Here is a 57671-nt window from a genome sequence, read left to right as displayed (position 1 = left end):
GAGCAATGGTTCGTGAAGCAGTTAAAGCTGCTGAAGATTTAGAAAAAGAAGGAATCTCAGTTGAAGTTGTTGACTTACGTACTGTTTCTCCATTAGACGTGGAAACAATCATCGCATCTGTTGAAAAAACAGGCCGCGTAGTAGTAGTTCAAGAAGCACAACGTCAAGCTGGTGTTGGAGCAATGGTTATGTCAGAAATTTCTGAACGCGCTATTCTTTCACTAGAAGCACCAATCGGGCGTGTAGCTGCTCCTGACACTGTATTCCCGTTTGGTCAGGCAGAAAACGCTTGGTTACCAAATGCTTCTGATATCGAAGCGAAAATTAAAGAAGTATACAACTTCTAATTTATTTTATTGAACAGGATGAATACAGTTTTTCAAAAACTGTATTTTTCCCTGTTTATTAAAACAAAAAGGGATAGAACGAATCGAAGGGATGATATGATAATGGCTTACAAATTCAAATTGCCAGCATTAGGCGAAGGAATCATGGAAGGCGAGATTGCTTCATGGCCAATTAAAGTTGGCGACACAATCAATGAAGATGATACGCTAGTTGAAATCCAAAACGACAAATCTGTGGAAGAAATTCCATCACCAGTAACAGGTACGGTTACAAAAATCGTAGTTGCAGAAGGTGAAGTTGCAGTAATCGGAGATGTATTAGTAGAAATCGACGTACCTGGTTATGAAGATACTGAAGAAGCAGCACCTGCAGCGGAAGCAGCTCCTGCTCCAGCGGCAACAGAAGCGCCAGCAGCACCAGCTACAGGCGGCGGAGTCTTCCAATTCAAATTACCAGCACTTGGTGAAGGAATCATGGAAGGTGAAGTTGCATCTTGGCCAGTTAAAGAAGGCGACACAATCAACGAAGATGATACATTGGTAGAAATCCAAAACGACAAATCTGTAGAAGAGATTCCATCTCCTGTTACAGGTACAATCGTACGTATTGTTGTTCCTGAAGGTAATGTTGCAGTAATCGGAGATGTATTGGTAGAAATCGATGCACCTGGTCACAACAATGCAGCTTCATCTGCACCAGCTGAAGAAGCGACACCAACAGCAGCACCAGTATCACAAGATGCTCCAGCTAGCGTTCCAACAGCAGCAGATCCAAACAAACGTATTCTAGCTATGCCATCTGTACGTCAATATGCACGTGAAAAAGGCGTAGATATTACACAAGTAGCACCAACAGGAAAAGGTGGACGTGTTGTTAAAGCAGATATTGATAACTTCGGTTCTCAAGCACCTGTAGCACAAGCTCCAGCAGCTCAAGAAGCAACTTCAGCAGTTACTTCTGCACCAGCAGCAGCTAAAGAAGCGGCACCAGCACAACCATATACTTCAAATGTTGCTGAAAGTGAAACACGTGAGAAAATGACTCCAATGAGAAAAGCAATTGCGAAAGCAATGGTTAACTCTAAACATACTGCTCCGCATGTAACACACCATGACGAAGTAGAAGTTTCTAAACTATGGGATCACCGTAAGAAATTCAAAGACGTTGCTGCAGACCGTGGTACGAAATTGACTTTCTTGCCTTACGTAGTAAAAGCTTTGACTGCTACATTACGCGAGTTCCCGATTTTGAATTCATCAATTGATGATGCTACAAATGAAATTGTTTATAAAAACTACTTTAATATCGGTATCGCAACTGATACAGATGCAGGCCTATACGTTCCAAACGTAAAAGATACTGACTCTAAAGGTATGTTCCAAATTGCTGACGAAATCAATGAATTAGCTGCAAAAGCTCATGATGGCAAATTGGCAGCTGCTGAAATGAGAAACGGTTCAATCACAATCAGTAACGTAGGTTCTGTAGGTGGCGGTTGGTTCACACCAGTTATCAACCATCCTGAAGTTGCTATCTTAGGAATTGGTACAATTGCTCAACAACCAATCGTGAATGCAGAAGGCGAACTTGCTGTAGGACGCGTATTGAAACTTTCATTGAGTTATGACCACCGTGCTATCGATGGCGCAACAGCTCAAAAAGCGTTGAACAACATCAAACGTTTGTTGGCTGATCCAGAATTACTATTGATGGAAGGATGATTTTAGAATGGTAGTAGGCGATTTCGCAGTTGAACTAGATACAGTTGTGATTGGTTCCGGACCTGGTGGCTATGTAGCTGCCATCCGTGCCGCACAAATGGGACAAAAAGTAGCAATTATCGAGAAAGAGTACATCGGCGGCGTTTGTCTAAACGTTGGTTGTATTCCTTCAAAAGCATTGATTGCTGCTGGTCACCGTTACCAAGAAGCAATGAATGCTGAAACTTTCGGTATTACTGCTGAAAATGTAAAACTTGATTTTACAAAAACACAAGAGTGGAAAGACAAAAAAGTTGTCAACACTCTAACAAGTGGTATTTCTTACTTGTTGAAGAAAAATAAAGTTGAAATTATTATGGGAACTGCCTTCTTCAATGACGCAAACACTTTACGTGTTTTCACTGAAGACGCTGCACAAACATATACTTTCAAAAATGCTATCGTTGCAACAGGTAGCCGTCCAATCGAAATCAAAGGATTCAAATTTGGCGGACGTATCATCGACTCAACAGGCGGCTTGAACTTAAAAGAAGTTCCTAAGAAACTTGTTATCGTTGGTGGTGGGGTAGTTGGTACTGAATTAGGTACTGCTTATGCTAACCTAGGTGCAGAAGTTACAATTCTTGAAGGTTCTCCACAATTATTACCATCGTTTGAAAAAGACATGGTCAAATTGGTTGAGAAATCATTCAATGATAAAGGTATTACATACGTTACAAACGCAATGGCTAAAGAAGCCGTTGATAACGGAGACAGCGTAACTGTTAAATACGAAGCAGCTGGTAAAGAAGAATCTATCGAAGCTGACTACGTAATGGTAACTGTTGGTCGTCGTCCAAATACAGATGATTTAGGTTTAGAAGTTGTTGGGGTTGAATTGACTGATCGTGGATTAGTTAAAGTTGATAACCAAGGCCGTACAAACATTAAAAACATCTACGCAATCGGTGATATCACTCCTGGAGCTGCTCTTGCTCATAAAGCAAGTTACGAAGCTAAAATTGCTGCCGAAGCAATTTCTGGCAAACCAGTTGCGATTGACTACACAGCTATGCCTGCAGTAGCATTTACAGATCCTGAATTGGCTACAGTAGGTTTAACTGAAAAAGAAGCAAAAGACCAAGGCCTAAAAGTTAAAGGGCATAAATTCCCATTATCTGGTAACGGTCGTGCGTTGTCATTAGATGCTACTGAAGGATTCGTTCGTTTAGTAACGACAAAAGAAGACAATGTTATCGTTGGTGCACAAGTTGCCGGCGTGAGCGCATCAGATGTAATTGCTGAGCTAGGTTTAGCTATCGAAGCAGGCATGAACGCTGATGATATCGCGTTGACAATCCACTCACACCCATCCCTATCTGAAACAGTTATGGATGCTGCTGAGTTGGCACTTGGACTACCAATACATATTTAATCAAATCAAACCAGGAACAGGACCGCGTGTCTCGTTTCTGGTTTTTTTGTGATATGATAAAAGAAACAATTCTGGAGGTCATAAATGAAAAATTATAGTTATCCGCTTGATTTAGAGTGGACTCACCAAGAAATGGGTTCAGTGATTTCAATGTGGAATGCGGTTGAATCTGCCTATGAAGGGGGTATTAATCGGGACGAATTCTTGAGAAAATACCGTGCTTTCAAAGAAGTTGTACCTTCAAAAGGTGAAGAGAAAAGACTTGGAAATGAATTTGAAAGAATATCAGATTATTCCTTATATAGAGTTGTGCAAGCTTCTAAAATAGAAGCGAAAACCATTAATATGGAAAAACATAGAAAGTAGGAGGATGCCAAGGATGATTGATTATGTTGCAATGGCCGAGATGATACGGGGATGGGTAGAAGAAGCCGGAGATATACTACGTGAATCCTTAGCAGATAACTCCATTAAAGTGGAAGAAAAAACAAATCCGAGTGACCTAGTCACAGAAATGGACCGTTTTATTGAAAAATTTTACGTTCAGAAAATTCAAGAACATTTCCCGGACCACAAAATTCTGGGCGAAGAAGGGACATACGATACATTTGAAGATTTAAAAGGCTTCATTTGGGTAATTGATCCAATTGATGGTACTTTAAATTATGTCAAACAAAAGCGAAACTTCTGTTCTATGCTAGCAGTGTTTAACGATGGAGAACCTGTCCTAAGCTTTATAAACGACGTCATTCATGAAGAGTTATATGAGGGCGTGAAAGGGCATGGCGTGCGTTGTAATGGTCATTTAATGGAGCCAATTGCAGAACATCCAATAAGCGAAGGTCTGGTGTCAATAAATACCAGAATGGAAATGCGTGATCCTGAACGCGCGCGAAGCATTGTAGGCGATTCTTTAGGTGTCCGTCTGATGGGGTCGTCCGGGCTTGAAATGGTTCAAGTCATTTCCAACCGTATATCGGCTTATGTGACAACCCCGCTTAGCTTTTGGGATGTTGCACCTGGAATGGTAATGGCAGCAGAATTGGGATTGAAAATGACGCGACCAGATGGAGAACCAATAAAATTATTGGAAAATAACCCAATCATTATTGCTAATCCAATGGCTTATGAGCAAATTATCGGAAAGTTTAGCAATTAAAAACAAGCTTTTTCCATATAATGAGCTTTTTTTCTTCCCAAACAAAACCAGCCATGGTACAATGGAACAGTTGAAAAAGTACTTGAGATAAGTGGAAATATTGAATAAATATTTTCCCGTAACCAGCGGAGTGACCCTTAGACTATTCAAAGTTGGGGTCTTTCTTTTTGGCAGTAAACAAGCGGAGGAATAAAAAAATGAAATTAAGAGAAGATATCAGAAATATCGCAATCATTGCCCACGTTGACCACGGTAAAACAACTATGGTTGATGAGCTGTTGAAACAGTCTGATACACTAGATGCTCGTGCGCAGTTAGAAGAGCGCGCAATGGACTCTAATGATATTGAAAAAGAACGTGGTATTACAATATTAGCTAAAAATACAGCAGTTTCTTACAAGGGAAACCGTATTAATATTATGGATACACCAGGTCACGCGGACTTCGGTGGAGAAGTAGAACGTATTATGAAAATGGTTGACGGAGTATTACTTATCGTCGATTCATACGAAGGAACAATGCCACAAACACGTTTTGTATTGAAAAAAGCATTGGAACAAAAACTAATCCCAATCGTTGTCATCAACAAAATTGATAAACCAACAGCACGTACTGCAGAAGTAGTAGACGAAGTTTTAGAATTGTTTATCGAATTAGGCGCTGATGATGATCAATTGGAATTCCCAGTTGTTTATGCTTCAGGATTAAACGGAACATCAAGTTTATCTGAAGATCCAGCTGATCAAGAAGAATCAATGGATGCGGTATTTGATACTGTATTGGAACATATTCCAGCTCCAGTTGATAACTCTGAAGAACCACTTCAATTCCAAGTAGCCATGCTTGACTATAACGATTTCGTTGGTCGTATTGGTATCGGTCGTGTATTCCGCGGTAAAATTAAAGTGGGAGATCAAGTATCCTTGATGAAACTTGATGGATCTGTTAAGAACTTCCGAGTAACGAAACTATTTGGCTGGTTTGGTCTAGACCGTGTTGAAATCACTGAAGCTGTTGCAGGCGACTTGATTGCAATTTCTGGTATGGAAGACATCTATGTAGGTGAAACAATAACACCTATTAACCATCAAGAAGCACTACCGGTTCTACATATTGACGAACCAACACTACAAATGACATTCTTGACGAATAACTCACCATTCGCAGGTCGCGAAGGTAAATTCGTGACTTCTAGTAAAATAGAAGAACGCTTGATGAAAGAATTACATACAGACGTTTCTCTACGGGTTGAAAACACTGATTCACCAGATGCATGGATTGTTTCTGGTCGTGGAGAACTTCACTTGTCTATCTTGGTAGAAAACATGCGTCGTGAAGGCTTTGAATTACAAGTTTCACGTCCGGAAGTAATCATCCGAGAATTCGATGGCGTAAGATCTGAACCGTTTGAACGTGTTCAAATTGACACACCAGAAGAATACATGGGATCAGTTATTGAATCATTGAGCCTACGTAAAGGTGAAATGCAAGATATGATTAACCCTGGTAACGGACAAGTTCGATTGATTTTCCTAGTTCCTTCACGTGGGTTGATTGGTTATTCAACAGAATTCCTTTCAATGACACGCGGATACGGTATTATGGCTCATACGTTTGACTCATATTTACCAGAATTATCAGGTAAAATCGGTGGACGTCGTAACGGAGCACTTGTTTCAACAGATACAGGTAAAGCAACAACGTACGGAATTATGGGAATTGAAGACCGTGGAACAATCTTTATTGAACCAGGTACAGATATTTACGAAGGTATGGTTGTTGGTGAAAATGCACGTGAAAACGACATTGCCGTTAACATTACAAAAGCGAAACAACAAACGAACGTCCGTTCCGCTAATAAAGACCAAACAAACGTTATCAAACGTCCGAAAATCTTGACGCTTGAAGAATCACTAGAATTCATGGGCGAAGATGAGTATTGTGAGATTACGCCAACAAGTATTCGTCTACGTAAACAAATCTTGGACAAAAACGAACGTGAAAAAGCAGCAAAACGTAAGAAAAAAGCTGTAGACGCTTCTAACTAATATAACAAAAAAACTGACTTCGAATTTTCGGAGTCAGTTTTTTTTGGCGGATTTTCCATGTTTAGGATGCTAGATCGCCCTGAATAATTCTGTGCATAATTTTCCAATGTAAAATTGTGCTGATGCTGTGCAAGTAATTCTTTGTAAATTTCAAATGAAACAATTTCTGAATTAATTAGTAAACCATCTAAATCAAAAATAATAGATTTTATTTGCATATACACTGCTACCTTTCATTTTCAGATTACCTAAAACATAGCATTGTATCCGCTCTCGAACAAACAAGAATGATAACGTATCAGTAATTGTTCGCTGCAATAACTATTCTTTGATTATTTTTACTATAAGTAGATGGGGTACGTACTATCATAAAAGCTAAAAAGTATGTACGCGCATTATTATCTGACGAGATAAAGAGAACTCGAAATTTAGCATCGTGGCTCATGAACCCTGTCCAAAAACGTTATCTGCCGATTAATTTTATATGCTATAATAAATAAGAGTCATACTAAGGAGGGAAGCAAAATGGAGACATCTACAAAAGAGTTAGCACTGCAATTACTAGTGGAAGAAACTGAGAAAGTTTATAAACTCATTAATAGTCAAAAAGAGCATCTGTGTTTTGCTGCGTGTCCCGCCTTTGAAGAAGTAGTAGACACACAATTATATGGACTGTCCAGACAAATCGACTATGCAGTCAAGTTAGGTGTTTTAGATAAAAATACGGGCATGAGGATTTTGAGTGATTTAGAAAATTCATTAAATAAAATGTATAACAATTACTATGAACAGAATAATAATCACCCGCATTCTAAAGGGGAGTAAGTAATGGCAAATAAAAAAAGTTCACTATTATCAGGGGTTCAGCGGAAATTCCGACATTCAGATTGGAAACTGCTCATTCCGTATTTCATTTTACTAGGAATTGGTATTTTAATGGTTTACAGTTCAAGCAGTTATTTTGCTATGAGTCAATTTAATAACTCAGAATATTTCTTAATTCGCCAATTTATCTTTTCGATTTTAAGTGTTTTGGTTATTTTGATAGGATCAACGGTAACGAAACGGCTATATACCTCGAAGCGCTTTATTGGAATCAGCTTGCTCGTAATAATGCTGATGCTCCTATATGTATTAATCAAAGGGATTGCGGTCAATGGGGCAAGTGCTTGGATAGACTTGGGACTCTTTTCCGTTCAACCATCTGAACTATTAAAGATTATGATGGTACTCTATTTGGCAACATTCCTTTCTAATAACGAGGATAAATTTGCTTGTATTCAGAGAAGTAAAAATACAAATGTTTTTAAAGAAATTTTTAAAGTGGGTAAGAAGCCGGTTATGGTCATTGCGATTTTTCTCTTTTTGGTCCTTATTCAGCCTGATATGGGTGGGGTTATCATAATCGGAGCAATCTGCGTCACGATGCTGCTTATGAGCGGTTTGCCATTTTGGATGGGATTATCGGCGATTGCTGCCGTTTTAGCCTTCTACTTTGCTTTCATTGGACTTGTAAAATGGCAGGGTGGGTTACCGCTTGTACCAGCTTATATGATGGATCGCTTCACGGCGTTCTTAGATCCGTTTGAAGATGTCAGGAATTCCTCGTTCCAGTTGGTAAACTCTTTTTATGCATTAGCTAGAGGGGGATTGTTTGGAGTAGGGATTGGCGAAAGTGTCCAAAAAACAGGCTATTTACCGGAATCTTATACAGACTTTATTATCCCAATAATGGCTGAAGAATTAGGCTTATTCAGAGTTTTGGCAGTGCTGGCGACCTTCTTTTATATGATTTTCCGTATGTACCGAATCAGTCTGAGTATTAAAGACTCCTTTGGGCAGCTAGTCTGTATTGGGATGAGCACTTTGTTCTTAGTACAAGGAACGATTAATGTCGGGGGTGCGGTCGGGATACTACCTTTAACCGGAGTGACTTTTCCTTTCGTCAGCTATGGTGGTTCCAGTTTAATTGTTTCCTCAGTTGCTTTAGCAATTGTGAATAATATTTACATAAATGATCGATTAGGATGAAGGCCTTGTTAATGAAAGTTTTATTATTATTCGTATTGATGGTAGCCGGATTCTATTACGGGCCTATCTTCTATAATGAACGCGGCGTTCCTACGCACGAAACAGCTACAGAAAGAAATGTCGTATTAGAAAATGAAGAACCCAACCAGATTTATCCGTTACCTGTTAGTGGCTTTGAGCACTACATCGGTCAAGACATTCAAACATATTCAGCACGTCACGGCGAGCCGACAGCAATTTATTCCGAAGAAAACGGCGACGCAGCATCGTGGGTTTATTCTGAATTACATAAATTTATCCAACTGGAAGTAAAGGATTCCATTATCGATTCTCTATTCATTTTAGGAAGTGACATCCAAACAGGCGCTATCCAAATTGGGATGAACCGCGATAATGTATATGACGAAACGCAGTTGAGTAGACATTTCCAATTCGATTGGGAAGGCGAGCCGGTTTCATTGACGCTTACTAGAGAAGAATGGGCACAATTTCCACTCGTTGAATTTGACAATAATAGTTTTGCAATGTTGTATTTCCATCCGGAAAAGCATGAAATCTATGCTATCCGCTATTTATCACAAGAAGCACTCATTGCGATGAATTACTACAATGTGAAGGGTGTAGAGATGAATCCCGGCATGCCTATTCATAAAAATACGGCTCAACTCATGGAGCATTATGTGAATGCGTGGCGAACAGAAAATAATGTGGCACCTTTAACGTCATCTGAAAGCTTAAGAGATTACGGGAAACAGGTGTTACTGACACAAGGTACCAATGAATTGACTTTTAATGGCTTGCCTTCTGAGGTGACGGAAGCTGCAGAAAAAGCAGGCAAAACACTGGCTTATAATGTGAACGCCGGTAGTGTGGATGCACCGATGCGTTTTGGATTAATGCAGTTGCTCGCTGAAAAACGCCAGTTGTTTTTGAATGCGCAACTAACCGATTTCTCGATTGTTTCAGCGAATGATAATTTATTGATGGTGTTTGAATCAGAAGGGGCAGATGCAATTGATTATTAACGAAGAATTATTTGCTATCGAAAGCCAATGCGATCAATTAATTACGAGTATCAAGCAGTCTCAAGCTATGGAAAACTTTCAAATGGCGAAAGCTGCGTTGGATGACTCTGAAGAAGCTAATAATAAAATGATACGTTTTAATGAAGCAAAAAATAAATTCGAACAAATTGCAGAATACGGATCACATGCGCCGGGTTTTCAAGAATTAAAGAAGACCGTCTTTCAATTGAAGCGAGAAATGGATTTGGATACTGCCATTTATAATTACCGGATTGCGGAAAGAGATTTGCAGGTGCAACTGGATTTGATTGCGAAGAAGATTGCGTCTGCGGTTTCGGAGAACATCTTGGTATCTGCAGGTGACGCTTTTTCGTTGTCTATGATTGGGCTTCCATCAGCATGTGAAATTCATTTAGGAAAGAGGAAAGATATTGAGCTTTGAAATAACCAAAAGACAAGGAATCATCATTTGGGTCTATACATTGCGTCAGTTGAAAAATTTAAGACGATTTGGTTATATCCATTACGTTTCTAATCGTCAAAAGTACATCGTCATGTATGTGGATCAGAATGAAGTCCAAGATAAAATGAAGCAATTAAACAGCTTGCACTATGTCCGAAAAGTAGAAATATCTTATCGTCCGGATATTGATATGACATTTTCAGATAGTTTAGGTGCCTTTAAGAAAATAAAAGAAACAGTTGATTTATAACGGGGGAAGTAAACATGCGTGTGATAGCAGGCGAATATAAAGGTCGGCCGTTAAAAGCTGTCCCGGGTGATAATACACGCCCGACTACAGATAAAGTAAAAGAGTCTATTTTTAATATTATTGGCCCCTACTTCGATGGGGGCTATTGTTTTGATATGTTTTCCGGTAGCGGTGGCTTGGCAATTGAAGCCGTTTCACGCGGAATTGATCATGCAATACTGTCAGAAAAGAATAATAAAGCAATTAAAATTATTCACGAGAATATTGCGATGACAAGAGAACCTGAAAAGTATACGGTGATGGGTGGGGATTCCCGTAAGAATGTACAGAAATTTGCCCAAGCAAATCCCAATGTGACATTCCGACTGGTAATTTTAGATCCACCATATCATGCAGATAAATCAGTCTCTGATATTCATTTGTTACAGGAGTGCGGCTTAATCGATAGTGACACAACCATTGTTTGTGAGATGGATAAAGAGAACACACTTCCCGATGAAATCGAAGCCTACTACAAACGCAAACGAGTTGAATATGGTACGATTGCGGTAGAAGTTTTTGAAGGAAAGTAGGATGGTAATGACATGAGTAAAAAAATAGCAATATTTCCAGGTAGTTTTGACCCTTTAACAAACGGTCATGTCGATATTTTAACGCGTGCATCGCGTCTGTTTGATGAAATTCTTGTCGCAGTTGCTACGAATACAAGTAAACAGTCGCTCTTTACAGGAGATGAACGCGTTGCTCTAGCAGAAGCTGCTCTTAAAGGGATGCCCAAGGTCCGTGTGGTGCGTCATACGGGTGGCTTGACGGTTGATATGGCTAAAGAGGTCGGCGCAGCTGCTTTAATTCGTGGTGTCCGTAACGTGAAAGACTTTGAATATGAAGAGAGCATCGCAATGATGAATCGCACACAATTTCCAGATTTGGAATCCATTCTCATCTTTTCAGCTCCTGAGTACCGTTTCTTGAGTTCAAGTTTGATTAAAGAGGTTGCTACTTTTGAAGGCGATGTTTCCGCACTGTTGCCACCTGCGGTCAATACAGCTGTTATTGCGAAGTTAGCCGAAAAGAATAATAAAAAATAATCATGGGCCATTTTAAATTCTAATCTTTAGTGAAAGGATGGAATGACTGTTGAAATATGACGTTATTATTATAGGCTGGGGAAAAGCGGGGAAAACGTTGGCAAAAACTTTTTCCGCAGACGGTAAAACCGTTGCTGTCATCGAAAGAGATGAAAAGATGGCTGGAGGAACATGTATCAACGTTGCTTGTATTCCAACCAAGACATTGTCTGTTGATTCAGTGAAGGGAACGGACTATGTGGATGCGTTTGAACGCCGCAATCTGGTCGTCAAAAAGCTGAATGAAACGAATTATCAAAATCTCGCTACTGAAGAAACAATAGACATTTACTTCGGTGAAGCGTCCTTTAAAAATGATAGAGAGTTGATTGTGAGGGCCGGAGAAGAACGTTTTTCTTTGAAAGGTGCTCTCGTTTTTATTAATACTGGTAGCGAAAGTCGTATACCCAACATCCGCGGTATAATGGAAAGTAAACATGTCTACGATTCAACACAGTTACAGGAACTTCCATTTTTACCTAAAAGGTTGGGTATTATAGGAGCCGGAAATATCGGCTTGGAATTCGCCAGCATCTATTCTGGCTTTGGTTCCAAAGTGACACTAATAGAGACAGGTGCTGAAATTCTGAAACACGAAGAACCTGAAATACGGATAGCTGTCCAAGAGGAACTTGTCCAACAAGGGATTGAGGTATTAACAGAGACAGCAGTTTCGAGTATACAAGATGTTACTAACGATGGCGTTAAAGTAATAACCAAAGCGGGCGACACTTTTAATTTCGACGCAATATTAATTGCAACGGGGCGTAAGCCAGCTATTGAGAGTCTGAGGTTATGGAACACAGCTATCAAGCTAAATGAAAGTGGCGGAATATGGACGAATGATTATTTACGCACAACGGTCGATCATGTTTTTGCATTAGGGGATGTAAGAGGTGAAGAACAGTTCACTTACACATCTTTGGATGATGCTCGCATTATTGACAGTTACTTATACGGCAATCAGGACTACAATTTAAAAAGCCGGCAGAATTTACCGTATAGTATTTTTATTAATCCGCCCTTTGCCCGGGTTGGGATGACAGAAGCTGAAGCAGTAGCGGCCAACCTGGATATCCGCACGAATATTTTACCAGTTGCAAAGATGCCACGTGCTCATGTAACAGGTGATTTAAGAGGGGTATTTAAAGCAGTTATTGCTAAACATTCGAATCAGATTCTAGGGGCAAGTTTATTCGGAGCACAGGCACACGAGATTATTAATATTGTGAAACTCGCAAAGGATTATAATTTACCAGCCTCTGTGTTACATAATCAAGTCTTCACCCATCCAACGATGGCAGAGAATTTGAATGATTTATTTAAATAAAAGCGTGTGGACTGAGAGAAATCTCAGTCTTTTTTTGCGTGAAAATGCAGAAATCTGCACAAGTTTGGTTTATTTCGGAAGGTTGTGCAGACTATTTTTATACACGAATTGTTCACAATTAGTAAAAAAATTTGACTGAAAAAAAAGCTTTTCGCTATTTTTTGCTTATATATATACAGGAGGAAAATATATGGAAAAAATAACGAAATGGCGTATACCGCTATTAATCGGTTTGGGTATCGTACAAGGTTTGATTATCATCGGGTTAGTTTTTTCGAACCAAAAAAGTGCGCAAACAGAAAACACGGATGAGTGGTTTCTGGAAATGCAGTCAGAATCTGAAAGTATTTTTCAAGAACCGGAAGAACAGGAGCCGGTTTTTTGGGTGGTGGATGTGAAGGGTGCGGTGACGAATCCGGGAATTTATGAAGTGGCCAAAAACATGCGGGTACAGAATGCTATCGACTTAGCCGGTGGTCTGCTTCAAAATGCTGAAACACGCCATATTAATTTTGCGCAACATGTAACGGATCAGATGCTGTTATACATTCCTGTCGTTGGTGAAGAAATAGTGGATATTCCGTATACACAGCCAAATTCACCTGTCGAAGAAGGCACGTCGAAAATAAATATTAACACCGCGACTGATCTTGAACTGCAAGCTTTACCCGGTATTGGCGAGAAAAAAGCGCTACAAATTATTAATTATCGAACAGAAAACGGCTCATTTTCAACGATAGAAGAACTGATGGAAGTCAGCGGGATTGGGCAGAAAACATTTGATACGCTCAAGGAAAGCATCACGGTCACAAAATAATCGGAACATTTCAAAATTGGGAAAAATAAGTAGCATCGCTTTCTTTTTAGTGTATGATGAATAAAAAGGAGTGATGGATGGATGGAACAACGTATTCCCTGGAATCAATATTTCATGGCTCAAGCCGTATTATTATCATTAAGAAGTACTTGTAAGCGTTTGGAAGTCGGTGCAACGATTGTCCGTGACAAACGGATTATAGCGGGTGGCTATAACGGTTCCGTTTCTGGCGATGCGCATTGTATCGACGAAGGATGCTATATGGTGGATGGCCATTGTGTACGGACTATACATGCGGAAATGAACGCGGTATTGCAGTGTGCAAAATTCGGTATTAAGACAGATGGCGCCGAAATCTACGTCACACATTTCCCGTGTCTCCAATGCACGAAGATGATTCTTCAAGCTGGGATTAAAAAAATCTATTACTTGAAGGATTACCGCAACCATGAATATGCTCTTTCTTTGCTTGATAAGATGGCTATTCCTTACGAACAAGTACAGTTGAACCCAGACTACTTTAAATCCTTAGTTGAAATGCCTACCGTTGAATCGGAGGATTCACACACACATGGTACGATCTGTCCTAACGAACATACAGAGAGCTAAAGGGTTTTATTTATTACCCAGTCTAGCAGCGATCTCCCTCATCGTTCTCATTCTATCACCACGGAATGGCTACGCTTGGGGGTTATTTGCGTTGTTTGTTTTTCGTATTTACAGAATGCAGATTCGAGAGCTTCTTTTGTGTACATGTGCGATTTTAATCGTAACGGGGATGGTCACTTTATCGCATACGCTTACCAACCAGAGTCACCTCTCATCCGAAATCAAAACAGGCATTTTGGAAATAGATCCGACCACATATCGCGTAAATGGGAACGGTCTGAGTGGTGAAGCAGAACTTCTCGGCGAAAAAATTGTATTTTTCCATCAAATAAAAAATGAAGTGGAAAAGAACGAGTGGCTGAATTTGACGACACCGATTTATATGCAAGCGACGTTTACTTTGGAGGAACCAGAAACGGCGACGAATCGCTTTCAATTCGACTATCGCACGTATCTTAAACGCAAAAAAATACATTGGAAAGTAAACATCCAGGAAGTTGCCGCAGTGACACCGAATCATTCGTTGGGTAGCATCTTTTCAGTAATTCGGTTGCGTTTTTTTGATTATTTAAACCGCATGCTCCCAAACGCTAAAAGTAAAGATTACATTATGGCCATGCTCTTTAACCAAACCGATGATATTGATACATTGGCGATGGCTGCATATCGGAAAATAGGTATCCTCCACATTTTTTCAATTTCTGGCATGCATATTTATTTTCTGGTCACTACACTTCAGTACGGCTTATTACGAATGGGGGTGTCGCGAGAAACAACGTACCCGATTCTGTTGGTCACCATTCTGCTATATGCTTTTCTAATCGGTTCCGGAGTTGGTATTTTTCGTGCTGTTTTTACCCATAGTTTTTCACTCGTTGCAAAAATGTCTAAACGCGAGATTAGCGCCAAAGACGCCTTTGCTTTCGCAATCTTGCTAGCACTATGGCAGAACCCTTATCTCGTTTTCAGTATTGCATTTCAACTCAGCTACTCTTTGTCAGGCTTGCTTTATTTCCTCAGCCCATCTTTGGAAAAGATGAGAATCCCATCGCTTGCAAAAAGTTTCCTGTTGTCTTTAATCATGACTTGTATTTCGGGAATTTTTCTCAGCTATCATTACTTCGAGATTATCTGGCTGGGCATGTTTGTTAATATAATTTTCAGTTTTTTCTTTTCATATTTACTCTTTCCGTTATTCTGGTTATTAACGCTGTTGGCGGCATTAAAATTTCCCGTCGCAATTTTATCACCTCTAAGTATGAGTATGACTATTGCTCTTGAAAAACTAGAAGTAGTCTCCCAGCAGTTGGCAGACACCAATTGGCTGCTAATGATTACGGGTAGACAGCCTCTACTTTGGTATTTGGGATTGGCGGCCTGTTTACTAGCTTTCCTGGTTGCATTTGAACAAAGAAAGCATCTATTCCTTTGGATGATGCTCGTGACGCTTTCTTTTTTCTTTTTCTACTCCTTGCCGAAGTTGAATCCAAACGGAAGAGTCATTATGTTAGATGTGGGGCAAGGGGATGCCCTGTTAATTAAAACACCGTTTAATCGGGATACAGTCTTGATTGATACGGGCGGCGTAATTACATTTAATGAGGAAGAGGACTGGAAATTAAGAAAGGAAACCGATTATCATGCAAAAAATCTAGTCTCTGCAATCAAAGCAGAAGGTGTAGGTCAATTGGATGCGGTTTTTCTGACTCATAGTGACACGGATCATATCGGCAACTTAGACTATTTAGCAAATGAACTTCCCATTCGACATATGTATATCGCAAGTGGAATGGAGGAGACGGCTACCTTTTTAGCAGAAGTTTCTGGCATGCATCATATACCGCCAATCACGTCGCTCATGGGACCTAGCCAGGTCGAGTTAAATACACTGGCATTCCAAGTTTTGAATCCGAACCACAAGCGAAGAGGTGAAAATAATGATTCGTTGGTGCTTTACAGCAAAATCGGTGGGTTATCCTGGTTATTTACAGGCGATTTAGAAGAAAGTGGTGAGCAGGATTTAATGAGGCGCTATCCTAATTTACAGGCTGATATATTGAAGGTCGGCCATCATGGTAGCAATACCTCCACTTCAAGTCCTTTTCTAAAACGAGTAAATCCCCGGGGAGCTTTTATATCAGTAGGAAGAAAGAATCGTTACGGTCATCCAACACCTGAAGTAGTCGAGCGCCTTGAAGCGCAAAAAATAAGCATTTACCGGACTGATTTAAATGGCGCCGTGCATTTCATTTACAACCAACGTCAAAAACGAATAGAAATTATGCTACAATAAGAGCAGAAAAAAGACGATTGCGAAGTGAAAGAATGAGTTATGCAACTGAACTAGCGAATATTAAAAAAGGGCAATTGAAGCCTATTTATTTATTACTGGGAACAGAGTCCTATTTTATTGAAGAAGCGAGAGCAACTTTATTGGAATACGTCATCCCGGAAGAAGATCAAGATTTGAACGTTGGGATATATAATATGGATGAAGTTCCATTAGGTGCGGCGTTGGAAGATGCTGAGTCGTTGCCATTTTTTGGTGAGCGACGTTTAGTTATTATCGATAATCCGACTTTCTTAACAGGCGAAAAACCAAAAGGGAACGTGGAGCATGATGTCTCGTGGTTGGAAACATACTTGCAAAATCCTTCAGAATCAACTATCTTAGCCATTTTTGCGCCCTATGAAAAACTAGATAATCGAAAAAAGGTCAGCAAGCTCCTGAAGAAGCATGCAACTTTAGTCGATGTTCAAACCATGGAAGCTGATGCCAGTCGCCGCTTTTTGAGTCAGATGATTACCAATGCAGGTTATCAAATGGACCGTGAGACCGTTCAATTTTTCTTTGAACGCATTGAGGATAGCCTCTCTACTGGTGTGCATGAATTGGAGAAGCTGTTTCTATCTGCCAGAGATGACAAAATGATTACCAAAAAAATGGTAGAAGATCTGGTCCCACGCAACTTGGAACAAAATATTTTCGAAATCGTAACCTATGTTATGAAAAAAGATGCCACACGTGCAATTGGTATTTATCGTGATTTGTTATTGCAAAAAGAAGAACCAATCAAAATTAATGCCATTTTGTTGGGTCAGTTCCGGCTCTTGATCCAAGTATATTTACTGGCCAAGCAGGGCTATCAACAACCCGATATGGCTAAAGTATTAAAAATCCACCCGTACCGTATCAAGCTGGCCAATCAGCAAATACGTAAAATGAATGGCGATAGATTGATGCAAGCTTATTTGGGACTTGTCGAAACCGAAGAAAAAATGAAAACAGGTGACGGAATAAAAGAAGTCCAGTTTGAACTGTTTATGCTGCAATACGCCCAAGTATAGAGTGTGAAAAAAAGCGTTAAGCCGCGTATCACTGGAGCAAATAAGCGGAAGACGGCGTTGAGCCGTCAGAGCATTATTTGTGAAGTGATGCTGCGGCTGCTTTTTTGAACAGGTTTAGATAGATTGTGAAAAAAGGCGTTAAGCCGCGTATCACTGGAGCAAATAAGCACAGGATGGGCGAAGACTATCCGTGCATTATTTCAGGAGCACTGTGGGCCGAAGTCCAAGTGTATCATGTTTGTAAGCTGCTAAAGCAGCAACAACCATTACAAAGTGGATGTCGGATCCATTGTCATTAACTTAAGAGGATTGACAAATAAGCTCTGTTTCTCCGGTCTTTTTTGTTTTTTACAAAAAAAGGCATGATAAAACAAGGCAACCATAAAATCACGGTTCTCTTAACCTAATACGTGTAATGGTACGACAATCTGAACTTATTAACGGGATGCTTCCGTTTGACCGTTCGGTTTGGGCGGACAGGCACCAAATGCTTGGCAAGCAAGGCGCTCATGTGCCCTCCTTACGGTTTCTAGCTTGTCTTTTCTGGCTCTAGTATACTGCGAAAATCTAGAGGAGAAAAAGTCTCATTCTTCTCTTTCTTGATAAAAACCAAGCCATTTAAACCAGAAGCTTCTTTGTTGGAAATGGCAGGAGGGCAGCGGGGTGCTTGTGGCCGTAGCAAGGATGCGATGTGAATTACCCACCGTTCGCGCTTCAGCGTGTACGGTGGGTTTGAAGCTTGCAAGCTCGGAGACTACAGGCTCCGGGCGGTCCCACGGCTCCACAAAAGCACCCCCGCGGACCGCAGGGCATTTCCGTCTCATATCGGATAACTTAAAAAATGGTCACGACAAAAAAGGAAGAACCCATCACAAAAAAGAGGCCATTGGATTTCCAATGGCCTCTTCTCTATTAAAAATTATTTGCTCATTTTTTTAGCTAGACGTGATTTATCACGAGCTGCTTTGTTTGCATGGATAAGTCCTTTAGAAGCTACAGAGTCGATTGCTTTAATTGCATCTTGCAATAGAGCCTCGCTGTTATCTGCACCTTCAGCTAGAGCTGTTTCGTATTTTTTGATAGCTGTACGCATAGCGCTCTTTTGAGTGTTATTCAAAACGTTTGCTTTTTCGCTTGTGCGAACGCGTTTGATAGCTGATTCGATATTTGGCATTGGGTTCACCCCTCTTTCGGTATTTCTGCTTAGTCAGACAATTGTTGCCAACACCCGCTATTATACCGAAATTTAAGTATTAATGCAATAAAAACTGAAAATATGAAAAATTGTCTTCATTAAGCATGAAAAGTTGGCGAATGGATGTTCTGGTGGTAAAATGAATGAAGCAGATACAATGGTTTTCTTTATGAGGAGAATTATAAAATATGAATCAATTTAAAATCGAATCCCAGTACACACCAAGCGGGGACCAACCAACTGCCATCAAGCAATTAGTGGAAGGTTTGGAGTCCAATACCAAAGAACAAATCCTGCTCGGTGCAACAGGTACAGGTAAAACATTTACAGTTGCAAATGTCATTCAGGAAGTGAATAAACCGACACTCGTGTTGGCCCACAACAAAACATTAGCAGGCCAGCTATACAGTGAGTTAAAAGAATTTTTTCCTGATAATGCGGTCGAATACTTTGTCAGTTACTATGACTACTATCAACCGGAAGCATATGTTCCTTCCAGTGACACATTTATCGAAAAAGAAGCAAGCGTCAACGATGAGATTGATAAATTGCGCCACTCCGCAACCAGTTCGTTAATTGAACGAAGGGATGTGATTGTGGTTGCATCCGTTTCGTGTATTTATGGGTTGGTAAACCCGCTCGATTACCGTGATCATGTCTTGTCTTTGCGTAAAGGTATGACGATGGAACGAAATGAATTATTAAGAAGTCTTGTCGATATGCAGTTTGAACGAAACGATATTGATTTTCAACGCGGTCGTTTCCGCGTGCGCGGTGATGTTGTCGAAATCTTCTTGGCATCCCGTGACAGTGAAGCTATTCGGGTCGAATTTTTCGGTGATGAAATTGAACGCATCCGTGAAATTGATGTATTAACCGGTGAAATTAAAAACGATGTGGATCATTTCCCAATTTTCCCTGCGACACACTTTGTGGCGAATGAGGAGCAGACCTTAACCGCTGTTGAATCGATTCGTGCAGAATTGAAAGTAAGGCTAGCGGAATTGAGAGCGGATAACCGCTTGTTGGAAGCGCAACGTTTAGAACAACGGACGAATTATGATTTGGAAATGTTAATGGAAATGGGTTACTGTAACGGGATTGAGAACTATTCACGTCATATGGATGGTCGTAAGCCCGGAGAAGCCCCATACACGTTGTTAGATTTTTTCCCCGATGACTTTTTAATTGTAGTGGATGAGTCACATATGACGATGCCCCAAATTCGCGGGATGTATAACGGTGATAAGGCACGTAAACAACAATTAATCGATCACGGCTTCCGGTTACCGTCTGCATTGGACAACCGACCGCTCCGTCTAGAAGAGTTTGAAGGCCATGTAAATCAAATTATTTATATTTCCGCAACGCCGGGGCCTTATGAATATGAAAGAACCGATCATATTGCGCAACAAATTATTCGACCAACTGGTTTGTTGGATCCGATTATCGAAATACGCTCTATTAAAGGGCAGATTGACGATTTAATCAGTGAAATTAATATACGTTCTGAAAGAAATGAACGGGTCTTTATAACGACACTGACGAAGAAAATGTCGGAAGATTTATCTGAGTATCTAAAAGAGGTCGGTATCAAAGTAAAATACTTGCACAGTGATATTAAGACCTTGGAACGGACTGAAATAATCCGTGACCTGCGTCTTGGAGAATTTGATGTTTTAATCGGAATCAACTTGCTGCGGGAAGGGCTGGATGTGCCTGAAGTTTCTCTGGTTGCCATATTGGATGCAGATAAGGAAGGATTCTTGCGAAGCGAACGTGCCTTGATTCAGACAATCGGACGTGCCGCACGTAATGAGCAGGGACGCGTTATTATGTATGCTGAACGGATAACGGACTCCATGCAGAAAGCGATTGACGAAACGAGCCGCCGTCGTAGTATTCAAGAAGCCTATAATAAGGAACACGGCATCACACCAACGACAATTATTAAAGAAGTACGGGGGTTAATTGCTATATCGCATACGCCGGAAAATGTTCCTGAAACAGGCAGCACGTATGAAATCTTTAAAGCGATGAACCGTGAACAAAGACGTGAGCTTCTTGATCAGATTGATATGGAAATGCGTCAAGCGGCCAAGGAATTGAACTTTGAAAAAGCCGGGGAACTACGTGACATTATCTTGGAGTTAAAATCTGAATATAAAGGATTATAATGCTTGCAATTCTTAAAAAGTTAAGGTAATATAACTTAAGTCTAAATGACATACCTTTTTCTTGGTTCTGCGAATCACCAACGCTTTACTCAGAATAAGGACTACTATAGAAGAGGTGAAAAGAATGGCAATTTCAAAAGAACGTAAAAACGAAATCATCAAAGCATACGCTATTCACGAAGGAGATACTGGTTCCCCAGAAGTACAAATCGCTGTACTAACTGAAGAAATCAATCACTTGAACGAACATGCACGTACGCACAAGAAAGACCACCACTCATACCGTGGTTTGATGAAAAAAGTTGGACACCGTCGTAACTTGTTAGCATACTTGCGTAACAAAGACGTTCCTCGCTACCGCGAACTAATCCAACGTTTAGGTCTACGTCGTTAATCATAACTATTGAAATGGAATCTCATATGAGGTTCCATTTTTTTATATAAAAAATATTTCCGCTGAGAAGTTTATACAGACTTTTAGTGATAGTCTGTACAAAGCCAGCCTATCCGAAAAGAGTTGTGGAGACTTTTTTAAGGAAAGATAATTTTTCGTGTAAAACAACATTGTTTAAGCTATAATAGATTATGACTTCCTATGCTTGGCACTACTTTACAAACGTGAGAGCTTTGCACATGAAGCTTTGACGTTTGTTAAGTAGTCAGCAATTAGGAAAGTAAACTAAAAGGGGATTATACGCATGACAGAAAAGAAAGTATTCCAAATGGAATGGGCAGGCCGTCCATTACAAGTGGAAATTGGCCAAGTAGCCAAACAAGCAAATGGTGCGGTTCTAGTACGCTACGGTGATACAGTTGTATTAACTGCAGCGGTTGGAAGTAAAGAACCAAAAGATACAAACTTTTTCCCATTAACAGTGAATTATGAAGAAAAAATGTACGCAGTGGGTAAAATCCCTGGTGGCTTTATTAAACGTGAAGGTCGTCCGAGCGAGCACGCGACATTAACAGCACGTATGATTGACCGCCCAATTCGTCCAATGTTTGCGGAAGGTTTCCGTAACGAAGTACAAATTACAAACACAATCTTGTCTGTAGAACAAGACTGTACGCCAGAAATGGCAGCAATGTTCGGTTCCTCATTGGCATTGTCTATTTCGGACATTCCATTCAGCGGACCAATTGCAGGTGTAAACGTGGGTCGTGTAAACGGAGAATTAATTCTTAACCCAACACCGGCACAAATGGAAGAATCAGACATTGAATTAACAGTAGCTGGTACGAAAGAAGCTATCAACATGGTTGAAAGTAGTGCTAAAGTTGTTGGCGAAGCAGACATGTTAGCAGCACTATTATTCGGACACAAAAATGTTAAAGAACTTTGTGAATTCCAAGAAATGATCGTAGCTGAAATCGGTAAAGAAAAGATGGCCGTTAAATTATTAGCACACGATTCAGAACTTGAAGCTGAAGCGAACGAAAACTTCAGTGCAAAAATGAAAGATGCGATTCTAACGAAAGATAAATTAGAACGTTACGAAAATATCGATGCAGTTAAAGCTGAAATTATCGATTACTTCACTGAAAAATATATGGAAGCTGAAAATTTTGTAGATATTATCAAAGATATTACACAAATTTCAGACGAAATTGAAAAAGAACAAGTACGTCGTTTGATTACAGTAGACAAAATCCGTCCTGACTTCCGTCAGTTGGATGAAATCCGTAGCCTTGATTCAGAAGTTGGCTTATTGCCACGTGTTCATGGTTCAGGTATGTTTACGCGTGGACAAACACAAGCAATCTCTGCCGCAACTTTGGCACCGCTGGGCGAGCACCAAATCTTGGACGGCCTAGGTGTTGAAGAGAGCAAACGTTTCATTCACCATTACAACTTCCCACAATACTCAGTAGGTAGTACAGGACGCGCAGGATCTGCAAGCCGTCGTGAAATCGGACACGGAGCTCTAGGTGAACGTGCATTGAAAGAAGTTATTCCAAGTGTAGAAGACTTCCCATACACAATTCGTCTTGTTGCGGATGTTTTAGAATCAAACGGTTCATCCTCACAAGCAAGTATCTGTGCAGGTACATTGGCATTGATGGATGCAGGTGTTCCAATTAAAGCACCAGTAGCCGGAATCGCTATGGGACTTGTTAAAGATGGAGATGATTACACAATCTTATCTGATATCCAAGGTATGGAAGACCACCTGGGAGACATGGACTTTAAAGTGGCGGGTACACGCGACGGAATTACAGCACTACAAATGGATATCAAGATTGACGGAATCACTGATCAAATCCTAGAAGAAGCATTAATTCAAGCTAAGAAAGCCCGTATCGAAATTCTAGACCACTTGGAAACAGTTATTGCTGAACCACGTGCAGAATTATCACCATACGCACCTAAGATTGAAATGATGCAAATCAAACCAGATAAAATCAAAGTTGTTATTGGTAAAGGTGGAGACACTATCAATAAGATTATTGAAGAAACTGGTGTTAAAATTGATATCGATCAAGATGGAAATGTCAGCATCGCTTCTGCGGATGCAGCAATGATTCAACGTGCAAAAGAAATCATTGAAGAATTGACACATGAAGTTAAAGTCGGCGAAGTTTACGAAGGAACAGTAAGACGAATTGAGAAATTCGGTGCCTTTATTGAAATAACAAAAAGTAAAGACGGACTTGTTCACATTTCTGAGATTGCTAAAGAAAGAATCAAGCAAGTTGAAGATGTCTTAGCACTTGGCGATAAAGTGAAAGTGAAAGTTATCGAAATCGATAGACAAGGTCGTATTAACCTTTCTCGTAAAGTGTTACTTGAAGACCAAGAATAATCATAGATAGACAAAAGCCTGGAAGCGACATTGCTTCCAGGCTTTTTATGTATAAGATTCCAAATTGACTACATTATTTTCTGTAAAAGAGTATAATAAAGTAAAGCGCTTACAAGTTGAATTAGTAGATAAAGGAGGGAGCAGAGTGAGTATTTTTGACTGGTTTAAAAGGAAAAATCAGGAAGAAGTTCAGAAAATCGAACCTGTTTTGTCGCTCGTACAGACTGAAAAAATAAAAAAAGGAGTTGATTTTACACGACCGGTAACGGAAGAGGAGAAAGAATTGGTATCTCTGATTTCAGGTGTTATAGCCAGCGAGCATTATAGCGGGAAACATTTCCGTGTCCAACATATTGAAGGGATCGATACGGAGAAAGAAATTGTCAGCGCCATCGTCGGTGCTGTTGCGGCAAGTAATAATCCTCATTCGCATTTCAAAATTACGAGTATTGAAAGAATAAACTAAAAGAGAAAGAAGGACGTCATCATGCTAAGAAAATTTCGAGTAAATATAAATGATAAAGAATATATGGTCGAGATGGAAGAGTTAACTGAAACGCCGTCTACTCCTCAACATGAACCAATTACGAAAGTTGCTCCCTTGCCAAAAGCAGATCCGAAACCACTAACGCCGCCGGTAGAACCAGTTGCCCAAGGAAATGGCGAAGCCATTACAGCACCGATGCCTGGGAATATCTTGGATATTCGAGTGAGTGTGGGCGAATCGGTAGTCGAAAATCAAGTCGTAGCCGTTCTGGAAGCCATGAAGATGGAAAATGAGATAGTGGCTCCCCGCAGTGGTACGATTACTGCTATTTCTACTACTAAAGGCAGCACCATTAATGTTGGCGAAGCAATCGTTTATCTCACTTAATTGCCAAATATCAGAGGGAGAGGAAAAAAGTGGATACAATCGTTCAAGGAATATTGTCAGTCACTGCTGGACAATTAGTCATGATGATCATTGGCCTCATTTTAATCTATCTGGGCATTAAGAAAGAATACGAACCAACACTTTTGGTTCCGATGGGATTGGGTGCTATCTTAGTAAATTTCCCCAATTCGGGTTTGGTTACCCAAACTGGTAGCGAAGTAAAGGGTGCCTTAAACGTTTTATTTGAATTTGGGATCGAAACGGAATTATTTCCCTTATTAATATTCATTGGAATAGGCGCTATGATTGATTTCGGCCCGCTCCTACAAAATCCTTTTATGTTTTTATTCGGAGCTGCCGCACAATTTGGAATCTTTTTTACCATCATTCTTGCCGTTTTGTTTGGCTTTGATCTTGAAGCCGCCGCGTCCATTGGAATTATCGGTGCTGCAGACGGTCCAACTTCTATCTTAGTTGCAATTGCACTGGCACCTGAATTGCTAGGTCCCATCACTGTTGCGGCTTATTCGTATATGGCCCTAGTACCGATTATTCAGCCCTTTGCTATTAAATTAGTCACAACAGAGGCGGAACGGAAAATACGAATGCCTTATAAAGCATCGCAAGTATCACGGATGACGCTCATTTTATTCCCTATTATTGTCACGATTGTAGCTGGATTTATTGCACCAGCCTCACTGCCTTTAGTGGGCTTTTTGATGTTCGGAAATCTATTACGTGAATGTGGTGTTCTCAATCGCTTGAGCCAAACAGCGCAAAATGAACTGGTCAATTTGGTCTCAATTTTACTGGGGTTAACCATCTCGGTAAAAATGACTGCAGAACAATTTTTAAATATTCAAACCTTGATGATTATTGCCTTCGGATTAGTAGCCTTTATTATGGATACCATTGGTGGCGTTTTATTTGCGAAATTGTTGAATGTATTCCGAAAAGAAAAAATAAATCCTATGATTGGAGCGGCCGGAATTTCAGCATTCCCGATGTCTGCACGGGTCGTCCAAAAGATGGCGACCGAAGCAGATCCGCAGAATTTTATTTTGAACTATTCGATTGGTGCCAACGTATCCGGCCAAATAGCTTCGGTTATTGCCGGCGGTCTCATCCTCGCTTATTTTGCAGGGTAGATGAGAGTGAGAAAGGAGACAGAAGACAATGTTAATCAATACGGAGCATTTAATAGAAGCATTTAAAATTCTTTTATTTGGTTGGGCAGGAATCTTTCTAGTCCTGTTTATTTTATATGGTGTGAGTTTACTGCTTTTGAAAGCTTTCCCTGTCAAAGAGGATGAATAGATAAGGAAGTGATTGCAATGACGACAACGCAAGTTAAAATTGTGGATACTGTTCTCCGTGATGCCCATCAAAGTTTGGTTGCAACGCGCATGTCAACCGAGCAGATGGTGCCCATTTTGGAAACCATGGATCGTGCCGGTTATTTCGCTTTGGAGGTTTGGGGCGGTGCGACATTCGATAGTGCGCTACGTTACCTCGATGAAGATCCATGGGAAAGGTTACGGATTATCCGCAAGCATGTAAAAAATACGAAGCTACAGATGTTATTGAGAGGGCAAAATATATTAGGCTACAAGCATTATCCCGATGATGTCGTGGAGAGTTTTGTTGAGAAAGCGATTGAAAATGGTATTGATATTATTCGCGTATTTGATGCCTTGAATGATACGCGTAACCTGGAGGCATCTATGCGGGCCATTAAAAAATATGGTGGACATGCGCAAGCCTGTATTTGTTATACAATCAGCGCTATTCATACGGATGCTTATTATTTAAATATGGTTCAAGAAATGCTTGCCTTAGGTGCAGACTCCATTGCCATTAAAGATATGGCGGGTATTCTGACACCAGCTAACGCTTATTCACTGGTTAAAGCCATTAAATCGGTGACGGATATTCCGATTCACGTCCATACTCATACGACTAGCGGGATTGCTGAAATGACCTATTTGAAGGCCGTAGAAGCGGGAGCAGATATTATTGATACAGCTATTTCCCCATTCTCGGGAGGGACGAGCCAACCAGCGACTGAATCCCTTGTTATTGCCTTGACTGAATTGGGCTATGATTGTGGCTTGGACCTTGCTGTCTTAAAAGAAGTTGCCGACTACTTCCGTCCGATTAAAGAAAAATTTCGCTCAGATGGCATCTTAAACCCGAAAGTAATGGATGTTGAACCCAATACATTATTATATCAAGTTCCCGGAGGCATGCTTTCTAACTTGCTGTCTCAATTAAAAGAGGCGAAGCAAGAGGATAAATACGAGAAGGTGTTGCAAGAAGTACCACTTGTTCGCGCTGAATTGGGCTATCCACCTTTAGTCACCCCGTTATCGCAAATGGTAGGTACCCAAGCGGTCATGAACGTGTTGAGCGGTGAACGGTACAAAATGATTCCGAAAGAAATTAAAGATTACGTTAAAGGCTTATACGGCCGACCGCCTGTTGCGATATCAGCCGAGATGACTCAAAAAATTATTGGTGGAGAAGAAGTATTGTCTATTCGTCCAGCAGATTTACTTGAACCTAAAATGGTGGATTTCGCAGAGGAATTAGGTGACCTGGCTGAATCTACTGAAGACGTATTGATGTACGCACTCTTTCCGTCCTTGGCCTTACCTTTTTTGAAGAAACGAAAAGATCCTTTCTATGACGTACCGATTCAAGAAGTGACTATTACTTTTTAATGCGAATATTATGTAAAAGGCCTGTTGGATAAAGGTAAGCCTTATCCCGCAGGTCTTATTGTGATTATTAAATAAAGATTAAAATCTTCTCATTTATGTGCTATGATAGGTCATAATCAAATACGTAATAGAAATAGAGGGATAGAACTGTGAAAAAATATAATGTAGCTATTGTAGGTGTAACAGGAGCAGTAGGAGAAAAGTTACTGCGATTACTGGAAAATGCAGCAATTGAAATAAATGAACTGCATGTATTGGCTTCTGCACGTTCCAAAGGGAAAAAAGTGCTATTCAGAGGGGAAGAACTAACGGTAGCAGAAACGACGGAATCCGCCTTTGCGGGTATCGATATTGCTTTTTTTAGTGCGGGTGGGGCTATTACTAAGAAATTCCATCGAGCAGCACGTAACGCAGGTGCGATTGTGATTGATAATACCAGTGCTTTTAGAATGGATGCAGAAACACCTCTAGTTGTTCCGGAAGTGAATCCGGAAGCATTACGCAATCACACACGTTTAATTGCCAATCCCAACTGTTCAACGATTCAAATGGTTGCAGCACTCAAGCCAATCGAAGCTGCCTTCGGATTAAGTCGGGTCATTGTTTCAACTTATCAGGCAGTAAGCGGCGCAGGGCTACATGCTTTAGAAGAATTGGAAAATCAAACAAAAGCAGTGTTGGCGGGTGAAGAACCAATCGCGACTATTTTGCCATCCGGTGGCGATAAAAAGCATTATCCAATTGCCTTTAATGCAATTCCACAAATCGACCTCTTCTCTGAAGACGGCTATACCTTTGAAGAATGGAAGATGATGAATGAAACCAAAAAAATTATGGGTCGACCGGACTTAAAGATTGCCGCAACCTGTGTGCGGATTCCTGTAATGAGTGGACATTCAGAATCCCTTTACCTAGAAATCGAGCAAGAGGATGTAACGGCAGATGCGATTCGCAAAGTACTGAGTCAAGCGCCTGGTATTGTTCTCCAAGATGACCCTTCTACTCAAACGTATCCAATGGTTACAACAGCCGTAAATCAAAAAGAAACATATGTGGGGAGAGTAAGAAGAGATGTCGACAATCCGAAAGGGTTCCACATGTGGGTTGTATCAGATAACTTAACCAAAGGAGCAGCTTGGAACTCTATCCAAATTGCCGAGAAGATGATTGAAATGGGACTAGTATAAACCTCTTTTTGCGTGCTTATTGTTACAAATTAGCAACGAATAGGTTATAATGGATGGAAAGGGAGTATCGCTTACGAAACCATTAGAAGGTTCGTTTATTTTTACCATCTATTTCGTGATTGAGAAGTGAAACCTTTTTAATGTGTATGTGGACTGGAGATGTTCTTATGAAAGCCTTTGAACTCACAGAAAACACTCGCATTAAAGAGGTTGTTTTTCTGAAAAAATAGCGAAAAGATTTCCATTTACTTATGATATAAAGAAGAGGTGTTTTATGAATAAAATTAATATTGTACCGTTAGGCGGCGTTCGCGAAAACGGTAAAAATATGTATGTTGTTGAAGTGGATGAATTAATTTTTGTCCTGGATTGTGGATTATTGTATCCAGAAAATGAGTTATTGGGAATTGATGTTGTTATCCCTGACTTCACGTACTTAGAAGAAAACAAAAACCGTATTGCGGGTGTTTTCCTAACACACGGTCATGAAGATGCTGTAGGAGCATTACCGTATTTCTTAGAAAATATCGATGTTCCAATCTTCGGTACGGAATTAACAATCGAATTGGCGAAGCTGGCAGTTAAAGAAACAGGCTTATCTCCTAAGTTCGATGGTTTCCATGTTATTAATGAAAAGACAGCAATTGAATTTGAGAATGTTGTCGTTAAATTTTTCCGCACCACACATTCGATTCCAGATTCAGTAGGTATCTGTATTCAGACGACAGAAGGTAGCGTTGTTTATACGGGAGACTTCAAGTTTGACCACAGTGCATCAGAAATGTACCGAACAGACTTCAGTAAAATTACTGAAATTGGTTCAGGTGGCGTTCTGGCCTTATTGAGTGATTCAAGTGATGCTGAATCTCCGGTTGAAAACGTGAGTGATTTACGCGTAACCGAAGAAATGGTCGATACATTTAATAATGCAGATGGACGTGTTATCGTTGCTTGTATCGCAAGTAACATTTTACGTCTACAACAGATTTTTGATGCAGCTTACCAAACAAAACGGAAAATTTTCATGACGGGTACGAAACTGGTCGAAGTTGTGGATGTTGCGATTAAACTTGGTAAGTTAGTTTTACCATCACGTGATGTGTTAGTAACGCAAGAAAACTTGGATAAGTTTGCACCGGACGAATTGATTATTCTGGAAACAGGGCAATCAGGTGATCCAATGGAAGCACTCCAACGTATGGCTAAAAATAAACACAAACAAATCAATATCGTCGAAGGCGATTTGGTGTACATTACAACCACACCTTCTATTTCAATGGAAAAAATCGTTGCGAAGACGAAAAACTTGTTATATCGTGCGGATGCAACTGTTAAAGAAATCTCGGAAGCGTTCAAAGTTTCAGGTCACGCAACACCAAATGACTTGAAGTTAATGATTAACTTGTTACAACCGAAATACTTTATTCCAGTCCAAGGTGAATACCGCCTGCAAGCAGCGCATGCACAGTTGGCGAATGAAGTTGGTGTCCCATTCAAGAACATTTTTATTCCTGGTAAGGGAGATGTTATTGAATACAAGGACGGCAGAATGCGTATGGCCGGCCAAGTTCCTGCGGGGAATGTCTTAATTGATGGAATCGGTGTTGGAGATATCGGTAATATTGTTTTACGTGACCGTAAGTTATTAGCGGACAATGGTATTTTCGTTGCTGTTATTACAATTTCTCGTCGACAAGGAAAGATTTTATCCGGTCCAGAAATTATTTCACGCGGCTTTGTCTACATGAAGGCGAGTGAAGACTTAATCAAGAACAGTGCTGAAATTGCACGTAAAGTTGTTGAAGATAATCTGAAAAATAAAGATTTTGAATGGGCGACCTTGAAACAGGAAATTAGAGATTCGCTTAGCCGTTACCTCTTTGAAGAGACGAAACGTCGACCTGTTATCTTGCCGATTATTATGGAAGCTTCCAATTACTCAAAGAAATAAGAGGAGAGTAGATAGATGGGTTCAACAAGTTTGAAAAGTTGGATTGAAATGCTTGTGGCAGCAGGCGTTGCCGTTTTATTGGCATTCTTTTCGATTCAAATCAGTGGTTACACACTCGCTTTAGCAGTATTACCGTTAGTATATTTTGCGCTGAGACGCGGGATTGTCCAAGGTATGCTTGCAAGTTTGCTTGCCGGTATCATTATTTTAGTGATGCAACTAGGCGAGACAGAATTATCTGTCAGTTTGGTTACTTTCTTTGGACCTTATGCCTTTATTGGTCTGAGTGGCTTGTTTGCAAAAAATACACAGCGTACATTAAATAACAAACGCTTTAAGAATGCGGCTTTAAACATTGTAACAGCAGCGATTTTTGGAAGTCTTTTGTTCTTCATTTGGCAATTCATTGCTTCGGGAACATTAGAGAATGAAATGATTGGATTTGCTCTTACAAGTGCAGCAGTAGCCATTGTTTTATTGCTTCTTGCGAAAGTGGCACCTAAACTGTTTGTACCGAAAGATACACGATTTTTAAGTCGTAAGGAAAAATCACGATTATTGAATGATTAGAAGAAAAGGGGAAGGGACTTGTATTCCCTCTCCTTTTTTATTTTGAATCTGGAGTGAAGCGGATGAATATATGGGGTCAAATAATAACATTCATTGTATTCTTAAATACGATTGTAGCAATTTATACGGTGTTTCATGAAAAAAGAGATGTTACTGCTACTTGGGCTTGGTTATTGACTTTAACGATGCTGCCCGTCGTCGGCTTTGTTATGTACTTCTTTATCGGTAAAAAGATGGCAGCTGACCACATTTACGATCTGAAGACTCAGAAAAGTTTGGGGATGTCTGAACTTGCTGAATTCCAAAAAGAAATGTTGGAAGAAGAAGAGTTTGACGGTGCGGATCCTGAAGAAGAATATCGCGTTACCACTGCAATCCTCTTGTTAGAGAGTAACGAATCCATTTTAACACGGGGAAATAAAGTGGAGGTCATTACTGACGGAGAAGAGAAATTTAACCGTTTTATTGATGATATCCGCAATGCACAGGAACATATTCATATTCTTTATTATACGTTCCGCTCAGATGCACTGGGGCACCGTATTATGGAGGCTTTGGAAGAACGTGCAGCTGCAGGAGTAGAAGTTTTAGTGGTATACGATGCCTTGGGGTGCCGTGGAAATGATCGAAAGTTTTTTGATCGATTGGAGAGTTTGGGCGGCCAAGCAAAAGTGTTTTTTGGTTCGCGAATTCCCTTTGTTAACTTGCGTATGAATTACCGAAATCACCGTAAGATTTTAGTAGTGGATGGGAAAATTGCCTATATGGGTGGCTTTAATATTGGCGATGAGTATTTAGGCTTAGGCCCATTAGGGAACTGGCGGGATACACATCTTCGCATCCAAGGAAACGCCGTATTGACGCTTCAAAGTCGTTTCTTCATGGACTGGAATGCTGTAGTATCGGAATCGGAACGGGTGAAGTACGAAGACCGTTATTTCCCCATTTCGCCTAAAATGGGTGATACAACCATGCAAATCGCTGCCAGTGGACCTGAAAATGACATCCAAGCCATCAAGATGGGCTTCATAAAAATGATTAGTCAGGCAAAAAAATCAATTTATATTCAAACGCCATACTTTATTCCAGATATGAGTGTACATGAAATTATTGAAGTGGCGGCTATGTCGGGCGTGGAGGTCAACATCATGATTCCTTGCAAACCGGATCATCCTTTTGTCTATCGGGCGACCGAGTATTTTGCCAAGGATATCCTAGAAGCGGGTGCCAATGTCTATATTTATGAAGATGGCTTCTTCCATTCGAAAGTGATGGTAGTCGATGATGAGATTTCAACAGTTGGTTCTGCGAATATGGATGTGCGCAGCTTCCGTTTGAACTTTGAAATAAATTCATTCATTTATGATGAAACCATTGCAGAAGAATTAGTGATGAATTTTAAACGAGACATTAAAAAAAGTCGGAAGTTAGATTTGGAATATTTCGAGAAACAATCGAAGTGGCGTAAATTTAAGCAACAGTTTTCACGGCTCTTATCGCCGATATTGTAGAAAAAATGTAAAAAGGCATTTAGCTCCAGTAGTTCGGATTTAAATGCCTTTTTCTACAGTTATTAGTCTTTTATGCTACATTTTGGATGGAAAGAATTTGTTCGACATTAAAAAAATGAAGAAATTTCCGATTAATAGATTCGAAGGTAATTTGTTTGTTTTTATTTACGCTTGAACGGAACTTACCTTGCATGGTGGAGCGCGTATAGGTATGATCATCCAGTTTATATTCAACTGTTATGACTACCGCTTGTTTTCTTTCAGCTGCCTGATTGGCAAAGCGGATTACTTGATACAAGGGCATTACAACCTCAGTTAAAACTGGATTGACAGATGTAGCATTGTTTTTACGATTATACGAATGGTTACCAGTATTTAACGGTGTAGGGTGAGAATACTCAGTGTAGTAGTTTTCCATAGCGTTTCCTCCGAACGTTTGTTTGTGTATATTCATTATAGAACATCTGTTCGAAAAAGCAAGCGAAAAAGATTTCTGATTATTTAAAGTATTTTTCTTCCTATTACTAGGGCTTAAATACAGTGAAAATACCAAGACAATCGATTTGATACCTTTTCTTAATAAGGCTATAATGAGAGCGTTATGTGAATCGATAAAGTTGTAATGGAGGTGGTATAGATGAATATGATCCAGGAAGTTAAGAAAATCGAACAAGAAGCTCGTGAGTTAGAAGAGATGTATGACCGAAAAATAGTTGAAATGGAAGAAAATACCGATTCCAAAATCACAGAGATGAAAAATGACATCGAAGAAGCTATTGAAGGATATAAGAATGAGCAAGAAGCTGAGAAACAACAAAAACTCGAGCAACTGAATGAATCATTGCGAGTTGAAGAGGAAGCAGAGAAAAACTTCTTATTGCACTTATATGAACAAAAATACACGGAACTTGTCGATATTGTAGTTGAAGAGGTGAAAAAACAGTATGGCAATAGCTAAAATGAATAAGCTGAAACTCATTTCATTCCAAAATCAGAAAAATTCTATCTTAGAGGGGATTCAAAGTCTCCAAAGTTTAGAACTGATTGATATTTCAGCTGAGTATGCAGATGTACCGGCCATGAGAGCTGCTAATAGAGAAAATCTCGATTCTTTGAGTAAAGAGTGGGAAGGTTATTACAATGAATATCAGGAGCTCTTGTTATTCCTACGTGGGTACCTTCCGCAACAAAAAATCTTGGATAAATTACGTACCCCTAAAGAGACGTTGACTATTCAAGAGATGCACGAACAGTTGGCGAAAGTTGATCGAGATTTAATTACGGGAACAATTAGTAAAGCTCGTGAAGACTTAAAAAATTATGATCGCGTACTTGATAGTTTAAGTGAGGACGAGATATTTCTAGCAAAATGGCAAAAATTGACGCACCTACCTAATAGAACATCTGACCAAGCTTTTATTCGAATACTTACTGGTACAGTCCCACAAACGACAGCGGATACCTTTATTCGTGAAATGAAGGAAAACCCCCTAATTTTTATTGAAGAGGTTTTTCAGTCAAAAGAAGAGTACGGTATAAATGTTGCCTTTGATAGGCGTGATGAAAATGAAGTTGTTAATTTTTTGAATGAAAATCACTTCACTATGTTGAACTACGAGTTTGAAGATATACCTGAAATTGAGTTGAAGAGGATAAGCAGAGAACGAAACCAGATTTTAGAAGAAGTAAGTGTTTTAAAAAATCAGCTTAAAGGAATGCAAAATGAAGAATGGGTACTTAAGCTGTTAATAGAAACAGCTTATGCCAAGTTCCAACGGATTCGTGCAAAAAAAATGCTGGTCGATGAACGTCATCTTTTTGTTCTCGAAGGTTGGTTGGAAAAAAGTAAAGTAGATGATATTAGGGAAGTTCTAGAAGAGCGCATTACTTCGGATAACTTTGCTCTTGTCGTGGATGATGTGCAAGATGATGAGGTTGCAAAAGTACCAACCGTTTTGAATAATAATAGGTTTATAAGTCCGTTTGAAAATATTACGGCTATGTATAGTTTACCAAAATACAATGAAATTGACCCTACACCATTTTTAGCACCATTCTATCTTGTGTTTTTTGGGATGATGTTAGCAGACTTAGGATATGGATTAATTCTTTTTGCTGCAACTGCAATCGCAATAAAGTTTTTCCGACTCGATAAAAGTCTGAAGAAGAATTTAATGTTCTTTCATTTGTTATCCTATCCAACGATGATATGGGGCTTGATTTATGGATCGTTCTTTGGGTTTGAATTACCAGTTGTGTTATTATCTACTATGGATGACGTTAACACTATATTACTTCTATCAGTTATTTTTGGTGTTATTCAGATACTTCTGGGATTAGGCTTAAAAGCATATTTATTGTTCCGAGATAAAGATGTACTAGGAGCTATATCTGATGGTGTGGGATGGATTGTCATTTTTGTTGGCTTAATCATTTTAATTCTTGCTAGCATGGTTTTTCCTAATGCATTCTTGGCAACACTTGGTAAAGGTGTCGCTATTGGGGGAGTAGCTGCAATCTTGATTGCTTCGTCATTGGCAGCAAATAATAAGGCGGCCGGATTTGGTATTGGACTCTATAACTTATACGGTATTACTGGTTATGTAGGAGATATCGTAAGTTATACTCGTTTGATGGCTTTAGGGGTTTCAGGAGCGAGCATCGCATTAGCGTTCAATATGATTATTGAATTCTTACCGCCATTAGCACGCGTAACAATTGGTATTTTACTTTTTGTTTTGTTGCATACTGTTAATATCGGACTTTCATTATTAAGCGCATATGTTCATGGGGCGAGATTAATCTTTGTCGAGTTCTTTGGTAAATTTTATGAGGGTGGCGGAAAACCACTGGAGCCATTGACAACTTCAGAGGAATATATTGATTTAAAAAATAACTATAACGGATAATAATGGAGGAATAGATTTATGGAAAACATGACATGGTTACAATTTTTTATGGAAAACAATGGTGGTTATATTTTTTCAGCAATGGGGATTGCTTTTGCAGTAATTTTCGCAGGTGCTGGATCAGCAAAAGGTGTTGGTATGACAGGTGAGGCTGCAACAGCTCTGATTAAAGAGCAACCGGAAAAATTTGGTAAATCATTGATTTTACAACTCTTGCCTGGTACACAAGGGTTATATGGCTTCGTTATCGGTTTCTTAATTTATCTAAATATGTCACCAGACATGGCATTTCAAGACGGATTATACATGATGATGGCAGCTTTACCAATTGCTTTTACTGGCTTAACTTCTGGTATCGCACAAGGCCGTGTAGCAACAGCAGGGTTACAAATCTTGGCTAAACGCGAAGAACATAATACAAAAGGTATTATTTATGCAGCGATGGTAGAAACATATGCGATTTTAGGATTTGTTATCTCCTTCCTTCTAGTTCTTAACGGATAAAAACGAACGAAAGGATGGTCGGTTTGTAATGAAGGAATTAGAAACTTTAGCGAATCAAATAGTGGTTCGAACAAAAGAAGCAGGGCAAAAAAAATTAGCTGCAAAAGAAAAAGAGCTAAATGATAAATTGGAAGCAAGTCGCCTTCAATTTGTTGACTATCAAAAAAATCAAAAAAGAGCGATTCAAGAAAGATCTCAGACTGATTTTGAGCGCCAAACACAATCGTTACAGAATAAAAAGCGAAACGCATTGTTAGGAGAAAAACAGACCATTATGAAGGAAATTTATAATGGCGCAATTGTAAAAATGACTGAATGGACTACAACTGAATTCCAGCTTTTTGCTGGAAATGTACTAAAACAATTTGAAGGAAAAGCAGTGACAGTGATTGCCGGAGAAAAATCGGCCCATCATTTCACTGAAGCATTCACGGCGAAATATCCGGATGCTGTTTTCTCTCAAGAAACAGTACCGGCAAAAGCAGGATTCATTGTGGAACGAGACGGCATTGATTATAACTATTTCTTTGATCAAATGGTGGCAGAAATTAAGAAGGATTTCACTCCCAAACTTGCCTCTCTTGCATTTCAAAAAGATGAATAAGGGGTGAAGCAACGATGAGAGATACGGATTACAAAGGAATCAACACGTTGATTCGCACGTACGAGTTGCGTTTGCTTAAACAAGAGGATTTTGAACGTCTGATTAAAGCAGACTCTTTAAAAGCCGCTCTCGATTTTCTAAAAACAAGCGATTACGAATTCGACACGGAAGAAGTGCTGCATAATAAGGATTTCAATGGCTTCCTGATAACGCATCTTGCTCGTGTGTATAGCGAATTATATGAAGTTGCACCACAGCCTGAATTACTTGATTTATTTACACTTCGTTACAGCTACCACAATTTGAAAGTTTTGTTGAAAGAATGTTTCTTAGAGCAAAATCACAGCGAGCTTCTGATTCCAATCGGAAGATTATCAATCGAATCATTACGGAACTTGGTCGAAACCAAGGAAAGTAATGCTGCGCATCCGATAATGGCTGAGGCAGTGAAGTCTGTTGTGGAAGATTACGAAGAAAGCGGCCGTATCGAAGCGGTGACTGTCTACATGGACACTTATTATCTTCGCCATTTACGCGCAATCAGCGATGGCTTAAATAATGAGACCATTACGAGGATCACCGATTTAATTATTGATATGTACAACTTAACGACGGTTGTTCGGAGCCGGAAACAAGATAAGCCGCGCAGTCATTTATACGCATTATTATCTTCAGCAGGTTCAATCAGTAAACAGGAATTAATTGACGAGTCAATCAATGGTCCGGTAGCCGTAATCAGAAAACTCTATGGTGGCCAATCATATAGCTCCGAGTTGGAAAAAGTAATTAGTTCTGACGCGAATACAGTTCAGACGCTAAAATTGGACAAGCTGCAAGCTGATTTGATTCACGATGTTGTTTCAAGTGGCCTTTATGAAGCGTTTGGTCCGATGCCTTTGCTTGGGTACGTGTATGCGAAAGAAACAGAAGTAACGAATTTGCGTTTATTACTGGTTGGTAAAGATAACGCAATTAACGAAGACATTTTACGGGAAAGGGTGAGACAAGTTTATGGCTCATAATATTGGTGTTGTCGGCGATAAAGATTCCATCCTTCCGTTTAAAATATTAGGTTTTTCTGTATTTGCAACATCTGAACCAGCGGAAGCACGCGAAACAATCGATCGGTTAGCAAAAGAAAATTACGGCATCATTTATTTGACGGAAGAGTTGGCAAAAGACATGTCTGACACAATTCGTCGTTACGATGCGCTATTAACGCCGGCAATAATCTTAATTCCTAATCATAGTGGTTCTTTGGGAATCGGTAAAAAAAGAATTCAAGATAATGTAGAAAAAGCGGTTGGTCAAAATATTTTATAAGAGTAGGAGGGAACTTGTTTGAAAAATGGAAGAATTATCAAAGTTTCCGGTCCTTTAGTAATGGCAGAAGGCATGGAAAATGCAAATATTCAAGATATCTGCCAAGTAGGAGACTTAGGTCTTGTTGGAGAAATCATTGAAATGCGTAAAGATGTTGCCTCCATTCAAGTCTATGAAGAAACTTCAGGTATTGGGCCCGGTGAGCCGGTCGTAACGACAGGGGAAGCTTTATCAGTAGAGTTAGGACCTGGGATTGTATCTCAGATGTTCGACGGGATTCAACGTCCGTTAAACACGTTTATGGAAAAAACAAACAGTGATTACCTTGTACGTGGTGTCCATGTGGATGCATTGGACCATACTAAACAATGGGAATTTAAAGCAACGATGAAGGTAGGGGACAAAGTGGTTCCCGGAGATATCGTTGGAACGGTTACTGAAACAAAAGTAATCGAACACCGTATCATGGTTCCTTACGGCGTCACAGGAACAATCACTGCGATTGCGAGTGGTACGTATACGTTAACTGATACTGTTTACACAGTTGAAACAGAAAAGGGTGCGAAAGATTTTACAATGGTTCAAAAATGGCCGGTACGTCGCGGTCGCCCCGTTCAAAAGAAATTAAATCCACATACACCATTGACTACAGGCCAACGTGTTATCGATACGTTCTTCCCGATTACTAAAGGTGGTAGTGCGGCTGTTCCAGGACCATTTGGAGCAGGTAAAACGGTTGTTCAGCACCAAATCGCCAAATACGCAGACGTGGATTTAGTAGTTTACGTCGGTTGTGGTGAACGCGGAAATGAAATGACAGATGTATTGAATGAGTTCCCGGAACTGGTTGACCCAAATACGGGTGAATCATTAATGGAACGGACAATTTTGATTGCTAATACATCAAATATGCCGGTAGCGGCGCGTGAAGCTTCTATCTATACGGGAATTACCATTGCAGAGTATTTCCGTGACATGGGTTATAACGTGGCAATCATGGCTGATTCAACATCACGTTGGGCGGAAGCTTTGCGTGAAATGTCAGGGCGTCTGGAAGAAATGCCAGGGGATGAAGGTTATCCAGCTTACTTAGGTAGCCGAATTGCGGAGTACTATGAGCGTGCCGGACGTGTGATTACACTTGGTAGCGAAGGCCGTGAAGGTAGTATTTCAGCAATCGGAGCCGTATCACCACCTGGTGGGGATACTTCCGAACCGGTTACTCAAAATACATTACGTGTTGTTAAAATCTTCTGGGCATTGGATGCAACATTGGCGCAACGCCGTCACTTCCCATCAGTTGATTGGTTGACATCTTATTCGCTTTACAATACTGAAATTGGTGAATACATGGATGCACACACACATTCTGACTGGTCAGAAAAAGTGCAACATGCAATGAACCTCCTGATGAAAGAATCTGAGCTGGAAGAAATTGTTCGTCTGGTTGGTTTGGATTCTCTGTCTGAAAGCGACCGTTTGACGATGGCTGTGGCGGAATCATTGCGTGAAGACTACTTGCAACAAAATGCTTTTGATGATGTTGATACGTACACATCTCAAGAAAAACAATACGTGATGTTGGACTTAATTCTAAGTCTGGAAGCAGAAGCAAAAGCTGCAATGTCATTAGGTGCTTATTTCCAAGAAATTTTCGAAGGAACAGCTGAAATCCGTGATCGGATTGCACGTAGTAAGTACATTTCAGAAGAAAACATTGAAGATATTAAAGCAATTAAAACAGATTTAGCAGAAGCAATGCGTACAATCTTAGCTGAAGGAGGAATGACGAAAAATGCTTAAAGAATACAAAACAGTATCCGAAGTCGTCGGTCCTCTAATGGCAGTAGAAGGTATTCAAGGTATTAAGTATGATGAATTGGTAGAAATTCAAATGCAAAACGGCGAAACACGTACCGGCCAAGTTTTGGAAGTTTCAGAGGACAAAGCAATGGTACAAATTTTCGAAGGTCCTGCTGGTATTAATATTAAAGAGACAAAGGTTCGTTTCCAAGGAAAACCACTTTCTTTAGATGTTTCTGAAGATATGGTAGGCCGTATTTTTGATGGTATGGGCCGTGCAATTGATAATGGACCGGAAATCATTCCGGAAAAATCATTGGATATTAACGGACAAGCAATCAATCCGGTTGCCCGTGATTATCCGGATGAATTTATCCAAACTGGTATTTCCGCAATTGACCACTTAAATACATTGGTTCGTGGACAAAAACTACCTGTATTCTCTGGATCAGGTTTGCCGCATAAAGAATTAGCAGCTCAGATCGCCCGTCAAGCAACGGTTCTAAACAATGACGATAAATTCGCGGTGGTTTTCGCAGCGATGGGTATTACGTTTGAAGAAGCAGAATACTTTATGGAAGACTTCCGTAAGACAGGTGCAATTGATCGCTCTGTTATGTTTGTTAACTTAGCGGATGACCCTGCCATCGAACGAATCGCAACGCCTAAAATGGCTTTGACAACAGCGGAATATTTGGCATTCGAAAAAGACATGCATGTGTTGGTTATTATGACGGATATGACAAACTACTGTGAGGCGTTACGTGAAATTTCGGCGGCGCGTCGTGAAGTACCAGGTCGTCGTGGTTATCCCGGTTACTTGTATACAAACTTGTCAACCTTGTATGAACGTGCAGGTCGTCTAGTCGGTAAAAAAGGATCCGTTACACAGATTCCAATTTTATCCATGCCAGAAGATGATATTACACATCCAATCCCTGACTTGACTGGCTATATCACAGAAGGACAAATCATCCTTTCACGTGAATTAAAGGGAATGGGTATTAAACCACCAATTAACGTTTTGCCATCCTTATCACGCTTGAAAGATAAAGGAACGGGTGAAGGTAAGACACGTAAAGATCATGCGCCAACGATGAACCAATTGTTTGCAGCTTATGCCAAAGGAAAAGAAGCGAAAGAATTAGCCATTATCTTGGGTGAATCAGCGCTTTCTAAAACAGATAAGCTTTATGTAGAATTTACAAATCGCTTCGAACAAGAATATATTAACCAAGGTTTCTACAACAATCGTACGATTCAAGAATCATTGGATTTAGGTTGGGAATTATTATCTATTCTACCGAAATCTGAATTGAAACGAATCAAGGATGACATGATTGAAGAGTTCATGCTGAAAGGAGAATGATCCTATGGCACGATTGAATGTCAAGCCAACCCGTATGGAGTTGGCATCTTTGAAAGAACGTCTGGAACTTTCGACACGTGGTCATAAACTCTTGAAAGATAAACAAGACGAATTAATGCGTCGCTTCATTATTCTTATTAAGAAGAACAACAACTTACGAGATGAAGTAGAAGCAGAATTAATCGAATCCATGAAAGAGTTCGTAGTCGCAAAATCCTTAATCAATGAATCATTTATTGAAGAGTTGTTTGTAGGGACTGAAACAAACGTGGAGTTAAGTATCCAAGAAAAGAATGTTATGAGTGTCATAGTGCCAGAGATGAACTTTAATGTGAAAGAAGCAGAAGTTTCTTCCGATGTGCAATATGGTTACTTGAACTCAAGCAGTGAAATGGATGACGCGATTGAACGGATTGAAGACGTACTTCCAAAATTACTTGAGTTGAGCGAAATCGAAAAAACGTGCCAATTGATGGCCGATGAAATCGAGAAAACGAGACGGCGTGTGAACGCATTGGAATATCGAATGATTCCGCAATTGCAAGAAACTATTCGTTATATCCAAATGAAGCTAGAAGAAAACGAACGGTCCGCCATTGTCCGTATGATGAAAGTCAAAGACATGGGCCAATCCACCTAAAGAATGCTTTTAACCAGCCCCGAATTCCTTCATGGATTATCCGTGAAGTGAGCGCGGGGCTGTTTTTGAGGACGGTTAAGATTTCAAATCAAGAAAGTCTCAAGTAAATGCGTCTAAATTTGTTTCTACTTGAGACTTTTTAGTATAACTCTCAAGTAGAATGTGAAAAAGTCGATTCTATTTGAGAGCTGCTACTTATTTAGTGTTTTCTCCCCGCCGAAAAGGTCACTTAAATGATAATGAAATGAAAAATCATCACGTTTGTTTTCATGAGCCAGAGTTTGTGTTACACTGATAAGAAATAATGCGGTACCTGAAACGGTAATGCCGATGGATTAAAGTATATAGATGGATGGTGGGTTACTAATGACCGAAAAGGGGTTATTAATTGTTTTATCTGGACCTTCTGGTGTGGGTAAAGGGACAGTGAGACAAGCGATTTTTTCTAAAGGAGAACGTGATTTTATTTACTCCATTTCTGCTACCACGCGTCAAAGACGTGAAGGAGAAGTTGATGGCGTAGATTACTTTTTCAAAACACGTGAAGAATTTGAAGATATGATTAAGAATGACCAACTGTTGGAATATACAGAATATGTTGGAAACTATTACGGAACGCCTGTTGATTACGTTCAAAAGACAATTGATGCAGGGAAAGATATCTTCTTGGAAATTGAAGTTCAAGGTGCAATGCAAGTTAAAGAAAGAATGCCGGAAGGCACGTATATCTTCTTAACGCCACCTAATATGGATGAATTAGAAGCACGTATCGTGAACCGTGGCACTGATGAATCGCCAGTAATCCGCCAACGTATGGAGAAAGCGATTGAAGAAATCGAGTTAATGCGGTACTATGACTACGCAGTCGAAAATGACACAGTCGAAAATGCTGTTAGCAAAGTGTTAGCAATTATTCAAAGTGAACACTTAAAAGTTTCACGCCTATTAGAGTCAAAATTACCAAACCAAGGAGAGTGATTCAATTATGATGCTATATCCATCAATTGATAAATTATTGGACAAAGTAAGTTCGAAATACACAATGGTCATCCTATCTTCAAAGCGTGCACACGAATTGCACCAAAATGCTGAGCCGTTGTTGGATGAATACAAATCTTACAAGAATGTTGGTCGTGCATTGGAAGAAATCGTTGCTGGCGAACTGACAGCGACAGAGGAAAAATAGTCTTACTAATCAGAACTGCTGTATTTGCTCGTCAAATTCAGCAGTTTTTTAATTTTGTCTAAATTGAGCAAGACTTTGCCTTGATTATCGAGTAAAATAAAAAATAGAAACTCAATTCAAAAGGGGGATGAAACATGAAGCAAATTGCCAAAGTCGTAGTGGATGTGCCGGTTATGCAAACGAATCAACCGTACGATTATGCGATTCCTCCTACATTAATTGATCGCTTACAAGTGGGAATGCGTGTTGAGGTTCCATTTGGTCCCCGACACATTCAAGGATTCATTGTCGCAATCGTCAACGAACCGGATTTCGAAGGTGAATTGAAAGAAATTATTCGCCCGCTCGATTTAGAACCCGTTTTAACAAAAGAACTCTTGCAACTGGGTGAAGATATGGCTGATCAAGTCTATGCATACCGTATCCACTGCTATCAAACAATGCTGCCGCCGGTCATGAAAGCTAAATACGAGAAAGAATTTTATCTGCTTGATGGCCATCAAGCAGAAGATGTTCAGATTGTATTTCAAGGCGAAGACGTGATTAGCTGGGATCGAGCATTAGAAATAGAGGCCTTGCCGCAACTCTTAGAATGGAAAAAACAGAACATTGTCGATATACGCTACCTTGTTAAGAGTAAAGCGCGCGTCAAAAAAAAGACTGTCTATCAAAAAAATATTTCACCTTCAGAAATTGAAGAGGAAATGAATCAACTGTCGAAGCAGGCGAAAAGTCAACGTGCGTTACTTGAAGTCTTAATGGCGATTGAACCAGAAGCGTGGCTGACCAGAGAGCAATTTCGTGAACAATTCGATATTATGCCACGCACATTGCAAATAGCCGTAGAAAAAGGTTGGATGATTACAGAAGACAAAGAAGTCTACCGTGATCCGCTGAAGAACCGCCACTTTGCACAAACAGAAGCAAAGGTTCTTAACGAAGGCCAACAGATTGCCTATCAGGCCGTAAAAGAAAAAATTGATTCCAATCAACATGATGTCTTCTTATTAAAAGGTGTAACCGGAAGTGGAAAGACGGAAGTGTATTTGCAATTGATTGGTGAGGTTTTGGCACAAAATAAAACAGCGCTGATGCTGGTTCCGGAAATTGCTTTGACACCGCAAATGGTTCATCAATTTAAAGGACGATTCGGTGGAGAAGTCGCCGTTATGCACAGTCGTCTGTCTACTGGTGAGAAGTATGATGAATGGCGGAAGATTAAGCGCGGTGAAGCACGGGTAGTAGTTGGTGCACGCTCCTCTATTTTTTCTCCCGTTGAGAATTTAGGGATTGTTATTATCGACGAGGAACATGAAACGACTTATAAACAAGAAGAGAATCCGAAATACCATGCCCGTAATGTAGCGATTTACCGGGCGAAATACAATCATTGTCCGGTTGTGTTGGGAAGTGCGACGCCTTCTTTAGAATCGCGCGCCCGCGCTCAAAAGAATGTCTTTCACTTGCTTGAATTGACGGAAAGAGCGAACCAACAGGCAATGCCGGATGTGCGCATCATCGACATGCGTGAAGAATTTCAGAGTAATAACCGAGGAAATTTCTCGCAAATCTTGCAAGATAAAATCAGAGACCGCATTGATAAAAAAGAACAAACCGTTCTATTATTAAATAAACGGGGTTATAGTTCTTTTATTATGTGTCGTGATTGCGGTTATGTGCATGAATGCCCGAATTGTGATATTAGTATGACGTTTCATATGGATACAAAAGGGATGAAATGCCACTATTGTGGACACGAAGAACCGGTTCCAAACCGTTGTCCAAAATGTCAGGGCAACCAGTTCCGCTACTATGGAACAGGCACACAAAAAGTAGAAAGTGAACTCCAAGAACTTTTCCCGGATGCCCGAATTATTCGGATGGATGTCGATACAACCCGTAAGAAAGGTGACCATGAACGGTTGCTGGCCGCATTTGGCCGCGGTGATGCGGATATTTTGCTAGGAACACAGATGATTGCCAAAGGACTCGATTTCCCGAATATTACTTTGGTAGGCGTTATAAATGCCGACACATCCTTGAGCTTACCAGATTTCCGTTCTTCGGAAAAAACCTTCCAATTGTTGACACAAGTGAGTGGACGAGCGGGCCGATCTGATTTAGTTGGAGAAGTCATTGTGCAGTCCTTCAACCCTGATCACTATGCAATTCGCTATGCACAAAATCATAACTACGACGGATTCTATCGTCAAGAAATGGCATTGCGTCATCAAAGTGGCTATCCACCGTATTATTTCACGACTCAGATTACGGTCAGCGACTTAGATGAGAAGAAAGCCCAGACTAAAATCTATGAAATTAATGCTAAGTTGCGAAATAAGCTGGAAGGCCAGACAATTATTCTCGGTCCATCCAGAAGCTCGATTGCACGTATGAACAATCGTTATTATTTCCAACTATTGATCAAATACAAACAAAAAGAAAACTTGCATGAAGTATTGAAAGAAATACTCGATGCATCACAAAAAGATAATGCAAAAGGACTTTACATCTCGATTGATACGGAGCCTGTTAATTTCTTTTAAGGAGAGAAACACGGATGAAAAAAATTATATTTATGGGAACGCCCGAATTTTCGGTACCTATTTTACAAGCGCTATTTGATAGTGAATATGAAGTAATTGCGGTTGTAACGCAACCGGACCGGCCGGTAGGGAGAAAACGCATTTTGACACCACCGCCTGTTAAAGAGTTAGCGTTGAAATACACTGTACCTATTTTCCAGCCGGAGAAAATTTCTGGTTCAGAAGAAATGGCAGCACTCATCGCACTAGAAGCAGATGTGATTGTGACAGCAGCTTATGGTCAGTTTTTACCAACTAAATTATTGAATGCGCCGAAGCATCGCGCGATTAACGTTCATGCATCGTTGTTACCAAAATACCGCGGTGGAGCACCAGTTCATTATGCTATCATTAACGGTGATAAAGAAACCGGCGTATCGATTATGTATATGGAAAGAAAAATGGATGCGGGAGATGTCCTTTCGCAAAGAAGTATTCCGATTACCTCCTCAGATGATGTACAAACAATGTTTAACAAACTAAGTACATTGGGCCGTGATTTATTAATGGAAACTTTACCGAGGTTATTTACTGGAGACATACATCCGGTTCCGCAAGACGAATCAAAAGTAACCTTTTCACCGAATATTAGTCGAGAAGAAGAACGCATTGAGTGGGAACTAACGGCAACGCAAATTGCCAATAAAATCCGTGGTATGCGTCCATGGCCGGTTGCACATGCAGTATTGAACGGCGAACGTTGTAAGATGTGGGTAGCTGTTCCAACTGAAGAAACAACGCAATCCAAGCCCGGATCGATTACACATTGGGACAAAGAGGGCATCTACGTGGCGTGTGGGCAAGGGACAACACTTAAAGTAACCGAGTTACAACCATCCGGTAAAAAACGTATGACCGTTACTGATTTCTTAAATGGAAATGATATGGAAACACTCGCACAGATAGGATTTGATTAAGATGGCAAAAGGAAAACCAAATAAAATCGTCCATTCTGTCCGTTATTTGGCAATGGAAATTTTAACAGCAATTGAAGTAGAAGGAGCGTATTCCAATATTCTCTTGAATGCAACGATTGAAAAAGAAAAATTGGATGCCAAAGACGCCGGACTTTTAACGACTATCGTCTATGGTGTAACGCAACGTCGGATGACTTTGGACTATGGCTTGACACCATTTATTAAAACACCCGAAAAAATGCAGAAATGGGTCCTAAACTTATTACGTTTGTCAGCGTACCAAATGCACTACTTGGATAAAATCCCAGATCATGCGGTTCTATTCGATGCAGTCGAAATCGCGAAGAAAAAAGGACATGTTGGTATCGCGAAGCTGGTAAACGGCGTTTTGCGTAACCTTCAAAGAAAAGGTCTTTTGGATTGGCAAGAACTGACAGATCCTATTAAACGAATCAGTATCGGAGCAAGTGTTCCGGAATGGCTCGTTAAGAAATTTACAAAAGAATTAGGTAACGAGAAAGCCGAAGCACTCTTTTTCTCTCTATTGGAAGCCCCTTATGTTTCGGTCAGAGTTCAAAATCCAGCTGACTTAGAAATGATTATAGAAGAACTCCAAAACGAAGGAAAAGAAGTTGTTCGAAGTCCGCTTTCACCTGTCGGTATCCGGATTCTATCCGGAAAGGTTACAGATTCGCCTTTATTCAAGCAAGGGAAAATCACTATCCAAGACGAATCAAGTCAGCTTGTTGCACTCTTAGGAAACGTAGAATCAGACGACACCATTCTGGATGCTTGTGCAGCACCTGGCGGTAAAACGGTCCACATGGCCAGTTTCGTGGAGCAAGGAACTGTTCATGCTTTGGATATACATGAACATAAAATTCGTCTTATCCAACAAAATGCGGAGCGCATGAATGTGTCTGATGTGATTGAAACACATCTGTTGGATGCAAAAGATGTCGGTACCGTTTTTGAACCGAACAGCTTCGACACCATTTTTGTGGATGCGCCTTGTTCAGGTCTAGGGTTAATGCGTCGGAAACCAGAAATTAAGTACGGTGTAACGAACCAAATGATTCTCGATTTACATAAGGAACAACTGGCAATCTTACAAGCTGTCACGCCACTTCTAAAAGAAAACGGACGTCTTGTTTACAGTACTTGTACATTAGCAGCTGAAGAAAACCAAGAAACAGTTACTGCCTATTTAGAGAAACATCCAGAAATGAGGAAACAAGCAGTTGATTTTAATCAAGCTGCTATTCCCACTCAAGTGAAAATTGATGAGGGAACACTCCAAATTTACCCTGAGGATTTTGGTACGGACGGCTTCTTCATCTGCACGATGGAGAAAAAGATGCAGTAGAGGAGACAAATAATGATGCATATTGCTTTTAAAAGTGATGTTGGTCAGAATAGAACAACAAACGAAGACTATGTAAATTGGTTTACAAATAGTAGTAAGCAACCATTGATGATTCTGTGCGACGGCATGGGCGGACACCGTGCAGGTGATGTAGCAAGTGAGATGGCTGTTTCCCACATGGGACAAGCTTGGAAAGAAACGACTTTTTCTTCGCCAGAGTCCGTCTCTGTGTGGTTGTTGGATGCCGTTCAAAAAGTTAATAAGCTTATCTTTCAGAAATCATTGGATTTTGTCGATTTGGACGGGATGGGGACGACTTTAATTGCAGCTACCTATTTAAAAGGACAGCTTGTCATTGCCCACGTGGGGGATAGCCGCGCTTATTTGTACCGTGACTTTCAATTCAAACAGTTAACAGAAGACCATTCATTGGTTCATGAACTAGTAAAGTCAGGCGAACTGACTGATGAGGAAGCACGTAATCATCCACAAAGAAATTATATTACGCGTGCTATTGGCGTAAAAGAAAAAATCCAAGTAGATTTAACGTCTATGCCAATTCTTTCTGGAGATTTATTACTCCTTTGTACAGACGGCTTAAGCAGTGTCTTGAGCGACGAAGATTTGAAAAAAGTTCTAAAAAATTGGAAATCAATCGATGAAAAAGTAACAGAATTTATTGATTTGGCCAACCAAGCAGGAGGACCAGATAATATTTCTGTCCTCATTGCATCATTTGAAACGGGAGAGGAGGAGAGAACGTGATAGAAATTGGTACAAAAATCGGCGGACGCTATAAAGTGCTTGCTCTGTTAGGAACAGGTGGAATGGCTCATGTTTATCTGGCACGCGATTTAATTCTAGATCGTGATGTGGCAGTGAAAATTTTGCGCTTTGACTTCCAAAATAACAAAGAAGCATTGCGACGTTTCCAACGTGAAGCTTTGTCGACGACGCAATTGATTCACCCGAATATTGTTTCGGTATATGATGTTGATGAAGATGATGGCTTACAGTACATCGTGATGGAATACATCGAAGGAACGGATTTGAAAGAATACATTCAACAAAACGGACCTACGACGCCAGAAAATGCGATCCATATTATGAGCCAAGTATTGTCAGCGATGGCATTGGCACATCAAAACCGTATTATCCATAGAGATATTAAACCGCAGAACTTATTGATTAATAAAGAGAATACGATTAAAGTAACGGATTTCGGTATTGCGGTTGCTCTTTCCCATACTTCCATTACACAAACAAATTCTTTATTGGGTTCTGTTCACTATATTTCACCGGAACAAGCACGCGGAAGCGTCACAACAACGAAATCAGATGTGTATGCACTTGGGATCGTCTTATATGAGTTATTAAGCGGCGAGGTTCCTTTCGATGGAGAATCGGCTGTATCGATTGCTTTGAAGCATTTCCAGGAAGAGATTCCTTCTGTGCGTCAAATGAACGCAGCTGTTCCGCAAGCGTTGGAGAACGTCATTTTAAAAGCAACAGCGAAAGAACCGGCTGACCGTTACAATACCTGTGAAGAAATGCAGCGAGATTTATTAACAGCATTAAATCCAAGTCGATTAAATGAAGCTGTCTTTATCCCAGAAGCAATGTTGCATGAGACGAAGGTTTTAACCCCGATTCAGCCTGCGACACCTGTCGAAACAAAGGCGGTTCCTATTGTAGAGGAACCGGAAGAAGCAGAAGAATCTAAGAAAAATGAACGCCAAAATAAAAAGAAGAAATCAAAACGCAGTATCTTGCTAATCATCTTTTTCATTTTATTGGCAGCCTTTGGAGCCTTGCTGGCCATTTTATGGTTTAATCGTCCACCAGAAGAAGTGGAGGTGCCGAATGTTGTGAATCAACAAGAAGCAGCTGCTCGGACCATGTTAACCGATCTGAATTTTGTGATTGGGGATGTGGAGACTGAGTATAACCCAGATGTAGCTGAGGGCGCGGTGATTCGTACGAATCCGGAAGCAGGCGAGATGCAGGCGGTAGAATCCACAATCGACCTCGTTATCAGTCAAGGTGAAGAGCCGGTGGAATTGCCGGATTACAGAGGAGAAAAATACGCTGATGTACGTTCCGAACTGAGAAGTATGGGTATTAAAGTTGAGCGTGAAGATGTCTATGATGACAGTGATTTAAATACTATTGTGAGTCAGAGTATCGCACCGGAAACGGAAGTCATTCCGTCTGAAACGACTTTTGTACTGCAGGTAAGTCTTGGAAAACAAACATTCACGATGGAAGATATGGCCGGTTATTCACGAGAAGAAGTAGAACGTTTTACAGACGAATTTGGTCTCGATTTAACGATTGAGAGTGAATATTCGGCTGATGTAGCTGAAGGACTCGTTATTTCACAATCATTGAAACCGAATAGTAACTTTTCAGCCGGAGATTCCGTCACCGTTGTCATTTCACTTGGACCAGCGGAACCAGAGATTTTTATCTTCTCAAAAGCTATTACGATTCCCTATAAGGCACCTACAACACCACCGCGTAACGACAACGGAAACAGTGGGAATAGCCAATCGGAGTCCAGTTCTGCTGAGGTGGAAAAGAATAATCATATCGTCATTTACATGTCCGATTTAGATCATCAAATGACTGAAGTTTTCCGTGAATTCAATATCACAGCGGATACGCAAGTCGCGTTAAACTTCCGCATTCGCGAAGGCGAAACAGGTGCGTATCGTGTTGAACGTGATGGCGAAGTCATTATGGAAGAAATGAATTTAAAAGAATAAACGTAGAAAAGAGGCTGGAGAGTAATTTCTCGACCTCTTTTTTTAGACTAAGCATCATTTAGTAGCCTATTAGCCTTTTGGGACACACTGTTCTTTGAATTGTTGTATAATAGTAAGAAGAAATAACTGTTAGAAGAGGAAGTGAATTATGCCTAAGGGACAAATAAGAAAAGCAATTAGTGGCTTTTATTACGTTTATTCAGACGGAGTAACATACCAAACACGTGGAAGAGGAAACTTTCGAGTGAAAGACATGACGCCTTTAGTCGGTGACATTGTCGAATTCGAGAGCGGGAATCTGGACGAAGGCGTTCTACTTGCTGTGGATGAACGCAAAAATGAATTGGTCCGTCCACCGATTTCAAATATTGATGTCGGTGTTATTGTCATGTCTGCTATCGAGCCTGAATTTTCAACGTATCTGTTGGACCGGTTCCTCGTGTACTTAGAAGGACAACATATTGATGCGGTTATTTATATTACAAAAACAGACTTATTAAACGAAACGGATCACCAAAAAATAATGGCATTCCAAGAAGATTACCAAGCTTTGGGATATACGATTGTCTTTTCAGACTTCCCTGAATATCGTTCAGTAGATGCATTGTTGGAAGTTATCGGCTCATCTTCAGCCGTCTTTATGGGGCAGTCCGGTGTTGGAAAATCTTCTCTGTTGAACCATATCTTGCCGGAGCTGGATATAGAAACCGGCGAAATTTCAATGGCATTGGGGAGAGGGCGTCATACAACACGACATGTGGAGCTTATTCCTGTAAAGGATGCCTTAATTGCCGATACGCCTGGCTTCAGTAATGTGGAGCTGGAAGAAATTGATGAAGCGGACTTACCTGATTTATTTCCGGAGTTTTTACGCAACCGTGATGATTGTCGCTTCTCAGGTTGTTTACACCTGAATGAACCTAATTGTCGGATTAAACAGATGGTTGAAACGGGAGAAATTAAACAGTATCGTTACGATCATTATTTACAATTTTTAGAAGAAATTCAGAACAGAAAACCGAAATACCATAAAAATAAAAAGTAAGGAATTGATCTATTTATGAAAATTGCTCCATCTATCTTAAGTGCAGATTTTGCCAACTTAGAAAAAGACGTTAAACGCGCTGAAGCAGCGGGTGCCCATTATATCCACGTAGATGCAATGGACGGTCAGTTTGTCGATACCATTACTTTGGGACCAAATATCGTTCACGCAATTCGTCCCCACACAAAGCTTCCATTGGATTGCCATTTGATGGTCCAAAATCCTGAGAAACATATTTCTGCTTTTGCTAAGGCAGGCGCGGATATCATTTCTGTGCACGTAGAAGCGACGCATCACATACACCGGGCCATTCAATTAATCAAAAACGAAAAAATCGCTGCGGGTGTTGTGATTAACCCGGGTACACCTGTATCCACGATTGAATCCGTGCTTGGGGATGTGGATTTAGTTTTGGTGATGACAGTAAATCCAGGTAGCGGTGGTCAAACCTTTATCGAAAGTACATTGTCAAAGATTTCATTACTTAAAGAATTACGTGAAAAACACGGCTATACGTATGAAATTGAAGTAGACGGCGGTATTTCCGACAAAACAGTCAAACGTGTGTTGGATGCTGGAGCTGATGTGTTTGTAGCGGGCTCTTATTTATACGGTGCTCCCGATTTTCAAGCGGCGTTGAAAAAACTAAGAGATGCTGAAAATGCCTAAAAAAGCCGTTATTGTCGCAGGTGGAAATAAAGAGGGACTCAAGCAGATGCTCGCGGCCGAAGACAGAGAAACGTTGCTAATCGGAGTGGATGGCGGTGCACTTTCTTTATTGGAAATGGGAATGACACCTGATATAGCCATAGGCGACTTTGATTCGGTCAGTTCCGGTGATTTAAATCGCATAGAAGAAAAGGTTTCGACAGTAGTGAAACTTCCAACAGAAAAAGATCTAACTGATACCGAAGCTGCTCTGGAATACGTAAAAGAGCATTTGGACGTGCAAGAGATAGAGATGCATGGACTGTTCGGTGGAAGAGTTGATCATATGCTGAATAATTTATGGCTTGCCTTTCATCCTGCTTATCAAAGTATCATCGAAAAGATTGTTATGAAAGCTGAAAAAAATACCGTTCGCTTTTATAAACCAGGTAGGCATATCGTCAAAAAAGAAACGGACAAAAAATATCTCTCATTCATCGGCATGACACCTTTAGAGAAGCTCACCTTAATGGATGTGAAATATCCTTTGAGAGAAGAAACTTACGACTCACCAGTAGCTTTAGTCAGCAATGAATTTCTAAACGAAGAAATGACGTTCACTTTTACACGTGGTCTAATGGCCGTTGTGCAGAGTAGGGACTGAACAGGTTAAAGGCAATTAAATAGAATAAGAAAAACCACTCTTGTTGCATTATAGTGACTGGAGTGGTTTTTTAGGTGAAATAGCGGTTAAGTATTGTAAGTGAGTATCTATTTAAAACAGGGAAACCAAATTATTAACTCTGTTATTATGATATAATTTTTTATTTATAAGATGGGAGAGTAATCACTGTGATGAATAATTTAATTTCTGATAAAGACATGCGCGTATACACAATTATCGAAACGTTGTTTCAAGCGCAATAACCGATTACGATTGCATCGTTAGCTGAAATTACTAAATCTTCAACGCGAATTATTAAGTATGACTTAAATGATTCGACTGCAATTTTATCAAAAGTGAATGGGAAAATAGTATCATCACTTGATGGTTTAACTCTGCAGCTACCCTCAAATATTGGTCTGGATTATTTTAAAAGACGATTGTATGACCAATCAGTTGGTTTTGATTTATTAGAACTTATCTTCTTTGATGAAACCCTTACGCATAAAGAAATAAGTGAAAAATTATTCGGAAATTATTAAATTGTGTAAATCAAGAAATTTATTTGTGAACCAATACCTCATTTCAAATCTCATTTTCACGTTATTAAGTAAATGGAATAAGCTATTTGAAAGTTTATACAAAAATTTCTTTGTTTGCAGGGTTTTAGTTTACAACCATATTAGTCCAGGTCATGCTATAAATATTACTGAAGTTTTGAATTCGCAATTTAGTTCGTCAGTCACTACGAGTCTCTACAAAGAAACGAAAATCACTGAAGAGAGATTATCAGAATACAATTTTGATATTCTTATATCATCAATAACTTTGGACTTTTATATCCCACAACCTATTTATTATTTGTGGTCGGAAAATATAAACGTATCGTTTGAATTATTGCGATTGAAAGTACTTGAAATTATCAAAGATAATAAAGAAAAACAGTTGGAAATAATTAAGAGCAAGATGGAGGAATAGAAAAAAGAGTCATGAACAGCTATTTCTAGTTGTTCATGACTCTTTTTTAGGATTTTAAAACGTATCTTTACCTATAATACGTATCTTATGAAATGAATTACTTAAAAAGAAGACAAAAAAAGAAGCCTAGACCGGCTTCTCCTCTATTATACGCGTTCTACTAAGCCAGATTTCAATGCGCGAGCTGAAACCCAAACTTTCTTAGGCGTTCCGTCAACCATAATGCGAACTTTTTGCAAGTTTGGTTTGAAAGTACGTTTTGAATAGTTCATAGCGTGAGAACGTGTGTTACCTGAACGGCTTTTACGTCCAGTAATGTAGCACTCTTTAGACATATTATTACCTCCCTTGATTGTTTCAAAAAAACTAAATTCAGAATTAGTTACCTCATTTCATACACTTGAATAATTTATCATAATTCAATTTGAATTGCAAGACATTAAAGTAAATTTACTTGACACTCTTTCAAACAACCCCCATACTATTTATTGTTCAAATAAATATATTCTCATAACTATACTATAAATTCTGATTTAGCATGAAACTTTGTTATAATATCTTTAATAGAAGTTATTTTTTATGGAAAAATATGCTATTATGGATAATGATTAGCGTTTGTTTCCATTCAAACCCAAGGAGGCTATATAAAATGGCAGTTAAAATCCAAACGAAATTAGGCGAAATTAGTTTAGAAAACGAAGTGATCGCAACAGTGGTTGGTGGGGCTGCGACTGACAACTATGGGGTCGTCGGAATGGCCAGCAAAAATCAGATTCGAGATAATATCAACGACATCTTGAAAAAAGAAAGTTATTCCAAAGGTGTAATTGTTCGTCAAGAAGATAACATCGTGGCAGTTGATGTATATATTATCGTGCTTTACGGAACAAAAATTTCGGAAATCTGTCGAAATGTACAAATCCAAGTCAAGTATAATTTGGAAACAATGCTAGGATTTTCAGCAGAAAAAGTGAACGTGTTCGTACAAGGGGTACGCGTTTTAAATGATTAATGGAGAGATCACCATTTAGATGGTGAAGGAGGACAAGCAAGGTGAATAAATTAGAACTGACTGCAAGTGATTTTAAAGCAATGGTGGAAGTCGCACAAGAACGTCTACATGAGAATGCAGAATACGTAAACTCATTAAACGTTTTCCCGGTTCCAGATGGTGATACAGGAACAAACATGAATTTGTCCTTTACTTCAGGAGCAGACCGCGTATCATTGTCAGAATCCGATCGCGTCGACGAAATGAGTAAAGATTTAGCTAAAGGCCTTTTAATGGGAGCAAGAGGTAACTCTGGAGTTATTCTATCCCAACTTTTCCGTGGTTTTTCTAAAGCAATGGAAGGGAAAGAAACAGTAAATGCCAGTGAATTTGCGCACGCTTTTTCACAAGGTGTTGAAACAGCATATAAAGCAGTTATGAAGCCTGTTGAAGGGACTATCTTGACTGTTGCAAGAGAATCAGCACATGCTGCAATTGAAAAAGCAAAACAAACGGATGACATTATTGAAATCATGGAACACGTAGTCGAATCAGCGAAAGTCAGTCTTGCTAATACTCCAAATCTTTTGGCAGTATTAAAAGAAGTTGGCGTAGTAGATAGTGGTGGCCAAGGGTTGTTGTTCATTTACCAAGGATTCTTAGAATCATTAACAGGTAAAAAAGTGTCTGTTAAGACAAAAATGGCACAAGCGGACGTTACTGAAATCGCACATCACGAAAACTTCGAACATATCGGCCATGCGGTTTCAACTGAAGACATCGAATTTGGATACTGTACAGAGATTATGGTTCAACTAGGTGCTGGTGAAACAGTTACTGAAGAATTTGATTATGATACATTCCGTAATCACTTGAATACGGTTGGCGATTCTTTGTTGGTAGTGGCGGATGACGAAATCGTTAAAGTCCATGTCCATACGGAATATCCAGGCGAAGTTATGAACTATGGTCAAAAATTCGGTTCGCTCGTTAAAATTAAAGTTGACAACATGCGTCTGCAACATGACGAGGTTCTCTTAAAAGGTAAAGCTACTAAAGAAACAGAGCCTATGAAACCTTATGCAGTTATCGCAGTTGCAGCCGGAGAAGGTATTTACAAGTTATTCAACAGCTTGGGCGTTTCCACTCTTATTAAAGGTGGCCAAACAATGAACCCGAGTACAGAAGATATCTTGAAAGCCATCGAAGAAGCGAATGCTGAGAAAACAATCATCCTGCCGAACAACAAAAATATCTTTATGGCAGCTGATCAAGCAGCAGAAGTTTCTGATAGAGATGTTGTTGTTGTACCGACACGCACGATTTCTCAAGGGTTGACAGCAATGTTGGCATTTAATGATCAAGTTGATTTGGCATCAAACAAAGAGAGTATGACAGCTGAACTTGCGTATGTGAAGAGCGGTCAAATTACGAACGCGATTCGTGATACTGAAATTGATGGTGTTGAAATCAAAACAGATGACTTTATGGGAATTGTCGATGGTAAAATCGTTCTTTCTCAACCAGGACGTAAAGAAGCAGTACTTGCAACTTTACGTAAAATGATTGATGAAGATAGTGAAATTATTACATTGATTTACGGTGAAGGAACAGACTTGGCAGAATGTGAAGAAATTTCTGCAACGATTTCTGAAGAATATTCAGACATCGAAGTTGAAATTCAAGAAGGTAATCAACCTGTTTACAGTTATTTAATGTCTGTAGAATAATTTTATTACGAAGAGGGGCTGGGGCATATGCTCCAGCCCCTCTTCGATTAGTTTGAAGTGAAGGGAGGTTTACTTTCGTATGAGGTCAATCCAAGACTCGGTAGAGGTATTAAGTGGCGTAGGAGCTAAGCGCTTGGAAGCACTCCACTCTTTAGGTATCTATTCTATCTATGATCTAATAACACATTTTCCTTTCCGCTACGAAGATATTCAAGTTCGATCACTCGATGAAATCGAAGATCAAGAAAAAGTAACGTTAAAAGGCAGGGTGGTCACACAACCGGTTGTACAACATTATGGATACCGAAAGAGTCGCCTCTCATTTAAGTTAGCACTTGACAGTGCGGTTATCGGCGTGACATTTTTCAACCAACCCTATTTAAAAGATAAAATTTACCTTGAAGAAGAAATTGCCATCTTTGGTAAATGGGATGGGATGCGTCAAAGTTTAGGTGGATTCAAGATATTGGGATCAAATGGAGACCAGGATAGTCAAGACTTTGAATCAGTTTATCATGTTAATAAGAGCATCAAACAAAAAACGTTATTAACGCTGATTCAAAGTGCGCTTGAGGACTATTATGCAATGATTCCGGAAGTGGTCCCAGAATCGTTGCGTCAACAATACCGATTGATGTCTCACAAGGACGCCATTAAAGCGATGCACTTCCCACAGACGCAAGAAGAATTTCAGCAGGCTACCCGCCAAATTGTATACCAGGAATTCTTAATTTATCAATTAAAGCTACAACTCATTCGTTTTAAGCGGAAGGCGAGTCATCAAGGCCAACCGATTATTTACGATGTTGAAAAACTGAAACAGTTCATTCAGGTTTTGCCTTTTGAATTGACAGATGGTCAAAAGAAAGTCGTCAATGAAATTTGTCGGGACTTACGCGCGCCATTTGAGATGAACAGGCTGCTTCAAGGGGATGTTGGGAGTGGGAAGACAGTTGTTG

The 57671-nt window shown here is 39.9% G+C and carries 56 protein-coding genes (2 of these 56 cut by a window edge); 52 read left to right on the top strand and 4 right to left on the bottom strand.

What is annotated here, in order from left to right:
- From G7058_RS02375 to typA, 6 genes are all read left to right on the top strand, one after another.
- A protein-coding gene (locus G7058_RS02375) for an alpha-ketoacid dehydrogenase subunit beta (protein ID WP_166062040.1) crosses the window boundary here: on the top strand, window positions 1-347 show its 3' portion. The gene continues 631 nt to the left of window position 1, outside the view; 347 of the gene's 978 nt are visible here — the last part of the coding sequence; its start codon lies beyond the left edge, outside the window; it ends in the stop codon at window positions 345-347.
- Between the two features lie 102 nt (window positions 348-449).
- Window positions 450-2069, top strand: coding sequence for a dihydrolipoyllysine-residue acetyltransferase (locus G7058_RS02370; RefSeq protein ID WP_166062039.1), 1620 nt, complete (start codon window positions 450-452; stop codon window positions 2067-2069).
- A 7-nt stretch (window positions 2070-2076) separates the two neighbouring features.
- Complete coding sequence (lpdA, locus tag G7058_RS02365; RefSeq protein WP_166062038.1) at window positions 2077-3483, top strand: dihydrolipoyl dehydrogenase; 1407 nt, start codon at window positions 2077-2079, stop codon at window positions 3481-3483.
- A gap of 84 nt (window positions 3484-3567) precedes the next feature.
- Window positions 3568-3849: a UPF0223 family protein gene (locus G7058_RS02360; protein ID WP_166062037.1), complete on the top strand. Its 282-nt coding sequence runs from the start codon at window positions 3568-3570 to the stop codon at window positions 3847-3849.
- A gap of 13 nt (window positions 3850-3862) precedes the next feature.
- Complete coding sequence (locus G7058_RS02355) at window positions 3863-4642, top strand: inositol monophosphatase family protein (RefSeq protein WP_166062036.1); 780 nt, start codon at window positions 3863-3865, stop codon at window positions 4640-4642.
- Window positions 4643-4839: 197 nt separating this feature from the next.
- A complete protein-coding gene (typA, locus tag G7058_RS02350) occupies window positions 4840-6690 on the top strand; it encodes a translational GTPase TypA (RefSeq protein ID WP_166062035.1) in 1851 nt (616 codons plus the stop codon).
- Here the strand turns inward: typA and G7058_RS02345 are convergent.
- Entirely contained in the window at window positions 6687-6908 is a 222-nt protein-coding gene (locus tag G7058_RS02345; RefSeq protein WP_166062034.1) for an HAD hydrolase-like protein, read from the bottom strand. The two genes, typA and G7058_RS02345, sit on opposite strands and share 4 nt — an antisense overlap.
- Window positions 6909-7215: 307 nt before the next feature.
- Here G7058_RS02345 and G7058_RS02340 point away from each other — a divergent pair, with 307 nt between their 5' ends.
- The 12 genes from G7058_RS02340 to holA all read left to right on the top strand — a co-directional run bounded on the left by G7058_RS02340 (window position 7216) and on the right by holA (window position 17690).
- Complete coding sequence (locus G7058_RS02340; protein WP_166062033.1) at window positions 7216-7515, top strand: DUF1507 family protein; 300 nt, start codon at window positions 7216-7218, stop codon at window positions 7513-7515.
- Window positions 7516-7518: 3 nt separating this feature from the next.
- The gene (locus tag G7058_RS02335; RefSeq protein ID WP_166062032.1) at window positions 7519-8721 is read left to right on the top strand and encodes an FtsW/RodA/SpoVE family cell cycle protein; all 1203 of its coding nucleotides are present in this window, start codon (window positions 7519-7521) and stop codon (window positions 8719-8721) included.
- Between the two features lie 11 nt (window positions 8722-8732).
- A complete protein-coding gene (locus G7058_RS02330) occupies window positions 8733-9746 on the top strand; it encodes a CAP-associated domain-containing protein (protein WP_166062031.1) in 1014 nt (337 codons plus the stop codon).
- The gene (locus G7058_RS02325; protein ID WP_166062030.1) at window positions 9730-10188 is read left to right on the top strand and encodes a YlbF family regulator; all 459 of its coding nucleotides are present in this window, start codon (window positions 9730-9732) and stop codon (window positions 10186-10188) included. Before G7058_RS02330 ends, G7058_RS02325 begins: the two co-directional genes overlap by 17 nt.
- The gene (locus tag G7058_RS02320; RefSeq protein WP_227004479.1) at window positions 10178-10459 is read left to right on the top strand and encodes a YlbG family protein; all 282 of its coding nucleotides are present in this window, start codon (window positions 10178-10180) and stop codon (window positions 10457-10459) included. The genes G7058_RS02325 and G7058_RS02320 overlap by 11 nt, the downstream gene beginning before the upstream one ends.
- A gap of 14 nt (window positions 10460-10473) precedes the next feature.
- Window positions 10474-11031, top strand: coding sequence for a 16S rRNA (guanine(966)-N(2))-methyltransferase RsmD (gene rsmD / locus G7058_RS02315; RefSeq protein WP_166062029.1), 558 nt, complete (start codon window positions 10474-10476; stop codon window positions 11029-11031).
- Window positions 11032-11043: 12 nt separating this feature from the next.
- Window positions 11044-11547, top strand: a complete 504-nt coding sequence (gene coaD, locus G7058_RS02310) for a pantetheine-phosphate adenylyltransferase (protein WP_166062028.1) — start codon at window positions 11044-11046, stop codon at window positions 11545-11547.
- Window positions 11548-11596: 49 nt separating this feature from the next.
- Complete coding sequence (locus tag G7058_RS02305) at window positions 11597-12916, top strand: FAD-containing oxidoreductase (protein WP_227004478.1); 1320 nt, start codon at window positions 11597-11599, stop codon at window positions 12914-12916.
- Between the two features lie 190 nt (window positions 12917-13106).
- Window positions 13107-13733 carry a helix-hairpin-helix domain-containing protein gene (locus tag G7058_RS02300; protein WP_166062027.1) on the top strand — a complete coding sequence of 209 codons (627 nt, stop codon included), beginning with the start codon at window positions 13107-13109 and terminating at the stop codon, window positions 13731-13733.
- Between the two features lie 81 nt (window positions 13734-13814).
- On the top strand, window positions 13815-14342 hold the full coding sequence (locus tag G7058_RS02295) for a ComE operon protein 2 (protein WP_166062025.1): 528 nt from the start codon (window positions 13815-13817) through the stop codon (window positions 14340-14342).
- A 91-nt stretch (window positions 14343-14433) separates the two neighbouring features.
- Complete coding sequence (locus G7058_RS02290; RefSeq protein WP_166062024.1) at window positions 14434-16635, top strand: DNA internalization-related competence protein ComEC/Rec2; 2202 nt, start codon at window positions 14434-14436, stop codon at window positions 16633-16635.
- 32 nt (window positions 16636-16667) lie between these two features.
- The gene (holA, locus tag G7058_RS02285; protein WP_166062023.1) at window positions 16668-17690 is read left to right on the top strand and encodes a DNA polymerase III subunit delta; all 1023 of its coding nucleotides are present in this window, start codon (window positions 16668-16670) and stop codon (window positions 17688-17690) included.
- Window positions 17691-18609: 919 nt separating this feature from the next.
- On the opposite strand, the gene rpsT is transcribed toward holA, so the two are convergent.
- Window positions 18610-18864, bottom strand: coding sequence for a 30S ribosomal protein S20 (gene rpsT, locus G7058_RS02280; protein ID WP_166062022.1), 255 nt, complete (start codon window positions 18862-18864; stop codon window positions 18610-18612).
- Window positions 18865-19073: 209 nt separating this feature from the next.
- Here rpsT and uvrB point away from each other — a divergent pair, with 209 nt between their 5' ends.
- The 12 genes from uvrB (at window position 19074) to cls (ending at window position 32682) form a co-directional block, all read left to right on the top strand.
- Window positions 19074-21062, top strand: a complete 1989-nt coding sequence (gene uvrB / locus G7058_RS02275; protein ID WP_166062021.1) for an excinuclease ABC subunit UvrB — start codon at window positions 19074-19076, stop codon at window positions 21060-21062.
- Between the two features lie 124 nt (window positions 21063-21186).
- A complete protein-coding gene (gene rpsO, locus G7058_RS02270; protein ID WP_166062020.1) occupies window positions 21187-21456 on the top strand; it encodes a 30S ribosomal protein S15 in 270 nt (89 codons plus the stop codon).
- Between the two features lie 304 nt (window positions 21457-21760).
- The gene (pnp, locus tag G7058_RS02265; protein WP_166062019.1) at window positions 21761-23866 is read left to right on the top strand and encodes a polyribonucleotide nucleotidyltransferase; all 2106 of its coding nucleotides are present in this window, start codon (window positions 21761-21763) and stop codon (window positions 23864-23866) included.
- A 145-nt stretch (window positions 23867-24011) separates the two neighbouring features.
- Complete coding sequence (locus G7058_RS02260) at window positions 24012-24332, top strand: hypothetical protein (RefSeq protein ID WP_166062018.1); 321 nt, start codon at window positions 24012-24014, stop codon at window positions 24330-24332.
- 21 nt (window positions 24333-24353) lie between these two features.
- A complete protein-coding gene (locus G7058_RS02255) occupies window positions 24354-24740 on the top strand; it encodes a biotin/lipoyl-containing protein (protein ID WP_166062017.1) in 387 nt (128 codons plus the stop codon).
- 80 nt (window positions 24741-24820) lie between these two features.
- Window positions 24821-25888, top strand: a complete 1068-nt coding sequence (locus G7058_RS02250; RefSeq protein WP_405002866.1) for a sodium ion-translocating decarboxylase subunit beta — start codon at window positions 24821-24823, stop codon at window positions 25886-25888.
- A gap of 28 nt (window positions 25889-25916) precedes the next feature.
- A complete protein-coding gene (locus G7058_RS02245; protein ID WP_166062015.1) occupies window positions 25917-26057 on the top strand; it encodes an OadG-related small transporter subunit in 141 nt (46 codons plus the stop codon).
- A gap of 17 nt (window positions 26058-26074) precedes the next feature.
- A complete protein-coding gene (locus G7058_RS02240; RefSeq protein ID WP_166062014.1) occupies window positions 26075-27463 on the top strand; it encodes an oxaloacetate decarboxylase subunit alpha in 1389 nt (462 codons plus the stop codon).
- Between the two features lie 149 nt (window positions 27464-27612).
- The gene (locus G7058_RS02235; protein ID WP_166062013.1) at window positions 27613-28650 is read left to right on the top strand and encodes an aspartate-semialdehyde dehydrogenase; all 1038 of its coding nucleotides are present in this window, start codon (window positions 27613-27615) and stop codon (window positions 28648-28650) included.
- A gap of 274 nt (window positions 28651-28924) precedes the next feature.
- A complete protein-coding gene (locus G7058_RS02230) occupies window positions 28925-30601 on the top strand; it encodes a ribonuclease J (protein WP_166062012.1) in 1677 nt (558 codons plus the stop codon).
- A 15-nt stretch (window positions 30602-30616) separates the two neighbouring features.
- Window positions 30617-31171, top strand: coding sequence for an energy-coupled thiamine transporter ThiT (locus G7058_RS02225; RefSeq protein ID WP_166062011.1), 555 nt, complete (start codon window positions 30617-30619; stop codon window positions 31169-31171).
- A 62-nt stretch (window positions 31172-31233) separates the two neighbouring features.
- Window positions 31234-32682, top strand: coding sequence for a cardiolipin synthase (gene cls, locus G7058_RS02220; RefSeq protein ID WP_166062010.1), 1449 nt, complete (start codon window positions 31234-31236; stop codon window positions 32680-32682).
- A gap of 70 nt (window positions 32683-32752) precedes the next feature.
- On the opposite strand, the gene G7058_RS02215 is transcribed toward cls, so the two are convergent.
- Entirely contained in the window at window positions 32753-33100 is a 348-nt protein-coding gene (locus tag G7058_RS02215) for a hypothetical protein (RefSeq protein ID WP_166062009.1), read from the bottom strand.
- 219 nt (window positions 33101-33319) lie between these two features.
- Here G7058_RS02215 and G7058_RS02210 point away from each other — a divergent pair, with 219 nt between their 5' ends.
- The 19 genes from G7058_RS02210 to G7058_RS02120 all read left to right on the top strand — a co-directional run bounded on the left by G7058_RS02210 (window position 33320) and on the right by G7058_RS02120 (window position 53013).
- The gene (locus G7058_RS02210) at window positions 33320-33640 is read left to right on the top strand and encodes a hypothetical protein (RefSeq protein WP_166062008.1); all 321 of its coding nucleotides are present in this window, start codon (window positions 33320-33322) and stop codon (window positions 33638-33640) included.
- Complete coding sequence (locus G7058_RS02205) at window positions 33627-35591, top strand: V-type ATP synthase subunit I (RefSeq protein WP_166062007.1); 1965 nt, start codon at window positions 33627-33629, stop codon at window positions 35589-35591. Before G7058_RS02210 ends, G7058_RS02205 begins: the two co-directional genes overlap by 14 nt.
- A gap of 27 nt (window positions 35592-35618) precedes the next feature.
- Window positions 35619-36095: a V-type ATP synthase subunit K gene (locus G7058_RS02200; RefSeq protein ID WP_373706288.1), complete on the top strand. Its 477-nt coding sequence runs from the start codon at window positions 35619-35621 to the stop codon at window positions 36093-36095.
- A 28-nt stretch (window positions 36096-36123) separates the two neighbouring features.
- Window positions 36124-36699 carry a hypothetical protein gene (locus G7058_RS02195; protein WP_166062005.1) on the top strand — a complete coding sequence of 192 codons (576 nt, stop codon included), beginning with the start codon at window positions 36124-36126 and terminating at the stop codon, window positions 36697-36699.
- Window positions 36700-36713: 14 nt separating this feature from the next.
- Entirely contained in the window at window positions 36714-37721 is a 1008-nt protein-coding gene (locus G7058_RS02190; RefSeq protein WP_166062004.1) for a V-type ATPase subunit, read from the top strand.
- Complete coding sequence (locus G7058_RS02185; RefSeq protein ID WP_166062003.1) at window positions 37711-38022, top strand: V-type ATP synthase subunit F; 312 nt, start codon at window positions 37711-37713, stop codon at window positions 38020-38022. Before G7058_RS02190 ends, G7058_RS02185 begins: the two co-directional genes overlap by 11 nt.
- 18 nt (window positions 38023-38040) lie before the next feature.
- The gene (locus G7058_RS02180; protein ID WP_166062002.1) at window positions 38041-39825 is read left to right on the top strand and encodes a V-type ATP synthase subunit A; all 1785 of its coding nucleotides are present in this window, start codon (window positions 38041-38043) and stop codon (window positions 39823-39825) included.
- Window positions 39818-41194, top strand: a complete 1377-nt coding sequence (locus tag G7058_RS02175; RefSeq protein WP_166062000.1) for a V-type ATP synthase subunit B — start codon at window positions 39818-39820, stop codon at window positions 41192-41194. Before G7058_RS02180 ends, G7058_RS02175 begins: the two co-directional genes overlap by 8 nt.
- A 4-nt stretch (window positions 41195-41198) precedes the next feature.
- Window positions 41199-41834 (top strand): V-type ATP synthase subunit D, encoded by a 636-nt coding sequence (locus G7058_RS02170; protein ID WP_166061999.1) that lies wholly within the window; start codon window positions 41199-41201, stop codon window positions 41832-41834.
- Between the two features lie 366 nt (window positions 41835-42200).
- The gene (gene gmk / locus G7058_RS02165) at window positions 42201-42812 is read left to right on the top strand and encodes a guanylate kinase (protein WP_166061998.1); all 612 of its coding nucleotides are present in this window, start codon (window positions 42201-42203) and stop codon (window positions 42810-42812) included.
- Window positions 42813-42819: 7 nt separating this feature from the next.
- Complete coding sequence (rpoZ, locus tag G7058_RS02160) at window positions 42820-43020, top strand: DNA-directed RNA polymerase subunit omega (protein WP_166061997.1); 201 nt, start codon at window positions 42820-42822, stop codon at window positions 43018-43020.
- A 134-nt stretch (window positions 43021-43154) separates the two neighbouring features.
- Complete coding sequence (priA, locus tag G7058_RS02155) at window positions 43155-45566, top strand: primosomal protein N' (RefSeq protein ID WP_166061996.1); 2412 nt, start codon at window positions 43155-43157, stop codon at window positions 45564-45566.
- A gap of 14 nt (window positions 45567-45580) precedes the next feature.
- Window positions 45581-46522, top strand: a complete 942-nt coding sequence (gene fmt, locus G7058_RS02150) for a methionyl-tRNA formyltransferase (RefSeq protein WP_166061995.1) — start codon at window positions 45581-45583, stop codon at window positions 46520-46522.
- A 1-nt stretch (window position 46523) separates the two neighbouring features.
- Complete coding sequence (rsmB, locus tag G7058_RS02145) at window positions 46524-47888, top strand: 16S rRNA (cytosine(967)-C(5))-methyltransferase RsmB (RefSeq protein WP_166061994.1); 1365 nt, start codon at window positions 46524-46526, stop codon at window positions 47886-47888.
- Window positions 47889-47900: 12 nt separating this feature from the next.
- On the top strand, window positions 47901-48653 hold the full coding sequence (locus G7058_RS02140; protein ID WP_227004476.1) for a Stp1/IreP family PP2C-type Ser/Thr phosphatase: 753 nt from the start codon (window positions 47901-47903) through the stop codon (window positions 48651-48653).
- A complete protein-coding gene (gene pknB / locus G7058_RS02135) occupies window positions 48650-50656 on the top strand; it encodes a Stk1 family PASTA domain-containing Ser/Thr kinase (RefSeq protein ID WP_227004475.1) in 2007 nt (668 codons plus the stop codon). The genes G7058_RS02140 and pknB overlap by 4 nt, the downstream gene beginning before the upstream one ends.
- Before the next feature lie 148 nt (window positions 50657-50804).
- Window positions 50805-51701: a ribosome small subunit-dependent GTPase A gene (gene rsgA, locus G7058_RS02130; protein WP_166061993.1), complete on the top strand. Its 897-nt coding sequence runs from the start codon at window positions 50805-50807 to the stop codon at window positions 51699-51701.
- Window positions 51702-51716: 15 nt separating this feature from the next.
- Entirely contained in the window at window positions 51717-52370 is a 654-nt protein-coding gene (gene rpe / locus G7058_RS02125; protein WP_166061992.1) for a ribulose-phosphate 3-epimerase, read from the top strand.
- Window positions 52363-53013, top strand: coding sequence for a thiamine diphosphokinase (locus G7058_RS02120; RefSeq protein ID WP_166061991.1), 651 nt, complete (start codon window positions 52363-52365; stop codon window positions 53011-53013). The genes rpe and G7058_RS02120 overlap by 8 nt, the downstream gene beginning before the upstream one ends.
- Before the next feature lie 1124 nt (window positions 53014-54137).
- On the opposite strand, the gene rpmB is transcribed toward G7058_RS02120, so the two are convergent.
- The gene (rpmB, locus tag G7058_RS02115; RefSeq protein WP_166061990.1) at window positions 54138-54326 is read right to left on the bottom strand and encodes a 50S ribosomal protein L28; all 189 of its coding nucleotides are present in this window, start codon (window positions 54324-54326) and stop codon (window positions 54138-54140) included.
- 314 nt (window positions 54327-54640) lie between these two features.
- On the opposite strand from rpmB, the gene G7058_RS02110 reads away from it, so the two are divergent.
- The 3 genes from G7058_RS02110 to recG form a co-directional block, all read left to right on the top strand.
- Complete coding sequence (locus G7058_RS02110; protein ID WP_166061989.1) at window positions 54641-55003, top strand: Asp23/Gls24 family envelope stress response protein; 363 nt, start codon at window positions 54641-54643, stop codon at window positions 55001-55003.
- Window positions 55004-55044: 41 nt separating this feature from the next.
- A complete protein-coding gene (locus tag G7058_RS02105) occupies window positions 55045-56712 on the top strand; it encodes a DAK2 domain-containing protein (protein WP_193567965.1) in 1668 nt (555 codons plus the stop codon).
- Between the two features lie 79 nt (window positions 56713-56791).
- Window positions 56792-57671, top strand: partial view of an ATP-dependent DNA helicase RecG gene (gene recG, locus G7058_RS02100; protein ID WP_166061988.1) — the start only. It continues 1166 nt past the right edge of the window; the window shows 880 of its 2046 coding nt (coding positions 1-880); it begins with the start codon at window positions 56792-56794; its stop codon lies beyond the right edge, outside the window.

The organism is Jeotgalibaca porci, assembly GCF_011299095.1.
In the GTDB taxonomy this organism is placed as follows: Bacteria; Bacillota; Bacilli; order Lactobacillales; family Aerococcaceae; genus Jeotgalibaca; species Jeotgalibaca porci.
Note: the sequence above shows the minus strand (reverse complement) of the source record. Positions and strands in the feature narration are given on the sequence as shown.

Bases quoted from the DNA above. Each gene is read 5' to 3' on its own strand.
- G7058_RS02370 (WP_166062039.1), top strand. From the start codon at position 450: ATGGCTTACAAATTCAAATTGCCAGCATTAGGCGAAGGAATCATGGAA.
- lpdA (WP_166062038.1), top strand. From the start codon at position 2,077: ATGGTAGTAGGCGATTTCGCAGTTGAACTAGATACAGTTGTGATTGGT.
- G7058_RS02360 (WP_166062037.1), top strand. From the start codon at position 3,568: ATGAAAAATTATAGTTATCCGCTTGATTTAGAGTGGACTCACCAAGAA.
- G7058_RS02355 (WP_166062036.1), top strand. From the start codon at position 3,863: ATGATTGATTATGTTGCAATGGCCGAGATGATACGGGGATGGGTAGAA.
- typA (WP_166062035.1), top strand. From the start codon at position 4,840: ATGAAATTAAGAGAAGATATCAGAAATATCGCAATCATTGCCCACGTT.
- G7058_RS02345 (WP_166062034.1), bottom strand. From the start codon at position 6,908: ATGCAAATAAAATCTATTATTTTTGATTTAGATGGTTTACTAATTAAT.
- G7058_RS02340 (WP_166062033.1), top strand. From the start codon at position 7,216: ATGGAGACATCTACAAAAGAGTTAGCACTGCAATTACTAGTGGAAGAA.
- G7058_RS02335 (WP_166062032.1), top strand. From the start codon at position 7,519: ATGGCAAATAAAAAAAGTTCACTATTATCAGGGGTTCAGCGGAAATTC.
- G7058_RS02330 (WP_166062031.1), top strand. From the start codon at position 8,733: ATGAAAGTTTTATTATTATTCGTATTGATGGTAGCCGGATTCTATTAC.
- G7058_RS02325 (WP_166062030.1), top strand. From the start codon at position 9,730: ATGCAATTGATTATTAACGAAGAATTATTTGCTATCGAAAGCCAATGC.
- rsmD (WP_166062029.1), top strand. From the start codon at position 10,474: ATGCGTGTGATAGCAGGCGAATATAAAGGTCGGCCGTTAAAAGCTGTC.
- coaD (WP_166062028.1), top strand. From the start codon at position 11,044: ATGAGTAAAAAAATAGCAATATTTCCAGGTAGTTTTGACCCTTTAACA.
- G7058_RS02300 (WP_166062027.1), top strand. From the start codon at position 13,107: ATGGAAAAAATAACGAAATGGCGTATACCGCTATTAATCGGTTTGGGT.
- G7058_RS02295 (WP_166062025.1), top strand. From the start codon at position 13,815: ATGGAACAACGTATTCCCTGGAATCAATATTTCATGGCTCAAGCCGTA.
- holA (WP_166062023.1), top strand. From the start codon at position 16,668: ATGAGTTATGCAACTGAACTAGCGAATATTAAAAAAGGGCAATTGAAG.
- rpsT (WP_166062022.1), bottom strand. From the start codon at position 18,864: ATGCCAAATATCGAATCAGCTATCAAACGCGTTCGCACAAGCGAAAAA.
- uvrB (WP_166062021.1), top strand. From the start codon at position 19,074: ATGAATCAATTTAAAATCGAATCCCAGTACACACCAAGCGGGGACCAA.
- rpsO (WP_166062020.1), top strand. From the start codon at position 21,187: ATGGCAATTTCAAAAGAACGTAAAAACGAAATCATCAAAGCATACGCT.
- pnp (WP_166062019.1), top strand. From the start codon at position 21,761: ATGACAGAAAAGAAAGTATTCCAAATGGAATGGGCAGGCCGTCCATTA.
- G7058_RS02255 (WP_166062017.1), top strand. From the start codon at position 24,354: ATGCTAAGAAAATTTCGAGTAAATATAAATGATAAAGAATATATGGTC.
- G7058_RS02250 (WP_405002866.1), top strand. From the start codon at position 24,821: ATGATGATCATTGGCCTCATTTTAATCTATCTGGGCATTAAGAAAGAA.
- G7058_RS02245 (WP_166062015.1), top strand. From the start codon at position 25,917: ATGTTAATCAATACGGAGCATTTAATAGAAGCATTTAAAATTCTTTTA.
- G7058_RS02240 (WP_166062014.1), top strand. From the start codon at position 26,075: ATGACGACAACGCAAGTTAAAATTGTGGATACTGTTCTCCGTGATGCC.
- G7058_RS02230 (WP_166062012.1), top strand. From the start codon at position 28,925: ATGAATAAAATTAATATTGTACCGTTAGGCGGCGTTCGCGAAAACGGT.
- G7058_RS02225 (WP_166062011.1), top strand. From the start codon at position 30,617: ATGGGTTCAACAAGTTTGAAAAGTTGGATTGAAATGCTTGTGGCAGCA.
- cls (WP_166062010.1), top strand. From the start codon at position 31,234: ATGAATATATGGGGTCAAATAATAACATTCATTGTATTCTTAAATACG.
- G7058_RS02215 (WP_166062009.1), bottom strand. From the start codon at position 33,100: ATGGAAAACTACTACACTGAGTATTCTCACCCTACACCGTTAAATACT.
- G7058_RS02210 (WP_166062008.1), top strand. From the start codon at position 33,320: ATGAATATGATCCAGGAAGTTAAGAAAATCGAACAAGAAGCTCGTGAG.
- G7058_RS02205 (WP_166062007.1), top strand. From the start codon at position 33,627: ATGGCAATAGCTAAAATGAATAAGCTGAAACTCATTTCATTCCAAAAT.
- G7058_RS02200 (WP_373706288.1), top strand. From the start codon at position 35,619: ATGACATGGTTACAATTTTTTATGGAAAACAATGGTGGTTATATTTTT.
- G7058_RS02195 (WP_166062005.1), top strand. From the start codon at position 36,124: ATGAAGGAATTAGAAACTTTAGCGAATCAAATAGTGGTTCGAACAAAA.
- G7058_RS02190 (WP_166062004.1), top strand. From the start codon at position 36,714: ATGAGAGATACGGATTACAAAGGAATCAACACGTTGATTCGCACGTAC.
- G7058_RS02185 (WP_166062003.1), top strand. From the start codon at position 37,711: ATGGCTCATAATATTGGTGTTGTCGGCGATAAAGATTCCATCCTTCCG.
- G7058_RS02175 (WP_166062000.1), top strand. From the start codon at position 39,818: ATGCTTAAAGAATACAAAACAGTATCCGAAGTCGTCGGTCCTCTAATG.
- G7058_RS02170 (WP_166061999.1), top strand. From the start codon at position 41,199: ATGGCACGATTGAATGTCAAGCCAACCCGTATGGAGTTGGCATCTTTG.
- gmk (WP_166061998.1), top strand. From the start codon at position 42,201: ATGACCGAAAAGGGGTTATTAATTGTTTTATCTGGACCTTCTGGTGTG.
- rpoZ (WP_166061997.1), top strand. From the start codon at position 42,820: ATGATGCTATATCCATCAATTGATAAATTATTGGACAAAGTAAGTTCG.
- priA (WP_166061996.1), top strand. From the start codon at position 43,155: ATGAAGCAAATTGCCAAAGTCGTAGTGGATGTGCCGGTTATGCAAACG.
- fmt (WP_166061995.1), top strand. From the start codon at position 45,581: ATGAAAAAAATTATATTTATGGGAACGCCCGAATTTTCGGTACCTATT.
- rsmB (WP_166061994.1), top strand. From the start codon at position 46,524: ATGGCAAAAGGAAAACCAAATAAAATCGTCCATTCTGTCCGTTATTTG.
- G7058_RS02140 (WP_227004476.1), top strand. From the start codon at position 47,901: ATGATGCATATTGCTTTTAAAAGTGATGTTGGTCAGAATAGAACAACA.
- rsgA (WP_166061993.1), top strand. From the start codon at position 50,805: ATGCCTAAGGGACAAATAAGAAAAGCAATTAGTGGCTTTTATTACGTT.
- rpe (WP_166061992.1), top strand. From the start codon at position 51,717: ATGAAAATTGCTCCATCTATCTTAAGTGCAGATTTTGCCAACTTAGAA.
- G7058_RS02120 (WP_166061991.1), top strand. From the start codon at position 52,363: ATGCCTAAAAAAGCCGTTATTGTCGCAGGTGGAAATAAAGAGGGACTC.
- rpmB (WP_166061990.1), bottom strand. From the start codon at position 54,326: ATGTCTAAAGAGTGCTACATTACTGGACGTAAAAGCCGTTCAGGTAAC.
- G7058_RS02110 (WP_166061989.1), top strand. From the start codon at position 54,641: ATGGCAGTTAAAATCCAAACGAAATTAGGCGAAATTAGTTTAGAAAAC.